We start from the raw sequence: 55500 nt of genomic DNA, 5'->3' as shown, positions 1-55500 counted from the left end.
CGGCGGGGTCGGGGCCGGGACCGAGATAGTCCGGCAGGAGAGGGAGCCGGAACCGGGCCCGGCCGCCGGTCCCGTCCGCCAGGGTCTCGACCACGCAGGGGACGATTCCGATCCCCTCCTCCAGGCCGAAGGCCCGGGCGTCGCCCCGGGTCGGGTCCTGCAGCGCCAGCAGCACGGCGGTGCCCACCGTCGGGTGCCCGGCGAAGGGCAGCTCCCGGGCGGGGGTGAAGATGCGCAGCGACGCCCGGTGCCGGGCCTCCCGGGGCGGCAGGACGAAGACCGTCTCCGACAGGTTGAACTCCCGCGCGACGGCCTGCATGGCGGCGGTGTCGAGCCCCTCCCCGTCGAGCACTACGGCGAGGGGATTGCCGGCGAGCCTCCGCTCGGTGAACACGTCGAGGGTGACGAAGCGGCGCGCCATCGTGTTGATCCTTGCTGCTCTCTGCGGACTTGGACGGAGCGGTTTGCCGGGGGCGCCTCAGACCGCCTCGACCGGAAACCGCGCGCTCGGGTTCACGTATTCCTCCTGCGCGGCCACCGTCAGGATCTCCCGCGACCCCGCCTCGGCGGTGCGCTTCAGCAGCCCGTAGATCGAGGCCGCCGCCGCGCCGAGCGCCGCCTCGGCCGAGCCGGTCCGGGCGTAGTGCACCAGGAACAGCGCCGCGATGCAGTCGCCCGCCCCGTTCACCGCGATGGCGAGCCGCGGCGTCCGGACCCGGAACACCCGCCCCTCCGCGCCCGCGAGCAGGTCGATGCTGTCGGCGGGCGTGTCGGCGCAGAGCGCCGAGGTGACCAGGACCACCCGCGGCCCGCGCGCCCGGAGCGCCGCGATCGCGGCCCCGGCCTCCGCCAGGGTGCCGCTCGGCAGGCCGGTGAGGAGGCCGAGCTCGAACTGGTTGGGGGTGAGGATGTCGGCCGCCGGGACCGCGCGCGCGCGCAGGAACGCCTCGATGCCGGGCCGCACGTAGACGCCCTCCTCGACGTCGCCGATCACCGGGTCGCAGCAGTAGAGCGCCCGCGGGTTCGCCGCCCGCACGGCGTCCACCGCCTCCAGGATCGCGGCGCCGATCTCGGCCGAGCCCATGTAGCCCGACAGCACCGCGTCGCACCGGCCCAGGACCCCGCGCTCGCCGATGCCGCGCACCACCTCGCGGATCGTCGCCGCGTCGAAGACGGGGCCGCGCCACGCCCCGTAGCCGGTGTGGTTGGAGAACTGCACCGTGTGGACCGGCCAGACCTCGACCCCGAGCCGCTGCATCGGGAACACCGCCGAGGCGTTGCCGACATGGCCGTAGGCGACGTGGGACTGGATCGACAGGACGTTCAACGCGGGACTCGCTTGTTGTCCCGCTACGGTTAGCCGGTTCCCGCGCCGGCCGCACCCCTGTCCCTTGCCGCCCTCCCCCGCGCGCCTCAGATGGGACCGACCCTCCCCCTGCCCCCAGAGCCCCGTTCGGAGCCCCATGGACATCGAAGCCCTGCGCACCGCGACCCTCGCCTTCGTGGAGGCGCATAAGGCCTGGACCCCCGTCATCGCCGGCGGCCTCGCCTTCTGCGAGTCGATCGCGGTCCTGTCGCTGTTCGTGCCGGCGACCGTCATCCTGGTCGGCATCGGGGCCCTCGTCGGCGGCGCCGACATCCCGTTCTGGCCCGTGGTGATCGCCGCGGCCCTGGGGGCCGCCCTCGGGGACTGGATCTCCTACGAGGCCGGGCGCTGGCTCGGGCCGGGGGCGAAGACCAAGTGGCCGCTGCGGCGCTATCCCGAGCTGATGGCCAAGGCCGAGGCCTTCATCGGCCGCTGGGGCATCGCCGCGGTGGCGCTGGGGCGCTTCTTCGGGCCGGCCCGCGCGCTGGTCCCGCTCTTCGCCGGGATCCTCGGCCTGGCGCGGCTGCCGTTCCAGCTGGCCAACGTCGCCTCCGCCCTGGTCTGGGCCTTCGTGCTGCTGGCCCCCGGGGCCGGGCTGCTCACCTGGCTCGACCGATGAATCCGGATCGGCCGACGATCCGGCGCGACCGCTGATGCGCCGCTTCCCGCCCGAGCGGATCGTCTGCCTCACCGAGGAGACGGTCGAGACCCTGTACCTCCTGGGCGCGGAGGACAGGATCGTCGGCGTCTCGGGCTACGCGGTGCGCCCGCCCCGGGTCCGCCGGGAGAAGCCGCGCGTCTCCGCCTTCACCAGCGCGGACATCCCGAAGATCCTGGCGCTGGCGCCGGACCTCGTCCTGGCCTTCTCGGACCTCCAGGCCGGCATCGTCGCCGACCTCGCCCGCGCGGGCGTGGCGGTGCACCTGTTCAACCAGCGCGACGTGGCGGGCTGCCTCGCGATGGTGCGCACGCTCGGCGCCCTCGTGGGCCTGCCGGAGCGGGCCGAGACCCTGGCGGCGGGCTTCGAGGCGCGGCTGGCCGCCGCCGCCGCGGAGGTGCGGGACCGGCCGCCCCCGCGGGTCTACTTCGAGGAGTGGGACGCGCCGATGATCTCCGGCATTGGCTGGGTCTCGGACCTGATCGGCCTCGCGGGCGGCCGGGACGTCTTTCCGGATCTGAGCCGCCAGCCGGCCGCGAGGGACCGGATCGTCACCGCCGAGCAGGTGATCGCGGCCGCGCCCGACGTGATCCTCGCCTCGTGGTGCGGCAAGCGGGTCAATGTCGAGCGGATCCGGTCCCGGCCGGGCTGGGCGGCGGTCCCGGCGGTGCGCGACGGGCGCATCCACGAGATCAAGTCGCCGCTGATCCTCCAGCCCGGCCCGGCTGCCTTGACCGACGGGTTCGACGCGATCCGGGCCTGCCTCGGGTGATCGCCGCTGGGCGATGCCGTGGAGCGATGCCGCGCCGCAGGTGACGGACCGGGCGCGACTTGGCAGGATGTCCCGATTCGGTACAGACGCACCCGCAGACGCAATCCCCGAGCTCGATGTCCGCTTCCCTCGGCCTTCCCGATTCCGCGCCCCCGTCCGTTGAGGCGCTGCTGCCGCCCGACCGGCGGCAATCGCCCACGGCCCTGCGTATCCAGCGCGGCGTGCGCCGGCTGTTCTCCGAGATGGGCTGCGTCACCCTGCCGGAATTCTCCCTCGTCAACGGCCGCCGCGCCGACGTGATCGCGCTCTGCGGCGCCGGCAAGCTCACCATCGTGGAGATCAAGTCGAGCGTGGCCGATTTCCGCGCCGACCGGAAATGGCCGGATTACCGCGACTTCTGCGACCGGTTCTTCTTCGCCATCCCGGAGGACGTGCCCGAGTCGCTGATCCCGGAGGAGTGCGGCCTGATCGTCGCCGACGCCTACGGGGCCGGGATCCTGCGGGAGCCGCCCGAGCACCCGCTGAGCGGCGCCCGCCGCAAGGCCGTGACGCTGCGCTTCGCCCACAGCGCGGCGCGCATCCTGCACGCGCTGGCCGATCCGGGCGCGGTGCGCGAGGGGGCGCTCTAGTTCGCGGCCCGCACCGCGGCCCTCGGCGAACCCTCGGCCGACCCGGTATTCATCCGACCCGGAAACGTCCTAGAACGGCCGCGCTTGCCGGAGTTCCGGCGCCGAGGCTGATCGATCGATGACATCCGTGGCCCTGTTCGAGCTGATCCTCGGCCTTCTCGGCGCGGCCCTGCTGCTGTCGCTGGCGGCCGGGCGCCTGGGCTTCCCGCCGGCCGCGGCCCTCGTCGTCGGCGGCATGGCGCTGGCAGTGGTCCCGGGCCTGCCGGCCTTCGACCTCGATCCGGACCTGATCATGGTCCTGTTCCTGCCGCCGCTCCTGCTGGAATCCGCCTACTTCACCGTCTGGCGCGACTTCCGGGCGAGCCTCGGCCCGATCCTGTCCCTGTCCCTCGGCGCGGTCCTGTTCACGACCCTCGTGGTCGGGCTCGTCGCCCACGCGGTGGCGCCGGCCTTGCCCTGGGCCGCCTGCTTCGCGCTGGGCGCCATCGTCTCGCCGCCGGACGCGGTGGCCGCCAAGGCGGTGCTGGCCCGCGTCGCCCTGCCCCGCCGGATGATCACGGTCCTGGAGGGCGAGAGCCTCGTCAACGACGCCTCGGGCCTCGTGCTCTACCGCTTCGCCGTGGCGGCCGCGCTGACCGGCAGCTTCAGCGCCTGGGCGGCGGCCGGCAGCTTCGCGTGGCTCGCGGTGGCGGGCGTCGCGGTCGGGATCGCCTGCGGGGTGGCGGTGACCCTCGTGATGCGGCGGATGCACGACGCCAACGCCATCACGGTGCTGAGCTTCCTCGCCGCCTACGTCGCCTACCTCGCGGCCGAGGAGGTCCACGCCTCCGGCGTCCTGGCCGTGGTGGCCTGCGGGCTGATGATGGGCGGCCGGGAGCACGAGACCTTCGACGCGCATGCCCGCCGCCACTCCGTGGCGGTGTGGGAATTCGTGGTCTTCGTGCTGGAGGCCCTGGTCTTCGTGCTGATCGGGCTGGCGCTCCGCGGCGTGCTGGCGCGGACCGGCGGCCAGCTGGGGGCGCTCTCGGCGGAGATGCCGCTGGCGCTCGCCGTCACCGCGACCTGCGTCCTCGCCCGCCTGCTCTGGGTGTTCCCCGCCGTCTACCTGCGGCGGCTCCTGTCGCCGCGGTTCCGCGCGCAGGAACCGTCCCCGAGCCCGGCCATGCCGCTGATCGTCGGCTGGGCCGGCATGCGCGGGGTCGTGACCCTGGCGGCCGCGCTGGCGCTGCCGGTGGACTTCCCCGGCCGCGACGCGATCCTGGTCGCGGCCTTCGCGGTGATCCTGTTCACCGTGCTGGTGCAGGGCACGACCCTGGGGCCGCTGATCCGGCGGCTGCGCCTCGACCCCGCGGCGCACCTCCCCGACGGCCATCTCGACGCGCCCATGGCCCGCGTGGTCGTGAACGAGGCCGGGCTCGCCGCCCTGGAGGGCTTGGTGTTCTCCGAGACCGGAGCGCTGCAGCACCCGCGCCTCGTGGAGGAGTACCGCCGCCGGGTGCGGGCGACTTCGCGGGACCGCGACGAGCGGACGGCGCTGGAAGCCGAGAAGACCGAGCACTTCGCCGCCGCGCTGCTCGCGGTGCGGTCGGGCCGGTCGGCCCTGATCGACCTGCACCGGCAGGACCGGATCCACAGCTCGGTGCTGCGGCAGCTGGAGACGGAGATCGACCTGGAGGAGCTCCATCTCAAGCGTCTGGCCGGGACCGCGCCGGCCCACGGCTAGGCGACGGTCCCGCGGGCGCGGCCGTCGACGGGCCGTCAGTGGGCGGCGCAGCCGTCCGCCGGCTGGCCGTAGCCGCTGTAGACCACCCGCACCTTGTGCCGGCAGGTCGGCTCGGCCCTCGCCGCCGCCACGGGGGCGACCTCCACCGGCTCGACCCGCAGGGTCGCGGCCACCGGCTGGTCCTCGGAGGTGGCGAGCGCGCGGCTGGCGCTCATCACGAAGGGCGTGGCCGCCAGCGACGAGATGGCGAGCGCGGCGAAGACGGCGATGTTCTTGCGGCCGAAGGTGTTGCGGGTGCGAGCATTGAACATGACGGGTGGTCCGAGCGTTCTGTATTCGGCAGCGCTGAGGTGCCGAGATCCCCTGTTGCGCTGATAACTTGGCCGTCAGCTCGGCGGTTCCGGTTTATTGCCCAAAAACCGCCACGCTTGGGTGTCCCGGCGCACGCGGGGCGACGGCGCTCAGAGGATCCTGCGGTACTGCACGAAGCCGGATCTCTCGGCGATCCGGTCGTAGAGCTGCATCGCGTCCGCGTTGGTCTCGTGCGTCAGCCAGTGGACGCGCGAGCACCCGGCGGCCTGCGCGGCCGCGTAGACGTGCTCGATCAGCCGGCGGCCGATCCCGAGCCCGCGGGTGCCGTCCGCCACGAACAGGTCCTGGAGGTAGCAGTAATCGCCGATCGTCCAGGCCGAGCGGTGGCGGATGTGGTGAACGAGCCCGACCGCCTCGGCGCCGCGCCAAGCCAGGGCGCCGTCCACCGGCTCGGCCGGATCGTTGAGGCGCTGCCAGGTCGTGTCCGTGACGGCGTCCGACAGGTCGACCTTGTAGAAGGCCTGGTAGCCCCGCCAGAGCGGCAGCCAAGCGTCCCGGTCGCCGGGACCGATCGGACGGATCGCGAGGCCAGTATCCATGATTCTCTCCGCGTCTCTCCGCCGGGGCGGCGGGATCGGATCATCATTCGGCCCGGGCAGGCAAGCCGCGCCGCCCGCGCCGAGGGCCCTTCACCGGTTCGCCGTCACCCGACATCCCCGCCGCGCGCCGCTGCTTGCACCCCCGGCCGCCCGCACCTAAACCGGCCCGCCGGCGGCCCGAGCCGCCGCGCGATCCCGAGCCGCCGAGACCGATGTCCGAGAAAAAATCCTTCCAGGGTCTGATCCTGACGCTTCAGGAATTCTGGGCGGCGCAGGGCTGCGTGATCCTCCAGCCCTACGACATGGAGGTCGGCGCCGGCACGTTCCACCCGGCCACGACCCTGCGGGCGCTGGGCCCGAAGCCCTGGAAGGCGGCCTATGTCCAGCCCTCGCGCCGGCCCAAGGACGGCCGCTACGGCGAGAACCCCAACCGGCTCCAGCACTATTACCAGTTCCAGGTGATCCTGAAGCCGAACCCGCCGAACCTGCAGGAGCTCTACCTCGCCTCGCTGGCCGCCATCGGCGTCGACCTGAAGCTCCATGACATCCGCTTCGTCGAGGACGACTGGGAGAGCCCGACGCTCGGCGCCTGGGGGCTCGGCTGGGAATGCTGGTGCGACGGGATGGAGGTCAGCCAGTTCACCTACTTCCAGCAGGTCGCGGGCTTCGAGTGCGCGCCGGTGGCGGGCGAGCTGACCTACGGGCTGGAGCGGCTGGCCATGTACGTCCAGGGCGTCGAGAACGTCTACGACCTCGACTTCAACGGCGCCGAGGGCGCCGACCGGATCACCTACGGGGACGTGTTCCTGCAGGCCGAGCAGGAGTACTCCCGCCACAACTTCGAGGCGGCCGACACCGCCATGCTGTTCCGCCAGTTCACCGACGCGGAGGCCGCCTGCCGGTCCTACCTCGCGGCGGGCGCGCCGGGCGCGGAGGGCGAGCGCCACCGCATGGCGCAGCCGGCCTACGACCAGTGCATCAAGGCGAGCCACGTCTTCAACCTTCTCGACGCGCGCGGCGTGATCTCGGTGACGGAGCGCCAGAGCTACATCCTGCGGGTCCGGGACTTGGCCAAGGCCTGCGGGGCGGCGTGGTTGAGGACCGCCGCCGGGGGGGCGTGAGGCGCTTCGACCGAGGCCGTGCGCGCCGCGGTTCGCTGCGCGCGCGATGACGGCGCAGCCCCCATCGCGGAGCCCCTTGAGCCCTCGTGCGTTGCAACCCCCGCCAACCGGCGCGCCTCGGCGCGTCCGCAGACGCGGGAACCACGCGATGAAGAAGACGATCCTCGCCCTCAGCCTCCTCGGATTCGGCCTCGCCCCCGCGCTGGCGGCCGATCCCGGACCTGAGGCCACGGTCAAGAAGCTCTACGCCGAGCCGCACCCGAATCACTCCTCCGTGTACTCGAAGCGCCTGCAGGGCCTGTTCGACGCCGACGCGAAGCAGGCCAACGGCGCCACCGGCAACCTCGACTTCGACTACCGCTTGAACGGCGAGCCCCTGAAGCCCGACACGGTGAAGAACCTGACCTTCAAGGAGGCCACCGAGGGCAAGGACCAGGCGAAGGTCACCGTCGAGCGCAAGGGCGGCAACGGCGCCAACGTCATCGTGTACGATCTCGTGCGCGAGGATGGCGGCTGGCGGGTCTCCGACGCGCACGCGATCGGCGACCGCAAGTGGCAGCTCTCGACCATCCTCAAGGGCGAGTCGCACTGAGCCCCGCGCTCCGACCCTCGACAGGTGTGCGGCGCGGCGATATGGCCGCCCCATGCCCGACCTCCTGCTCGAACTCCGCTCGGAAGAGATCCCCGCCCGCATGCAGCGGCGCGCGGCGGAGGATCTCAAGAAGCTCGTCACCGACGCCCTCGTGGCGCGCGGCTTCCTGTACGAGGGCGCCAAGGCGTTCTCGACGCCGCGCCGGCTGACGCTCCACATCGCCGGCCTGCCGGCCCGGGGCGAGGCCGTGCGCGAGGAGCGCCGAGGGCCCCGGGTCGGCGCCCCCGAGGCGGCCGTCCAGGGCTTCCTGAAGGGCGCGGGGCTGGCGAGCCTCGACCAGGCCACGACCGTCACCGATCCCAAGAAGGGCGAGTTCTACCTCGCGGTGATCGAGCGCCCCGGCCGCGAGACGCTGGACGTGCTGGCCGAGCTCCTGCCCGAGATCATCAAGAGCTTCCCCTGGCCGAAATCCATGCGCTGGGGCGCGGCCTCGGCCGAGCCGGGCTCCTTGCGCTGGGTGCGCCCGCTGCAGTCGATCGTCGCCACCTTCGGGCCGGAGACCGAGACCCCGGAGGTCGTGCCGTTCTCGGTCGGCGGGATCGCGGCCGGCACGGTCACCTACGGCCACCGGTTTCTGGCCCCCGAGGCGATCGAGGTGCGCCGGTTCGACGACTACATCCAGGCGCTGGAGCGGGCGAGAGTCGTCCTCGACCCTGAGCGGCGCAAGGACGTGATCCTGCACGATGCCCGCGACCTCGCCTTCGCCCGCGGCCTCGATCTCGTCGAGGACGAGGGCCTGCTGGAGGAGGTGTCGGGCCTCGTGGAATGGCCGGTCGTGCTGATGGGCTCGTTCGACGAGGCTTTCCTCGACATCCCCGCCGAGGCGATCCGCGCGACGATCCGGGCGAATCAGAAGTGCTTCGTGCTGCGCAAGGGCGGCTCGGACGATCTGGCGCCGGCCTTCATCCTGGTCTCGAACCTCGTGGCCTCCGACGGCGGCCAAGCGATCACCGCCGGCAACGAGCGGGTGGTCCGGGCGCGCCTCTCGGACGCGAAGTTCTTCTGGGAGACCGACAAGGCGACCCGCCTGGAAGACCGGCTGCCCAAGCTCGACGCCATCGTCTTCCACGAGAAGCTCGGCACGCAGGGCGAGCGGATCGCCCGCATCGCCGCCCTGGCGAAGGACCTCGCGCCGCTGGTGGGGGCCGACCCGGCGCTGGCCGAGCGCGCCGCGCGCCTCGCCAAGGCCGACCTCGTCACCGAGATGGTCGGCGAGTTCCCCGAGCTCCAGGGCCTGATGGGCCGGAAATACGCGGCGCTCCAGGGCGAGCACGACAGCGTCTGCGCGGCGATCGAGGAGCACTACAAGCCGCTCGGCCCCTCCGACCGGGTGCCGAGCGACCCGGTCGCGATCGCGGTGGCGCTGGCCGACAAGCTCGACACGCTCGCGGGGTTCTGGGCGATCGACGAGAAGCCCACGGGGAGCAAGGACCCGTTCGCCCTGCGCCGGGCGGCCCTGGGCGTGATCCGGCTGATCCTCGACCGCGGCCTGCGCCTGCGCCTGCTGGAGCAGGTCGGCGCGGCGGATCGCGGCCTCGCCGAGCGGGCCGGCGCGGATGCGAAGGATCTCCTCGCCTTCTTCGCCGATCGCCTCAAGGTCTATCTCCGCGACCAGGGCGCCCGCCACGACCTGATCGACGCCGTCTTCGCCCTCCCCGGCCAGGACGACCTGCTGATGGTCGTGCGCCGCGTCGAGGCGCTCGCGACCTTCCTCGACACCGAGGACGGGAAGAACCTGCTCGCGGGCTACAAGCGCGCGGCCAACATCCTGCGGATCGAGGAGAAGAAGGACGGCCGCGCCTACGATGCCGCGCCGGACGCCGCCCTCGCGGCCGCGGGCGAGCCGGCCGAGCGGGCGCTGGCCGAGGCCCTGGCGAGGGCGCGGGAGACCGCCTCGGCGTCCGTCGCCCGCGAGGATTTCGCCGGCGCCATGCAGGCGCTCTCGACGCTGCGCGCGCCGGTGGACGCGTTCTTCCAGGACGTGACCGTCAACGCGCCCGACCCGAAGCTCCGCGAGAACCGCTTGGCTCTGCTCAACGCGCTCCGCGCCGCGACGCGGGAGGTGGCGGAGTTCGCGAAGATCGAGGGGTGAGGCGCAGACCACCGCAGGCCCCATCCTCCCCCTCATCTTGAGGTGCCGGAGCGTCGCGGAGGCCTCGAAGGAGGGCTCCAGGGATCGCGGCGGCGTCTGGAGGGCTCCTTCGAGGCTCGCTGCGCTCGCACCTCAGGATGAGGTGGTTTGATGGGAGAGCGGACCCACCGCCCTCACCCGTGAACGTGCCCGGCATGGTCGTCCGGCTCCGGCAGGGTCAGGCCGAAATGGCTCACCAGATCGGCCACCTGCCCGGGGCTCAGCTGCCGCGGGTTGAGGTTGCGCAGCAGCAGGTAGAGCTTGGCGGTCTCCTCCAGCTCCTCGGTGGCGAAGACCGCGCCCTCCAGGCTGTCGCCGGCCACCACCGGGCCGTGATTGGCGAGCAGCACCGCGCTGTACCTCCCCGCGAGCCCCCGGATCGCGTCCGCCACGGCCGGGTCGCCGGGGCGGTAATAGGGCACCAGCGCCGTGCCGCCGGTCCGCATCAGGTAGTAGGGCGTCAGCGGCGGCAGCACCTGCCGCGGGTCGATCTCCGGCAGCATCGACACCGCCACCGCGTGGGTCGAGTGCAGGTGGACGATCGCCTTCGCCTCGCTCCGGCTCTCGTAGAGCGCGCTGTGCAGCGGGATCTCCTTGGTGGGCTTGTCTCCGGAGACCAGCCGTCCCGCATCGTTCAGCCGCGCGATCCGCGCCGGGTCGAGGAAGCCGAGCGACGCGTTGGTCGGCGTCACCAGCCAGCCGCCGTCGGGCAGGCGCAGCGAGATGTTGCCGGACGAGCCCGGCGTCAGGCCGCGCTCGAACAGCGAGCGGCCGTAGCGGCAGATCTCCTCGCGCAGCCGGCTCTCGTCGCTCATGCGGTCGCTCCCTCGATCAGCTCGAATCCGAGATCGATTTTTTTCGGGCCTTGATCGTTCAGGCAGGCGGCGGCCCGCCGGCCGATCTCCAGGCGCGGCGTGCGCACCGTCGAGAGGGGCTGGGGCATCGCCGCCGCGAAGTCGAGCCCGTTGAAGCCGAACAGGGCGATCCGTCCGGGCACCGCCAGCCCCGCCGACAGGCAGGCGAAGTAGCCGCCGAGCGCCATGTCGTCGTTGGAGAAGTAGACCGCGTCGAGATCGGGCGCGCGCGCCAGCAGCGCCTCCAGCCCGGCCCGGCCCGAGGCCGGCGAGGACGGGCCCGGCCGGATCTCCCGGGCCCGGAGCGCCAGCCCCGCCTCCCCGAGCGCGGCCTCGAACCCGGCGAGCCGCTTGCCCGCCCGCAGGTCGACCGCGAGGTCGTGGCCGAGATAGGCGATCCGCCGGTAGCCGCGCGCGACGAGGTGGCGGGCGCTCGCCGCCCCCACGGCCCGGTTGGAGAAGCCCACCACGGCGTCGATCCCCGCCCCGTCCGTGTCGATCATCTCGACCACGCGCACGCCCCCGGCCCTGGCGAGGGCGACGGTGCCGGGATTGTGCTCCAGCCCGGTGAGCAGCAGCGCCGCCGGCCGCCAGGACAGGAGCGCGGCGGCGAGCGCCTCCTCCCGGTCCGGGTCGTAGTCGCTGACGCCGATCACGCAGGGGATGCCGGCGGCGTCGAGGGCGGCGGTCAGGCCGCGCAGCAGGTCGGGGAAGACCACGTTGGCGAGCGACGGGATCACGACCCCGACGAGCCGCGCGCTCGCCCCCTGGCCGGCGAGGCTGCCCGCGAGCCGGTTCGGAACGTAGCCGAGCCGGGCCACCGCCTCCGCGACCCGCTCGCCGGCGCGCTTGGAATAGGAGCCGTGGTTGCGCAGGACCCGCGAGACCGTGCTCTCGCCGACCCCGGCCTCGCGGGCGACGTCGGTGAGGGTCACGAGCCTTCCCGGCGTCTGGATGTCGTCCATGGCCCCGCTCTCCCGGCGCGGTTTGTCGTGCGATGAGATCGCTCATGACCCGGACGGTTCCGGACGGGCGCGGGTTCCCTCTCCCGTGCGGGAGAGGGACAGGGTGAGGGATGCGACCTTCCCGGAAGAGCCTCGAACGGAATGCACGTCGATGACGTGCCCCATCCTGAAGCCTCTCGTCCCCCACCCCGACCCTCTCCCGCACGGGAGAGGGGGCCCGTCGCGCCCCTCATCGTCATCGCCCGTCACCGACATAGCGACCTGCATTATCTCGCACAACCGGATTGGCAGCGCTGCCAAAAGGCGATATGGCACCGCCCCAGCGCCGCCCCGACGAGCGGTGAAGACGAAGGTCCGACGGCCCGGTGGCCCGGACCAGGGAGCACGCCATGCCGGTCCAAGCCGCCCCGCTGGGGGGCGCCCCCGCAGCCGCGGACGAGAAGTCCTTCGCCGACCGCACCTACGCGAAGGTGTTCTGGCGCCTCGTGCCGTTCCTGATGCTCTGCTACGTGGTGGCGTATCTCGACCGGGTGAATGTCGGCTTCGCCAAGCTCCAGATGTCCCAGGAGCTGAAGTTCTCCGAGACGGTCTACGGGCTCGGCGCCGGCATCTTCTTCCTCGGCTACTTCCTGTTCGAGGTGCCCTCGAACGTGATCCTGCACCGGGTGGGTGCGCGGGTCTGGATCGCCCGGATCATGATCACCTGGGGGGTGATCTCCGGGGCGTTCCTGTTCGTGAACTCCGAGTGGAGCTTCTACGGGATGCGCTTCCTGCTGGGTCTCGCCGAGGCCGGCTTCTACCCGGGCGTGATCCTCTACACGACCTCGTGGTTCCCGGCCCATCGCCGGGCCAAGGTGATCGCGGTGTTCATGGCGGCGATCCCGATCTCGGGCATCTTCGGCAATCCCCTGTCGGGCTGGATCATGGACGCGCTCAACGGCGCCCACGGCCTGTCCGGCTGGCAGTGGATGTTCCTGATCGAGGCGGTGCCGGCGGTGCTGATCGGCGTCGCCGTGTTCCTCTACCTCGACAACCGCCCGTCCGAGGCGACGTGGCTGAGCGAGCCCGAGAAGCAGCTCCTCGAGCGCGACATCGCCGCCGACAACCACGGCAAGGAATCGAGCCCGCACTCGATCGCCACCGTGTTCCGCAACGGCCGCGTGTGGTTCATGAGCCTGATCTACTTCGCCTTCGTCACCGGGCAGTACGGCCTGACCTTCTGGATGCCCACCATCGTCAAGGCGTCCGGCGTGCAGGGCAACTTCAACATCGGCCTGATCAGCGCGATCCCGTTCCTGTGCGCGGCGATCGTGATGGTCCTGCTGGGCCTCTCCGCCGACCGGATGCGCGAGCGCCGCTGGCACCTGATCATCCCGGCGCTGCTCGGCGCCGTCGGTTTCGTGGTCTCGGCCAGTGCGGGCTCGACCACGATCGCGGTGGCGGCGCTCTCGGTGGCGGCGGCCGGCGTGCTGACCTGCTCGCCCCTGTTCTGGTCGCTGCCCACCGCCTTCCTGAGCGGCGCCGGCGCGGCGGCCGGGATCGCGCTGATCAACTCGGTGGGGAACCTTGCCGGCTTCGTCAGCCCCTACGTGATCGGGGCGCTGCGCGACGCCACCGGCAGCACCGCCGCCGGCATGTACGCGCTGGCCGCGATGCTGGTGATCGGCTCGGTCTGCGTGTTCGTCACGCCGGCCCGGATGGTCAACCGCTGACGCGCCGATCCAGGCACGACCTGCCCCCTCGCCCGCACGGGCGAGGGGGCCCGCGCCTCACGCGGTGACGCTGAGGCGCCCTCCCCTTCATGCAGGAGCCGCCCCCGATGACCAACGCAACACACCGCGCCGCGGTGATCGGCCTGGGATCCATGGGCTCCGGCATGGCCGGCTCGCTCCTGCGGGCGGGCTTCTCCGTCGCGGCCTGCGACGTGAACCCGGAGGCGGTGGCGCGCTTCGCGACGGCCGGCGGGCGGGCCGCCGCGAACCCCGCCGAGGCGGCGCGGGACGCCGACGTGGTGGTGAGCGTGGTGGTCAACGCCGCCCAGACCGAGGCGGTGCTGTTCGGCGAGACCGGCGCCGCCGCCGCGATGCCGGAGGGCGCGGTGTTCGTCTCCTCCGCCACCATGGACCCGGCCGTCGCCCGGGCCCTGGCGGCGCGGCTGGAGGCCACCGGCCGCCACTATCTCGATGCCCCGATGAGCGGCGGCGCCGCCCGCGCCGCGGACGGCGGCCTGACCTTCCTGGCCTCGGGCTCGGCGGCGGCCTTCGCCAGGGCGCGGCCCGCCCTCGAGGCCATGGCGGGCACGCTCTACGAGCTCGGCGACGCGGCCGGCCAGGGCGCGGCCTTCAAGATGATCAACCAGCTGCTCGCGGGCGTGCACATCGCCGCCGCCTGCGAGGCGATGGCCTTCGCGGCCAAGCAGGGGCTCGACCTCCGGCGCGTCTACGAGGTGATCACCAAGTCGGCCGGCAATTCGTGGATGTTCGAGAACCGGGTGCCGCACATCCTCGACGCCGACTACAGCCCGAAGAGCGCGGTCGACATCTTCGTCAAAGATCTCGGCATCGTGCAGGACATGGCCCGGGCCGAGAAGTACCCGGTCCCGGTGGCGGCGGCGGCCCTGCAGATGTTCCTGATGGCCTCGGGCGCCGGCATGGGCCGGGACGACGACGCCTCGGTGGCGCGGCTCTACGCGCAGGTCTCGGGGGCGACGCTGCCGGGGACGAAGTAATCACCGCAGATCCCATCCTCGCCCTCATCCTGAGGTGCCCGCGCCAGCGGGCCTCGAAGGAGGGCTCCAGGGATCGCGGTGCTGACCGGAGGTCTCCTTCGAGGCCTCCGCTGTGCTCCGGCACCTCAGGATGAGGGGTTTGGGTTGGACGACGGTCCGCTCAGCGGATCGAACAGGTGTCGAGAACCGGGCAGGGAGTTCCAGAAGAATGCCGCGCTTTGCCGCCAACCTGAGCCTGATGTTCAACGAGGTGCCGTTCCTCGACCGGTTCGAGGCCGCGGCCCGCGCCGGGTTCGACGCCGTCGAGTTCCTGTTCCCCTACGAGCATGCGCCGGAAGACATCGGCGCGCGGCTCCGGGCGAGCGGCCTGACCCAGGCCCTGTTCAACCTGCCGCCGGGCGACTTCGCCCAGGGCGAGCGCGGGATCGCGGCCTTCCCCGAGCGGTTCGACGAGCTGAAGGCCGGTGTCGACACCGCGCTGCGCTACGCCGAGGCGACCGGCGTCGGCCGGCTTCATCTCATGGCCGGCCTCGCCCCCTGGGACGATCCGAAGGCGGTCGAATCCTACCGCCGGGCCGTGACCTGGACGGCGGAGCGGCTGGCGCCGGCCGGCCTCGACCTCGTCCTGGAGCCGATCAACGGCCGCAACATACCGGGCTACTTCCTCAACGATTTCGGCCGGGCGGCCGACCTGATCCGCGAGCTCGCCCTGCCGAACCTGAAGCTCCAGTTCGACCTCTACCATTGCCAGATCCTGCACGGCGACGTGACCGTGCGGCTGCGCGACCTGATGCCGATCGTCGGCCATGTCCAGACCGCGAGCGTGCCCGAGCGGCACGAGCCGGGCACGGGCGAGGTGGCCGACTTTTTCCTGTTCGACGAGCTGGACCGGCTCGGCTACCGCGGCTTCGTCGGCTGCGAGTACATCCCGGCCGCCGACACCGTTGCGGGCCTCGGCTGGCTCGCCGCCTACAAGGAGAGCGCCCGATGAGCCTCGCGCTGGGATGCGTCGCCGACGACTACACGGGGGCCTCGGACCTCGCCAACACGTTGACCAAGGCAGGTTTGCGCACGATCCAGACCATCGGCGTGCCTGAGGAGAACCGCGCCCTGCCGGAGGCCGACGCGGTGGTGGTGGCGCTCAAGAGCCGCTCGATTCCCGCCGAGCAGGCCGTGGCGCGCTCCCGTGAGGCGGAAGCCTGGCTGCGAGCCCGGGGCGCGGCCCACGTGATGTTCAAGGTCTGCTCGACCTTCGACTCGACCGATGCGGGCAATATCGGCCCGGTGATGGATGCCCTGCGGGCGGAGGCCGGCGAGGCGATCGCGCTCGTGACCCCCGCCTTCCCGGAGACGGGCCGGAGCGTCTACCAGGGCAACCTGTTCGTGGGCGCGGTGCCGCTGAACGAGAGCCCGCTCAAGGACCACCCGCTCAACCCGATGCGCGACGCCAACCTCGTGCGCGTGCTGGGGCGCCAGAGCGGCAGCCCCGTCGGCCTGATCGACACCGCCACGGTCGCGCGGGGCGCGGAGGCCGTGGCCGCCCGCCTCGACGCCCTGGCCGAAGAGGGCAAGGGCGCGGCCATCGCGGACGCGATCTTCGACAGCGACCTCGAAGTGCTCGGCCGGGCGATCGTCGGCCGCAAGTTCTCGGTCGGCGCGTCCGGCCTCGGGCTCGGGCTCGCACGGGCCCTGGTCGCCGACGGGCGCGGCACGACGGATGCCGCTGGGGCGGCGGTCGGCGAGCCCGTGGGCGGGACCTCGGCCTGCCTCGCCGGCAGCTGCTCGCAGGCGACGCTCCAGCAGGTCGCCGCCGCGGAAAAGATCATGCCGGTGCTGCGCCTCGACCCGGCGCGGCTGCTCGCGGGTGACGACGTGGTGGCGGAGGCCCTGAACTTCGCGGATGAGCACCTCGCTTCGGGCCCGGTGCTGATCGCCACCTCGGCCCCGCCCGAGGCGGTCCGCGCGCTCCAGGCCGCCCACGGGGTCGACGCGGCCGGCCACGCCATCGAGGCGGCGCTGGCGGCGATCGCCGAGGGCCGAGGGCCTCGTCGCCCGCGGCGTCCGCCGGCTCGTGGTCGCCGGCGGCGAGACCTCCGGCGCGGTGGTCGACCGGCTGGGGCTCACCGCCTTCCTGCTCGGTCCGGAGATCGCCGCGGGCGTTCCCGTCCTGCGCACCGCGGGACGGCCCGAGCCGATGCTGCTCGCCCTGAAATCCGGCAATTTCGGCGGTCCGGACTTCTTCGGCCGCGCCCTCGACATGATGGCCTGACGCCACACCCCGACGGAGGTTTTCGATGCACGCCCTGATTCTCGGCGCCGCCGGCATGATCGGCCGCCGCCTCATGGACGCCCTGGTCAAGGACGGCCGGGTCGGCGGGCAGCCGCTCACCGCCCTCACCCTGCTCGACGTGGTGCCGCCCGCGGCGCCGGAGGGCTTCTCCGGCCCGGTGCGGGCCGAGGCCGCCGACCTCACGGCGCCGGGCGCCGCCGAGGCCGCCATCGCCGAGCGGCCGGGGGTGATCTTCCACCTCGCCGCCGTGGTCTCGGGCGAGGCCGAGGCGAACCTCGAACTCGGCTACCGGGTCAATCTCGACGGCACGCGCCTGCTCCTCGACGCGATCCGCGCGGCCAACGCGGCGGACGGCTACCGGCCCAAGCTGGTCTTCACCTCCTCGCTGGCGGTGTTCGGCCCGCCCTTCCCCAAGGTCATCCCGGACGACCACATCCTGCGCCCCGCCTCCTCGTACGGGGTCCAGAAGGCCATGGGCGAGCTGATGCTCGCCGACTACGCGCGCCGCGGCTTCCTCGACGGGATCGGCCTGCGGCTGCCGACGATCTGCGTGCGGCCGGGCAAGCCCAACAAGGCGGCCTCGGGCTTCTTCTCGGGCATCATCCGCGAGCCGCTCGCCGGCCAGGAGGCGATCCTGCCGGTGCCCGACACGGTGCGGCACTGGTTCGCCAGTCCCGCCGCGGCGGTGGGCTTCCTCATCCACGCCGCCGGGCTCGACCTCGCGGCGATCGGGCCCCGGATCAGCCTGACCATGCCGGGCGTCTCGGCGACCGTCGCCGAGGAGATTGAGGCCCTGCGCCGCGCGGCGGGCGACAGGGCCGTGGCGCTGATCCGGCGCGAACCCGACGCCACCATCGCGCGGATCGTCGGCTCCTGGCCGGAGGCGTTCGAGCCCGAGGCGGCGCTGGCCCTGGGCTTCCGGGCGGACGCGTCCTTCGACGCGATCGTCGCCCAGCACGTGGCCGAGTTCCACGGCGGCTGAGGCCCCGCTCGCCGTCATCACGAGCGCAGCGAGGTGACCCCGGGTGGCGCGACCTGAGCGGATGTGGCGCTACCGGGTTGCTTCGCTTCGCTCGCAAAGACGAGGGTGCCGAGCTCCTCGATCCGACAGCAGACGCGGACGGGGCGGTCAGCCGAGGGCCGAGCGGATGTCGGTCTGCGGGAAATCGTCGCCGACGTAGAGCAGCGGCACGCCGTGCACCCGCGCGCAGGCATAGGCAAAGCAGTCGCCGAGGTTCAGCCGCGCCGGGTGGCGGCCCTTGCCGTAGCGGGCATGGGCCGCGAGGGCCAGGGCGGTCTCGGCCTCGGCGATGGGGACGATTCGCAGACCTACGACGCGGATGAATTCCGCGACCTGCGCCTCGGCGTCGGCGACGGACATCGCCGTCTTGCGGGCCACCGCGATCGCCGTTTCGAAGACGGCGAGGCCTGAGGTAAGAGGGTCCACCGCACCGTCGAGGCGGCTCAGCAGAGTAGAACGCTCCGCTTCCGCGGTCAGGATCGCCACGAGGGCCGAGGCGTCGACGAACATCACTCGTCGTTCAGGCTGTCGTAGAATGCCTTGTCGGCCTCAAGGCCCGTGCGCGGCACGGCATCCATCCTGTCGAGGAGGGGCTTCAGCCGTTCTGCAAGGGGCAGGCACGACTCCCGCCGCTCCAGCTCGTTCGTGAGCGCGAGTCGCACCGCCTCGGTCTTGCTCACGCCGGCCCGCGATGCCAGCTTCTCGGCGAGCTGATTCACCTCTTCGCTGCGGATGTTGAGCGGCATGGCGGCCCCCGTGTAGACACCGGGAGGCTAGTGTCTACACACCTCCGCCGCAAGGGCGGCCCGAACCCCGATCAAGGATCCCGATGACCCGCCTCGACGAGGCCCGCGCCGCGCTGAAAAAGACGTTCGGCTACGAGGATTTCCGGCCCGGCCAGGACGAGGTGATCGGCGCGGTGCTGGACGGCGCCGACGTGTTCGCCGTCATGCCCACGGGCTCCGGCAAGTCCATGACCTACCAGCTCCCGGCCCTGGTCGATCCGGGGCTCACCGTGGTGGTCTCGCCCCTGATCGCGCTGATGCACGATCAGGTGCAGCAGATGCGCAGCGTCGGCATCCAGGCCGCGACCCTCAACTCGACGGTGGCGGAATCCGAGTCCCGCGAGACCTGGCGCAACCTGCGCTCGGGCGACCTGCGGCTGCTGTTTGTCTCCCCCGAGCGCCTGCTGATGGACGGCTGCATCGAGGCCCTGCGCGGGGCCGGCGTCCGGCGGCTCGCCGTCGACGAGGCCCACTGCGTCTCGCAATGGGGGCACGATTTCCGGCCCGAGTACCGCGAGATCGCCCGCGCCCGGACGGCGCTGGGCAACGTCCAGACCCTGGCGCTCACCGCCACCGCCGACGCCGCGACCCGCGCCGAGATCGCCGAGCGCCTGTTCCCGCAGGGCCGGCCGCCGAAGATCTTCGTCCACTCCTTCGACCGGCCGAACATCCGGCTGACCTTCCAGCCCAAGGACAACCCGGCCCGGCAGATCGAGCGGTTCCTCAAGCACCGAAGGGCGGAGAGCGGGATCATCTACTGCTCGTCGCGCAAGCGCACCGAGCAGCTGGCCGAGACCCTCAAGAAGGACGGGTTCGACGCCCTGCCCTACCATGCCGGCCTCGACCAGGCGACGCGGATGGCGAACCAGGACCGGTTCCTGCAGGAGGACGGGGTGGTGATGACCGCCACGGTGGCCTTCGGCATGGGCATCAACAAGCCGGACGTGCGCTTCGTCTGCCACGCCGACATGCCCAACAACGTCGAGGGCTACTACCAGGAGATCGGCCGCGCCGGCCGCGACGGGCTGCCCGCCGACACGCTGACCCTCTACGGCCTCGACGACATGGCGCTCCGCCGCCGCCAGATCGACGAGAAGGAGATCTCCGACGACCGCCGCCGGGTCGAGCGGCGCAAGCTCGAGGCGATGATCACCCTGTGCGAGGGCGCCGCCTGCCGCCGCCAGTCGCTGCTCGCCTATTTCGGCGAGGCGAGCGAGCCCTGCGGCCGCTGCGACCTGTGCCGCGGCGGCGTGACCCTCGTGGACGGGACGGTCTCGGCCCAGAAGATCCTCTCGGCCATCGTGCGCACCGGCCAGCGCTTCGGCGCGGCCTATGTCTGCGACGTGGTCCACGGGAAGGAGAGCGAGCAGATCCGCCGCAACGGCCACGCGAGCCTCAAGACCTTCGGGGTCGGATCCGACAAGCCGGTCGCGGCCTGGCGGGCGATCCTGCGCCAGCTCTTCGCGGCCGGGGCGATCGCCGAGAACGCCGACGGCTACGGCGGCCTGTCCATGACCGAGAAGGGCGAGGCGATCCTGTTCGGCCGGGAGCCGGTCCAGCTCCGCCCCGACCCGGAGCCGAAGGCCGAATCCCGCGAGCGTCGCCGGGCCGCCCCCCGCGAGGACGGCGAGATCGCGCTGTCGGAGACCGACGAGGCGCTGTTCCAGCACCTGCGCGGCCTGCGCGCCACGCTGGCCCGGGCCGAGGGCATCGCGGCCTTCATGGTCTTCCCGGACCGGACGCTGATCGAGATGGCCCGCCAGAAGCCGGTCGATCTCTGGGCACTGCGCACGGTCCACGGGGTCGGCGAGCGCAAGCGGGAGGCCTACGGCGACAAGTTCGTGGCGGCGATCGCCGATTTTCTGGCCCATCCGCCGGCCGCGTGACCGGCACCCATACACGGCGAGCCGTGCCGGCGTATTGCAACGCGGTGGCGGAACGCACTAATCCGTCACCGTCGCCGCGCGCGCCCCGGTTCGGGTCGCGTATCGGGTCGAGGGCCCTGCCGGGGCTCCCGAACCGCCCTCGTCGAGACCGCCCATGTTCCGCAACGACGTTCCGATCACCCCCGAGCTCGTGGCCCAGCACGGCCTGACGCCGGACGAGTACGAGCGCTTCCGCGGCCTGATCGGGCGCGACCCGACGCTGACCGAGCTCGGCATCGTCTCGGCCATGTGGAACGAGCACTGTTCCTACAAGTCCTCGCGCAAGCACCTGCGCGGGCTGCCGACCTCGGCGCCGTGGGTGATCCAGGGGCCGGGCGAGAACGCGGGCGTCATCGACATCGGCGACGGCCACGCCTGCGTCTTCAAGATGGAGAGCCACAACCACCCGAGCTACATCGAGCCCTACCAGGGCGCGGCGACCGGCGTGGGCGGCATCCTGCGCGACGTCTTCACCATGGGCGCGCGGCCGATCGCGGCGCTCAACGCCCTGCGCTTCGGCTCCCCCGACCACCCGCGCACCCGCAGCCTCGTCTCCGGCGTGGTCGCGGGCGTCGGCGGCTACGGCAATTCCTTCGGCGTGCCCACCGTCGGTGGCCTGACCGGCTTCCACAAGCGCTACGACGGCAACATCCTGGTCAACGCCATGGCGGTGGGCCTCGCCCGCACCGACGGCATCTTCTACGCGGCCGCGGCCGGCGTCGGGAACCCGATCGTCTATCTCGGCTCCAAGACCGGCCGCGACGGCATCCACGGCGCCACCATGGCGTCGGCCGAGTTCGACGAGGCCTCCGAGTCGAAGCGCCCGACCGTGCAGGTCGGCGACCCCTTCGCCGAGAAGCTGCTGCTGGAAGCCTGCCTGGAGCTGATGGCGTCCGGCGCGGTCATCGCCATCCAGGACATGGGCGCCGCCGGCCTGACCTGCTCGGCGGTGGAGATGGGCGCCAAGGGCGACCTCGGCGTCGAGCTCGACATCGACAAGGTGCCGGCCCGTGAGGAGGGCATGACTCCCTACGAGATGATGCTCTCGGAGAGCCAGGAGCGCATGCTCATGGTGCTCAAGCCCGGCATGGAGGCCGAGGCCGAGGCGATCTTCGTGAAGTGGGGCCTCGACTTCGCGGTGATCGGGCGGACCACCGACACGCTGCGCTTCGTCATCAAGTGGCACGGCGAGACCGTGGCCGACCTGCCGATCAAGGAGCTGGGCGACGAGGCCCCGCTCTACGACCGCCCGCACCTCGCCAACACGCACCAGCCGGTGATCGCGGCCGCCGATGTCGCGGCCCCGGCCTCGCTCACCGACGCGCTCAAGCGCCTCGTCGGCTCCCCCGACCTCGCCTCGAAGCGCTGGGTGTTCGAGCAGTACGACCACTTCATCTTAGGCAACACCGTGCAGAAGCCCGGCGGCGACGCCGCCATCGTGCGGGTCGAGGACGGGCCGAAGGGGCTGGCGCTGACCTGCGACGTCACCCCGCGCTACTGCGAGGCCGACCCGGTCGAGGGCGGCCGGCAGGCCGTGGCCGAGGCGTGGCGCAACATCACGGCGGTGGGCGGCAAGCCGCTCGCGATCACCGACAACCTGAACTTCGGCAACCCCGAGAAGCCCGAGGTGATGGGCCAGCTCGTCGGCTGCCTCCAGGGCATCGGCGAGGCCTGCCGGGCGCTGGACTTCCCGGTCGTGTCCGGCAACGTCTCGCTCTACAACGAGACCAACGGCGTCGGCATCCTGCCGACCCCGACCATCGGCGGCGTCGGCGTGCTCGACGACGTGGCGCGCCACGCGACGATCGCCCTCAAGCGCGCGGGCGACGTGCTGGTGCTGATCGGGGCGAGCGAGGGCTGGCTCGGCCAGTCGGCTTACCTGTCGGTGATCGAGAACCGTGAGGAGGGTGCGCCGCCGCCCGTCGACCTCGCGCTGGAGCGCCGCAACGGCGATTTCGTCCGCGGCCTGATCCAGGCGGGCACCGTCGACACGGTCCACGACCTCGCGGATGGCGGTCTCGCGGTGGCGCTCGCCGAGATGGCGATGGCGGGCCGGATCGGCGCGGCGCTCTCCGACGTGCCGGTGGACCTCGCGCCCCACGCCTACCTGTTCGGCGAGGATCAGGCCCGCTACCTGCTGGCGGTGCGGCCGGAGGCGGCCACCGACCTGCTCTCGGCCGCCGCGGCCCAGGGCGTGGCGGCGGCCTCGGTCGGCGTCGTGGGCTCCGGCCGTTTGACCCTGCCCGGCGGCGAGACCATATCGCTCGCCGACCTCACCGCGGCGCACGAGGGCTGGCTGCCCACCTACATGGCGAGCCAGCCGGCCGCGCCCGCGTCCTGACCCCTTCAAGCCCAGGAGTTTCCCGATGCCGATGGATGCGGGCGAGATCGAGCGCATGATCCGCGAGGCCCTGCCGGACGCGCAGGTGGAGATCCGCGACCTCGCGGGCGACGGCGACCACTACGCCGCCACCGTCCTGTCGTCGGCCTTCAAGGGCAAGACCCGGGTGGCCCAGCACCAGATGGTCTACGGCGCCCTCCAGGGCCGGATGGGCGGCGTGCTCCACGCCCTTGCGTTGACCACGGGCGTCCCGCAGGATTGAGCCTTCTCACGGGAGCGCTCCCGATGGATCGACCGAGTCTTTACGACGACGACATCGTGACCTGGGCCGAGGAGCAGGCAGCGGCACTGCGCGCGCTGGCCGAGCGGCCTGAGCTGTCGAACGCGGTTGATTGGGAGAACGTTGCCGAGGAGATCGAGAGCGTGGGGCGGTCTCAGGTCCGGGCGGTTGAAAGCCTTCTGATTCAGGTGCTCACCCACCTGCTTAAGCAGGCCTCGGCACCGATCGCGCCTGCGATCTCGCATTGGCGACAGGAAACCTTGACGTTTCAGCAGGCGGCGTATCTGCGTTTCGAGCCATCGATGCGCCGGCGCCTGTGCTGGGATCAAATCTGGGCCATCGCGCGAACAAACGCCGAAGCCAATCTGCTCGTCTACGGCCAGGAACTCCTGCCGGACCTACCGTCCACCTGCCCAGTTCCCCCCGAGGCATTACTGACGAGTCGCTTCGACCTCGACGGCGTCCTGCATGCGATTGTAGGAACCGTCGAACGCTGAGCGAGCGGCCCTTTCACGCGACGGGTCGTGGCCTCACATACAATCCCATATGAACTGACGAGAGTGAATCATATGACCGACGCAAACACGACCATCCAGAACGAGATCGCCTCCCAGGACGTGGTGGTGTTCATGAAGGGCACGCCGCAGATGCCGCAATGCGGCTTCTCCGGGCAGGTGGTGCAGATCCTCAACTACCTCGGCGTGCCGTTCAAGGGCGTGAACGTCCTGGCCGACCAGGAGATCCGCGAGGGCATCAAGGCCTTCTCGAACTGGCCGACCATCCCGCAGATCTACGTGAAGGGCGAGTTCGTCGGCGGCTGCGACATCACCCGCGAGATGTTCCAGTCGGGCGAGCTGCAGACCTTCCTCGCCGAGAAGGGCGTGCCGGTGAAGACCGCCGCCGCCTGATTGTTTCGGGACTTGGCACGTTGGATGAGGGCGCCTGCGGGCGCCCTTTTTCGTGGCGCCGTCTTTGTGAGCGGAGCGAAGCAACCCGGCGGCGCCACATCCGCCGACCTCGCGCCACCCTGGATGGCTTCGCTGCGCTCGCAAGGACGGGGGCCGGATCAGCGCGGCTCCCGCGCCACGAACAGGGCGACGCAGCCGACGACCGTGATCTCCACCGACCGGAAGCGCCGGTCCAGCGCCGCGCGCAGGTCCGGCAGCGTGTCGGCGGCGTTCGAGAACACTCCCTTGCGGTTGTAGACCCGCATCAGCGCCCGCGCCGCACCCGTGGTCGGGACGCCGCCCGACAGGATCGTGGCGCCGAACACCACGCCGCCGTCGGCCAGGCACGGCCGCACCGTGTCGAAGGCCTTCGCCTTCGCGGCGATGTCGCCCGGCAGGCAGTGCAGCAGGTAGGTCATCCCGATCGAGTCGAACGGCGCGATGCCGCTGGCCGGGGCGGCGAGCACGTCGACCCGGTAGGTCTCGGGCCGGTAGCGCGCGATCCGGTCGGCCGCGAAGGCGAGGCTGTCGGCGTTGAGGTCCATCAGGCCGACCCGCGGCGCCGGGTTGGGGAACCGGCACCGGTCGAGGTACCAGCCGGTCCCGACCCCGACGTCGAGATGCGCGAGGCCGACGTGCCGGTCGTAGAGGTCCAGGATCCGCGCCGTCGGGCAGCGCCAGATCAGCGGGTTCGACAGGCGCAGCACGACGAGGTCGTAGAGCTGCAGCGTCCGCAGGTTGTAGATCGCCTGCCCGGCTCGGGTGTCGGTCGCCATGGCTCTCCGTCAGGGCCCCTGTGGGCGGCGCGCATTCGCATTCGCCGCCGCGATCGCCTATATCAGACCCTTTCCAACGTATGGATTGTTTGAACGCCATGGCGACGCCGTCGCTCGACAGCGCCCGCGCGGCCGATGCCGCGATCGAGAAGGCGCCGGATCTCCTCCCCGAGGCGCTGCCCGGCCGCCGCCCGTCGCTGGTCGGCCTGACCCGCGACGCCCTCAAGGCGCAGCTCGTCGGCATGGGCGTGCCCGAGCGCGAGAGCCGGATGCGCGCCGGCCAGGTCTGGCACTGGGTCAATTTCCGCGGGGCGTCCGACTTCTCCGAGATGACCAATGTCGGCAAGGCGCTGAAGGCGCAGCTCGCGGAGCACTTCACCCTGGAGCGGCCCGAGGTGGCGAGCCGGCAGGTCTCCCGCGACGGCACCCGCAAGTGGCTGCTGCGCATGGCGCCGACCAACCGGCAGGAGCACAATCGCGGCGCCGAGATCGAGTGCGTCTACATTCCCGGCCCGGACCGGGGCACGCTCTGCGTGTCCTCCCAGGTCGGCTGCACCCTGACCTGCTCGTTCTGCCACACCGGCACGCAGCGCCTCGTGCGCAACCTCTCGGCCGCCGAGATCGTCCAGCAGCTCGTCACCGCCCGGGACGAGCTCGGCGACTGGCCCGGCCAGATGCCGAGCCGCGACGCGGGCGGCGCCGGCGAGGTCGGCCGGCTCGTGACCAACATCGTGTTCATGGGCATGGGCGAGCCGCTCTACAATCTCGACGCCGTGGTCGACGCGGTCGGCGTGATGTCCGACCAGGAGGGCCTCGGCCTGTCCCGGCGGCGGATCACGGTCTCGACCTCGGGGGTCGTGCCGCAGATCCCGCGGCTCGGCGAGCAGGCCAACGCCATGCTGGCGATCTCGCTCCACGCCGTGCGCGACGACCTGCGCGACGAGCTGGTGCCGCTCAACCGGAAATACCCGATCGCCGAGCTGCTCGCCGCCTGCCGGGCCTATCCGGGCCTGAGCAACGCCCGCCGGATCACCTTCGAGTACGTGATGCTGAAGGGCGTCAACGACTCGGACGCGGATGCGCGGGAGCTGGTGCGCTTGCTCAAGGGCATCCCGGCCAAGATCAACCTGATCCCGTTCAACCCCTGGCCGGGCAGCCGCTACGAGTGCTCCGACTGGGATCGGATCGAGCGCTTCTCCGAGATCGTGTTCAACGCCGGCTACGCCTCGCCGGTGCGCACGCCCCGCGGCCGGGACATCCTGGCGGCCTGCGGCCAGCTCAAGAGCGAGACCGAGAAGCTGCGCGCCCGCGCCCGGATGATGCAGGAGGAGGGCATCGGCGTGGAGAGCTTCTACGCCGGCGCCGACGACTGAGAACCATCCGGCCTCGATCTCTCCCATGCCCGCCCTCATCCTGAGGTGCCCGCGTCAGCGGGCCTCGAAGGAGGGCTCCAGGGATCGCAATTCTATCTGGAGGGCTCCTTCGAGGCCTCCGCTGCGCTTCGGCACCTCAGGATGAGGGCGTGGACGGGAAACCTGCCGTCCCTGCGAGGGCTGCCCGCCACGACGGTGCGGCTCACGCCGCGAACCGCCGCGCCTCCGCCCGGCGCAGGGCCGGCTCCTCGGCGCCGACCCATTCCGTCCGGTGCCGCGGCAGGGCCTCCGGGTGCTCGGCCTGGAGCCACGTGATCATCGCCTCGCGGACCGCGCAGCGCAGGTCCCAGGCCTGGGGCGCGTTGCGGGCGCTGACCAGCATCCGGATCTCGATCGTCGATTCCTTCGCGTCCGAGACCTGCAGGTTCACCACCTTGCCGTCCCACAAGGGGGCGGACCTGGCGATCTCCACGAGCTTCTCGCGCATCGCCGCGACGGGCGCCCGGTGGTCGACGTAGACGAACACGCTGCCGATCAGCGAGGCGCCGTCGCGGGTCCAGTTCTGGAACGGCTTCTGGATGAAGTAGGTCAGCGGCAGGACCAGCCGGCGCCAGTCCCAGAGGCGGACCACCACGTAGGTGGCGGTGATCTCCTCCACCCAGCCCCACTCGTTCTCGACGATGATCGCGTCCTCGATCCGGATCGGCTGGGTGATGGCGATCTGGATGCCGGCCACGAGGTTCGACAGGACCGGCTGCATGGCCAGCCCGAGGACGAGGCCCGCCGCGCCCGCCGAGGCCAGCAGGCTGACACCGTACTGGCGCACCGGCTCGAAGGTCATCAGCGCCACCGACAGGGTCACGAGCGCCACCAGCGTGACGCCGGCCCGCTCCAGGATGCGCATCTGGGTGAAGTGCTTGCGCGCCAGGAGGTTGTCCTCGGCGTCGAGCTTGAACCGGCGCAGGTAGATCACCGTGGCGATGTGGAGCGCGGTGGCGCAGCACCAGCCGGTCAGCGTCACGAACGCCACCAGCAGGATCTGGTTGAGGGCGATCCGCACCTCCCAGGACAGGTGCACGGTGGTCGAGGCGAGGCTGATCGCCACCACGATCAGGCCGAGGCGGCTCGGCCCGCGGGTGCGCGAGACCAGCGAGCGCCAGAACAGGCTCTTGCCCGCCACCGCCCGCTTCATCGCTCGATACACGACCCCGTGCAGGGGCATCACCACGGCGCAGCAGGCGACGATGAGGATCAGGCTCTCGGCCCACCACGGCAGGTAGGCCAGCGCGCGGGCTGCGGAGCCGGCGAGCGCGTCGAGGTCCGGCATCGGGCATCGCTCCACGGGTTCCGAACGGGACCCCATGGCAATGGGTGGGCGCTCGCGGGGGTTCCGCAACGCACCATGTGCCTGCCGCAACGCAGCGGCCCGGCCCGCCGGGTTGCGCCGTCGCGTTCGAGGCTGAGGCCGGATGCTGTGTTCAACACCGCGTCCTTGCGAGCGGAGCGAAGCGATCCAGGGCGGCGCTACGCTCACCGATGGCGCGCCACCCTGGGTCGCTTCGCTGCGCTCGCGATGGCGGCGAAGCCACCTCGATCGAAGCGTCCGAACGCCCGCCCTACTTGGCCGCCCCGACCGTCACGCTGCCCGAGGCGGTCCGGCCGAACCGGGCCGGCCGGTACATGTCCTCCACGGTGGCGCCGGGATGCACGTAGGTCCCGGGGGAGACCGCCCGCACCGTGTAGGCCACGGTGAAGAAGGCCGACTGGCTCGGGTCGCGGTCGTAGGCCGCCACGAACCGGTCGTCGCGGAACTCGGTGTGGACCGGCTGCACGTCGGACTTGGCGAAGGCGAGCCCCTGGAGCGCGTCGGAATCGAGGAGCTTCGGGTTGTCGATCTCCAGCCCCGCCGGCAGCGGATCGACCAGCAGGAGCCGCGCGGCCTCCGCCTTGGCCTCCGTAACCTTGAGCACCACCACGAGCCGGTCGTTCTGGCGCAGGCCGCCCGCCGGGTCGACGACGCTGCCGTCCAGCCGCCGGAAGCTGCGCTCGATCGTGTAGCCCTGCTGGGCCGCCGGCTCCGGCACCAGGGGGCTGCCGTTGACGGTCACGGCCACCTGCACGGGGCTGCGGCCGGTATTGGTGAGCTGAACGCCCCGGTCGACCAGGGCCGTCCCCCGGTAGACCCGGGCCAGCAGGCCGGTCTGCGGGGCGCCGTCCAGGGTGAACGAGAGGGCGCCCGCCTCGTTCGACAGGCTCTCGGCGGCGAGCACCAGCCAGGCATTCTCCTGCGTGCTCGTCGCCCGCTCGGCCTGCTGCTCCTCGCCGAGCGCGGAAGCCGCGGGGCCCAGCGCCCCCTGCGCCAGCCCGCTCTCGGCGGCCAGGGTGATGAGCCCGGCCCCGTCGCGCAGGCGGGAGCCGTAATCGGCGCGGTAGACACCCTTGTCGCGGTCGGTCCGCAGCACGGTCAGCGCCGATTCCATCGCCTTGGCGGCCCGGCCGCGGTCGCCGAGCAGCGCCAGGGCGGCGGCGAGCTGCGCGCGCCCGAGGGCGGAGGAGAAGTCGCCGATCTTGGTGTCGGCGAGGTAGCGCAGGTCGCCCATCACCGGCCGGCCGTTCCGGGCGAGCACGTAGGCCGCGTAGGCGAGGTCGGCGCCGCCGCCCCGCACCTCGGTGGCGTTGGCCACCGCGTTGCGCAGGTAGTCGAGGGCCTGGGCGAAGGCCTTCTGCGGCACCGCGAAGTTGCGCTCGCGGGCGCGGGTCAGGAAGTCGGTCACGTAGGCGTCGAGCCAGAGGTCGCTCGATCCCTGCGCCGACCACAGGCCGAAATCGCCGCTCGAATCCTGGCGGGCGAGCAGGCGCTCGATCGACTCGCGCACCCTTTCGTCGGCGCCGTTGTCGAGGGCGAGCTTCTCCAGCGCCGCGAGCTTGTTGACGTAGAGCAGCGGCATCGCCCGGCTCACCACCTGCTCGGAGCAGCCGTAGGGGTAGCGGTCGAGCGCCCGGAGCAGGGCCGCCACGTCGACCCCGGGGAGGGCCGTGGCCGAGAGCGAGACGCTGCCGGTGCCGGGCTGCAGGTCGGCGAGGAGGTCCGAGGTCAGCGTCAGGTTCGCCCCGGGCGCGAGGCTGCGCACCGAGCGGCGCAGCAGGGCGCCCGTCCCCGGCGAGATCCCGAGGGCGAAGCTCTGATTGAGGGCGGCCGGAAGGCCGGGCCCCGACAGGGCGAGGTCGAGCCGGGCCGTGCCGGGTCCGGCGGCGGTGAGGGGGATCGCGAACTGGCCCTTGGCGCCGGCCTCCAGCCGCAGCGTCTGGCGCAGCGCGCTGGCGCCGACCACGACCGGGCCGGTCGGGCTCAGGTCGACCGTGTACTCGCCCGCCTGCCCCTCGACGTTGTCGAGGGCCACGAACAGGCGCGATCGGTCGCCGGTGTCGAGGAAGCGCGGCAGCGTGGCGCTGACCACGACCGGGTCGCGGATGATCACGTCGGCCTGCGCCTGCCCGACCCGGTCGCCGCTCCAGGCTGTGACCATGACGCGGCCGGTGCCGTTGAAGGCCGGGATCGGGAAGGTGACGCTGGCCGCGCCGTCCGGCCCCACGGTCACGACGCCGGAATAGAGCGCCAGCGGCGCCTGGGTCGGCGGGGAATCGGCGAGCTCGCCGCCGCCCGCGTCGCCGCCGGAGCGGATCGCCCCGGCCGAGCCCTGCATGCCGTCGATCAGGTAGCCGTAGAGGTCGCGGACCTCCGGCCCGAGCGCCCGCTGGCCGAGGAAGTACTGGGTCGGGTCCGGCGCCGCGTAGCGGGTCAGGTTGAGGATGCCGACATCGACCAGCGCCACGGTGATCCGCGCCGGCTCTCCGGCCTTCAGGCCCGTGAGCTGGACCGGCAGGGTCAGGTCCTGGCGCGGGCGCGCCCGCTCCGGCGCCTTCAGGGCGACGCCGAGGCTGCGCCGCTCCCGGTCCACCGAGAACCACGCCAGACCCAGCGCCCGGCCCGGCAGGCGCTTGGCCGCCTGGTCGAGGGGCCGGTAGGCGGTGGCCACCAGGTAGGCGCCGGCGCCCCACTCGGCCTTCACCGGGATGCTGACCGTGGTGCCGCCCTCGGGCACGCTGACCTCGAGGGTCTGGTGCACGCGGTCGCTGACGACCATCAGGCTGGCCTGACCCTTGAACTTCGGGCTGAGCTTGGCCCGCAGGGTGTCGCCGGCCGCGTAGGCGGCCTTGTCGAGGGTCAGGTCGAGGAGGTCGGGCGCCTCCGCGGTCTCGGAGCCGCCCCAGCCCACCTCGAAGCCGAGGCTCGCGGTCGCCTCCGGGGCGCCCGCGGCCGAGACCTCCAGCCGGTAGCGGCCGAGACCCACCGGCGCCTCGATCCGGCTCGGGCCGGCGGCCGTGAGGTCGACCGTGCCGCTGGCGACGCGCCGGGCGGACTTCACCGCCTCGAACGACCAGCGCCCGTCCGCCCGGTACCACTGGTAGGAGGAGTCGATCCGCGACAGGGTCCAGCTCACGCCCGGCCGGGCGAGGAGCGCCCCGTCGGGGCGCGCGAACACCGCGTCGAAGCCCGCGATCCCGCCCTCCTTCAGGTCGGTGAAGCCCTTGCGCAGGGCGAGGACCGGGCCGGCCGGGAGGATCGGCAGGGTCAGGCTGCGCGACAGCGCCCGGCCGCCGGGCTCGCCGACCGCCAGCGTGATCTTCGCCTCCAGCGCCCGCGGCGCCGCGACCTGCGGCACCGGCACCGTGACGGTGGCCGCGCCCTGCGCGCTCGTGGTGGCGTGGTCCTGCAGTTCCTGGGTCGCCGGCTCGACCGCCTCGTCGTCGAGACCGATGGAATAAGTCTCCAGCCCCTTGATGCCGCTCGTCGCGGCCGCCTGCACGGTCACGCTGCCCGACACGTCGAGATCGGCGCCCGGGGCGCCGTAGAGGTAGCGGGCGGCGACGTCGACCTGCGCGGCCTCGCCCCGGTTCAGGGCCGCCTGCCGGGCCTTGAGGGTCACCTCCAGTCGCTCGGGGACGTAATCCTCCACGAGGAAGCTGGTCTCGCCGATCGCGGGCGCCTTCGGGTCCGTGTAGGCGGAGACCCGCCACGTGCCGTGCATCGCCCCCGACAGGAGCGGCAGCGGCAGGGCGCGGCCGCCGAGTCCCTGGTCGGGCACCGAGACGCGCCGGTACTCGACGCCGTCCGGCCGCTTGACCACCAGGGTCAGCGGCAGGTCCGGCACGGCGGCGCCGCGGGGATCGCGCAGCAGGGCGGTGAGCTGGACGGTCTCGCCCGTGCGGTAGACCCCGCGCTCCGGGAACAGGTAGGCGTCGAGGCCGCCGGTCTCGGGCCGCCCCTTCACGCCGCGGTCGGTGAGGTCGAAGGCGCCGAGGTTGAGGTCGAGGAAGCCGTAATCGCCGCCCGCCTGGGCGACGACGAGGCTCGGCGCCAGGCCGCCCTCCCCGCGGGCGAGCCCGGGGTCGAAGGCGACGTGGCCCTGCGAATCCGTGGTCCGCGTGCCCAGCACCTCGTTGTTGCGGGCGACCAGCCGGATCTCGGCGCCCGCCATCACCTGCGCGGAGGCGAGCGAGCGCAGGACCACGGTGACCCCGTCCCGGCCCTTGGTGGCGGTGAGCCCGAGGTCCGAGACCACGAACCACTGGGTCGCCTGGGTGTCGTACTCCTCGTCGGAGGCGGCCGTGCCCGAGGGACGGGCCAGCATCACGTAGAGGCCGGGCTCCAGCTTGCCCACGGCCTGCAGCACCGGGAAGGCGGTGACCGCCTCCTGGTTCACCTCCGCCTTGGCGGTGTCGAGTGTGCCCTTCCAGACGCGCTGGCCCTTCTCGGACGCGATCGTCCGGGCGGTGGCGCCGCTGAGCTGGCCCAGGAAATCCTCGGAGCGCAGGGTCGGCAGCAGGCCGCGGTCGCCGATCCGCAGCACCTCGACGTCGAGCTTCGGCGCGTTCACCGAGACCAGAGGCACGCCCGCCTGCCCGGTCCGGGGCAGGACGTAGTTGCGCCCGGTGAAGCGCACCTGGGGCGCGCGGTCGCGGACGTAGATCTCGTAATCGGCGGCCTTGAGCAGGCTCTCGCCGACGGCCGAAGGCAGGCCCTGGCGGACCACGATGGCGTAGCGGCCGCCGTGCTTGAGCCCGTCGACGCAGACCTGGGAGCCCTCCCCGGTCACGGCGGCCGCGCTGCTGCCCGACACGGCGACGAAGGGCGCGTAGTCGGTCTTCGGCTTGATCGCGTCAGAGAAGGTGAAGCAGGCCCGCGGGGCGGCCGCGTCGGAATCGACCTTGTAGTCGAGGATGCGGAAGCCGTGCTCCGCCCGCAGGGTCTCGTAGGTCTCCCGGACCGGATCGGTCTCGGACAGGGCGAGGCTCGCCGCGTAGGCGTCGAGCGCCGGCCGCCAGGATTCCTGCTCGGCCTCCGCGGCGCCGAGCGCGGCCAGCGCCGCCGCGGCGTCGGCGGCCGTGCCGGCGGCGGTGAGCGGCGCCAGCGCCTCGTCCGGCTTGTCGGCCGCGAGCAGGGCCAGCCCGGTGGCGCGGGACTGGCCGGCGGGCCGGAGCGGGCCCCCGGCCTCCGCCTTGAGCGCGGTCTCCAGGCGGACCGCCGCGCTGGCGAGGTCGGGCCGGACGAAGGTCCTGGTGAACGGCGCGGCGACGGCCGTGACCGGCCGGGGCGCGGTGCGGGCCGTCGGCGGGGACTGGGCGAGCGGGGTCTGGGCGAGGGCCGGATTTCCCGCGATCCCTCCGAGGAGCGCCAGGGCACCCGCGAGCCGTCCGAGCCGCGCCATCAGCCTGTTCCCCACCAGCCGCAACCCCGATGATTCGCCTCGGGTCCAGTCGTGTGGAACCCTAGCACCGGCGGTCAGGCTCGCAACGCTTCGAACAGTGGACGGCGGTCCCGCTCAGAACGCCTTCAGCACCTGCTCGGCGTGCTCGACGGCCACCGGTCCGGCGAAGCAGTGGGAGACCAGGGCGCGGTAATCCTGCCAGGGCTGCGAGCCGGTGAAGTCCTTGGTGTGGGCCTCCAGCGTGTCCCAGTGGATCAGCAGGCGGTAGCGCTGCGGGTGCTCGATGGAGCGCCGGACCTCGAAGTGCCGGCAGCCCTTGGCCTGCTTGAAGATCGCCGAGGCCTCGGTGATGCCCTTCTCGAACTCGGCCTCCAGGCCGGGCTTGATCTCGATCTGCGCGATTTCGAGGATCATCGGTGATGTCCCTGTCTCAGGTGCGAAGGGCGCGGCCGAGCTGGGCCGCGAGGATGCGCTGCGGGCTCAACGCGGGGTCGGCCTGGGCGGCGACCGGCAGGTAGGCGGTCTGCTCCAGCATGTAGCGGCCGCCCATGGCCCCGTGCATCACGAGGTCCGAGAAGGTCACCCAGGTCTCGCCGGGGCGGAATTCCACGTCGGCCTGCGGCGCGGACGCCTGATAGGTCTCGTCCTGCTTGAGGGCGTCGTGCAGGTGCAGCATCAGGTGGTCGTACTCGGAACGCCGGGCCTTGGTGATGCGCAGAGCCGCGAGCAGGCGCGCCGAGAGCGGCGAGTAGCCCGGCAGCCGCGGCAGGAATTTCTGCGCCATCGACCCGAAATCCTCGCCGACCCGCCAGCGGCGCGGCTCGCCCGCGGGGTTGATGTTGCGGAACACCCGCAGGATCCGCTTCTCGCCGATCGGGTTCGACGGGAAGGCGTCGACGTGCAGCCGCGTGTCGTCGCGCCGCCAGCTCAGCTTGCGCCGGTCGACGTCGAAGGGCCGGTAGGAGGTGCCGGCGAGGCTCACCCGGTCGCGATACTCCGGCAGGTAGGTGCCGATCAGGTCCCGGGCGAAGGCGCGGTAGCGGATCAGGAGCTGGCGCAGGGCCTCCTGCTCCTCCGGGCTGCCGGCGGCGCCGCGGAGCTCCGCTGCCTCGCCGCGGATGTTGACGTTCTTGGCCTTGCCGTCCGCGAAGGGCCGCTCGGTGAACCGGCGCTCGAAGTCGCTGAACGGGAAGGGCAGGTCCGGGAACAGCAGCACCGCCCCGGCTTCCAGCTCCCGCGCCAGGGAGCCGGGCGTCGCGCCGGGGGCAATTCTGCGGATCGGACTGATCATCGTCTGCGCGCTGTCTGCCGTCACGGGTAGGCCCCCTGTAGCGGAGCCGCCGGGGGGAGGCCAGGGCCGCGCATTTCCGGTGGACGACGGGTGTCATCCACCGGTGGGGCGGAGGGCGCCCGCCCGATCGGCTTGCGCAACCGCTTCGTTCCCGGCACGTTCCCCGGCCAGTAACCCGGCCCGAGAGCCCGGCGGAGGATTGCGCCGATGGCGACGCTGAAAGAGTTCGAGGAAGCCCTGCGCGAGCACGGCATGAACATGGCGCTGGCGCTCCTGGAGCGCCTGCGCGAGCGCGACCGCGCGACCCGCACGGTCAAGCCGGCCCGGCGCCTGACGGGGCAGAAGATGACCCCGGAACTCGCCCGGGCGATCCTGGACCTGCACGCCACGACCGGCATGACCCAGCAGGAGATCGCCTTCAAGGTCGGGGTCAACCAGGGCCGCGTGAACGAGGTGATCAAGCGCGGCAAGTGGCTGACCGATGATCCCACCGCGCCGGAGGCCGTGGCCCGCGACAAGGCGGTGGCCCGGATGCGCGGCGAACCGAAGCCCAAGAAGCCGGCGGCCGCCCGCCCCGCCTCCGCGCGGGCCAAGGAGCGCAAGGCCGCGCCGCCGAAGGCGCGCAACCAGGGTCAGCTGGCGCTGGGGGATCTTTAAGGGGCTGCCGCGGCGCCCGTCCTTGCGAGCGGAGCGAAGCAATCCAGCGTCGCCACGCTCGGCGAGGTCGCGCTGCCCCGGGTTGCTTCGCTCCGCTCGCAAAGGCGAGCCGGGCCCTCGCCTCCGATTGGCCGCGCTCTCACCCCGCCGGCGCGAAGTGCCCCCGGTAGCGCGCGCCGATCACCTCGACCGGCAGCGCGACGAACACGTCCGTCGTGCCGAATTGCCGGTCGATCACCGCGCCGTCGCCGAAGGTCGCGCCGAGGCGCAGGTAGCCCTTGATCAGCGGCGGCAGCGCCTGCAGGGCGGCCTTGGCATCCACCGCCTCCCTCGGCAGGCGGTCCATCGCCACCGCCCGCTCCGGCAGCGCCCGGGCCCGCCAGCCCTCCGGCGCGCGGGCATGGTGGTGCAGGAAGGCGAGCGGCAGCGCCAGCCGGTCCGGATCGGTGCCCTCCAGACTGGCGCAGCCGATCAGCGCGTCGATCCGGTGGTGCAGGACGTAGGCGTAGATCCCCTGCCACAGCAGCTCGACGGTGCGCTTGCTCCGGTAGGGCTTGAGCACGCAGGACCGGCCGAGCTCCAGGAGCCGCCGGTGCCCCTGCGCGGCCATGAGCGGCGCGAGGTCGTACTCGCTCTCGGAATAGAAGCCGCCGTGCCGCTCGGCCACCTCGCCGCGCAGCAGCCGGTAGGTGCCGACGACCTTCGGGCGCGGCTCGACGAAGGGCTTCTTCCGCTTCGCCGCCGCGTGGTCCAAGACGAGGAGATGGTCGCAGACCGCGTCGTAGCCGTCGATGTCGCGGCGGGACAGGGCGGCGAGCCCGGAGGGCGCCGCCGACATCTCCTCGTAGAAGACCTTGTAGCGCAGCCGCTGCGCCCGGCGGATCTCGGATCTCCGCGTCGCCAGCCGCACCTCCAGGCTGCCGATGCGGCCGAGGCTGCGGCCCTCGAACGGCTCGGGCAGGCGGATCGCGCGCTCGGCCGAGAGGACGTCGCCGATTCCGTTCGCACCCTCGACGCCCGGCAGCGGGACCGACCGGCGGCGCAGCTTCGCGATCGGCGCGCCGACCCCCCACTGCACGCCCCTGTGCCAGCCGGCTCCGAGCGCGCTGTAGGCTCCGCGGGCGAGATTGGCGACCATGGTCGGGTTCACTCCGGGTGCGCGTCCGTGCACCGTCGAATCCGACAGAGAGCACGAAGGCCACACGCCATTATGACAGCCGATGCGAGAAAGCGCCCCGGCCGGGGCCGGGGCGCTCCAACAACCCGATCGGGACCTGATCGGGACCTGACGGTTCCGCGCGGGGCGGGATCAGGCGGCCTGCTGGACCGCGTCCTTGCGGACGTCGCCCTCGATCACCGGGGCGCTCGGGCGCGCCGCCGAGGCGATCTCGATGCGACGGGGCTTCTTCGCCTCCGGGACCTCGCGGACGAGGTCGATGTGGAGGAGGCCGTTTTCCAGCGCCGCGCCCGTCACCTGGACGTGGTCGGCGAGCTGGAACCGGCGCTCGAAGGCCCGGGCCGCGATGCCCTGGTGCAGGAACTCCGCCTTGCCCTCGGCCTTGCGCTCGCCCTTCAGCGTGAGCGCGTTCTCCCGCACCTCGATCGACAGGTCGGACTCCGTGAAGCCGGCGACCGCGACGGTGATGCGGTAGGCGTTCTCGCCGGTCCGCTCGATGTTGTAGGGCGGGTAGGTCGGGGCCGCCTCTGCGCTCGCGAACTGGTCGAGGGCGGAGAACAGGCGATCGAAGCCGACGGTGGAACGGTACAGGGGAGCGAGATCGAACTGACGCATGACATATCCTCGTCTGAGCAACATGCAATTCCGGTCCGCCCGATGGGCCGGACCCGTCTCTCGTGCCGCCTGACGGCCGGCACAGACGAGATATCGGAGGGGGAAAATCGGGCTTCAAGACCCCCGGCGATGGCGGGAAACGAGATTTTTTCGCTACGGTCGGACAGGGCATCGGAGCGTGCGTCGGACGATGCGCGGAGGCGCTGAGGTGAGGCCAGTGAGACGCTTCGACGGTGACACCGGGCGCGAGCCGCCGCTCCTGACCCTGCGCAGCACGCCCGACAACCCGGTCCCGCCGGGCGGCACGCTGATCGCGGTCGGCACGCGCGACGACTGCACCCTGCGGGCGGCCTACTGGCAGACGACGGCGCGCACCTGCCGCGGCACGGTCTGCCTGCTCCAGGGCCGGGCCGAGTTCATCGAGAAGTACTACGAGACGATCCAAGAGCTGCGCGCCCGGGGGTTCGCGGTCGTGGCCTTCGACTGGCGCGGCCAGGGCGAATCGGACCGGCGGGTGGACGATCCGCACAAGGGTCACGTCGCCCGGTTCGACGAGTACCGCCTCGACCTGCGGGCGGTGGCCGAGACGATCCTGGTACCGCTGATGCCCGAGCCCCATGTCGGCCTCGCGCATTCCATGGGCGGGTGCGTCGCCCTCCTCGCGGCCCTCGACGGCGCGCTGCCGTTCCGGCGGCTGGTGACCCTGGCGCCGATGCTGTCGATCCGGATGATCCGCTGGCCGGCCGGCGCCGCGATCCTGTCGCGGGGCTTGCAGCGGCTCGGCCTCGGGAGCCGCTACATCCCGTTCGGCAAGCCGGTCTCGATCGCCACCAACCCCTACGCGGGCAACCGCCTGTCGCGCGACCCCGTCCGCTACGCCCGCAACGCCGCGGCGGCCCGGCAGGTCGGCGCCGGCGCGGTCGGCGACCCGACGATCGCGTGGCTCGCCGAGGCGTTCCGGGCGATGGCGCGGCTGCGCGACCCCCGGGCGGCGCCGCGGATCGGGCTGCCGACCCTGATCGTCGCGGCGGGCGCCGACCCGGTCTGCGGCACGGCGGATACCGAGCGCTTCGCCGCCCGGCTGAAGGCCGGCCATATCCTGGTCCTGCCGGATTCCCGGCACGAGATCCTGACCGAGCGCGACGCGATCCGGCAGGATTTCTGGGCGGCCTTCGAGGCCTTCGTGCCGGGCTCGCCCCTGCCGACCCAGGCGGAGGTCGAGGCGCACGCGGTCGCGGTACCGGTCGCCTGAGGCGTCAGCCGCCGAGCTCCGGGTCGATGTCCCTGGGGCGCAGGTACCGGTCGAGGCGCCCCCGGCCCGGCGCGATCTCCGCCCAGCGGTCGCCGTCGAAATCGATCACCGCGCAGGCCGCCGTCGGGAATTCCAGGGCCAGCCGGTCCCGGGCCGCCCGCGGCCCCGACCCCGCGAGCGCCGCCGCGAGGTCGCCGAGGCCCGGATTGTGGCCGACCACGATCAGCGTGGCGGCGGAATCGGGCGCCTGCCGGATCACCGCGAGGATCCGATCCGCCGGCGCCTCGTAGATCTCGGAGTGCCAGCGCGTCTCGGGGCTGCCGAGCGCGGCCTCCATCGCCGCCCAGGTCTCGCGGGTTCGCGCCGCGGTGGAGACCAGGGCGAGGTCCGGGTGCAGGCCCTCCCGCGCGAGGTGGGCGCCCACCGCCGGGGCGGCCCGTTTCCCGCGGTCGTTGAGCGGGCGCTCGTGGTCGGCGACGCCCGGCGGACGGTCCGACTTGGCGTGGCGCAGCAGGATCAGCCTGCGCATGAGCGAACCTCTGACGCGTGTCGTGGGCCGGCCTCGGGACTTCCGGTTCCGGCGCGCGCGGCCGACCGGGCGGCGCCCGCCCCGACCGGTTAGCCGAAAGCGCCGCGTGCGGGAACCGCGGCTTTGCCCTCGCCGTTCCGACCGCGAGCCGTCCGCGCACGATCCGCGGCCCGATCCGCGGCGCGACGGTCTCTGGCCAGGAGGCTGCCCGATGGACCGATCCCCCCGCGTCACCGAGATCCTGTCGTGGTACGGGGCCGACAGCCCCGGAACCCTCACCAACCTCGCCCGGATGCTGGAGCACGGCACGCTCGGCGGCACCGGCAGGATGCTGATCCTGCCCGTCGACCAGGGCTTCGAGCACGGCCCCGCCCGCAGCTTCGGCCCGAACCCGCCGGCCTACGACCCGCACTACCATTTCGAGCTGGCCCTCGCGGCGGGGTGCAACGCCTACGCGGCGCCGCTCGGCTTCCTGGAGGCGGGCGCGCGCGACTATGCCGGGCGCATCCCGCTGATCCTGAAGCTCAACGACCACGACCTCCTGGCCGACGAGGAGGATCCCGAGCAGGCGATCACCGGCTCGGTGGCGGACGCCCTGCGGCTCGGCGCCTGCGCCGTCGGCTTCACGATCTACCCGGGCTCCGCCCACCGCAACGCCATGTACGGCCAGATCCGCGAGATCGCCGAGGAGGCCAAGAGCGTCGGCCTCGCCGTGGTGATCTGGTCCTACGCCCGCGGCTCGGCCCTGTCGAAGGAGGGCGAGACCGCCATCGACGTGATCGGCTACGCGGCCCAGATCGCCGCGCAGCTCGGCGCCCACATCATCAAGGTGAAGCTGCCCACCGCGCATATCGAGCAGCCGGCGGCCAGGAAGGTCTACGAGTCGACCGGCATCCCGATCGGCACGGCGGCCGAGCGCGTCCGCCACGTGGTGCAATGCGCTTTCAACGGGCGGCGGATCGTGATCTTCTCCGGCGGGGCCCATGCCGAGGAGGCGACGTTCCTCGACGAGATCCGCGCCATCCAGGCGGGCGGCGGGTTCGGCTCGATCGTCGGCCGCAACGCCTTCCAGCGCTCGAAGGCGGACGCCCTGTCGCTGCTCGGCAAGATCACCGACATCTACGCCGGCCGCTGAGCGCAGCCCCGCCTTCAGCCGCCGTCGCGGGCCAGCCGGGCGAGCCCGTCGCGGGTCGACCCGGCCGGCCGCCAGCCGAGGGATGCGAGCCCGTCGGCGCGGGCGACGAGCCCCTCGGCGACGCGGGCGAACTGCGCGTCCCGGCCGGTCATCCGGCAGGCCAGCCGGATGAGCCCGGCCGGGACCGGGACGAGGCCCGGGCCGCGGCCGAGGCCCTGGCGGAGGGAGGCGATCATCTCGGGCAGGCTGAGCGAGTCCGGGTCGGCCGCGACGAGGGCGCGGTTCAGGGGGCCGGGCGCCGCCAGCACCGCGTCCACGGCGCCCGACAGGCTGTCCAGCGAGATCAGGGAGCGCCGCGCCGCGAGGCCGCCCAGCGGCAGCGGGTAGGGGCTGCGGGCGAGCCGCAGCAGCGCGGCCATGTTGCCCTTCACCCCCGCCCCGTAGACGAGGACGGGGCGCAGCGCGACCCAGTCCAGGCCGGTCTCGGCGAGCGCCCGCTCGGCCTCTAGCTTGGAGCGGCCGTAGGCGTCGGTGGGCCGGGGCGAGTCGCTCTCCCCGACCACGCCCGGCGCGCTCGCCCCGACCTGGGCGCGGATCGACGACAGGAACACGAAGCGGCGCACCCTCGCGCGCGCCGCGGCCTCCGCGAGCCGGCGCGTCGCCTCGGTGTTGAGCGTGCGATAGTCGTCCTCCGGTGCCCCCGACATGGCATGGGCGAGGCCGGCTGAGTGCACCACCGCGTCGACGCCGCTGAGCGCCGCCGCCATGTTGATCGGGCGGGTCAGGTCGCCGACGACCGCGCTCGCGGCGCCCTCCGGCACGGTGGTCGGCCGGCGCAGCAGCACGCGGACCCGGTAGCCGCGCGCGGTGAGGTCGGCGAGCAGGTGGCGGCCGATGAAGCCGGTCGCCCCGGTGAGCGCGATGAGTCCGGTCACGGCTGGGCGGCACCTTCGGCTGGAGCCGGCGCCGGGGCGCGGGCGAAGCGGCGGAGCAGGGCGGCGACCAGGGCGAGCCCGGCAGCCGACGCGCCGAGCGTGACCGGCCAGGACGGCCAAAGCAAGGTCGCCGCGGCGAGCGAAGCCAGGGCGAGATTGGCCGCGAACACACGGCCCACCACGCCGGGGACGCCGAGCCCGTTGACGGTCGCCCGCTGGTAGTAGTGCCCGCGATGGGCCTCCCAGACCCGCTCGCCGCGCGCCGCCCTTGCGGCGAGGGTCAGGCTGGCATCGGCGAGGTAGACGAGCGGCAGCAGCAGGGCGGCGGCGAGGCCGCCCGCCAGGGCCAGCTGCCACAGCAGCCACGCGGTGACGAGCCCGATCGGCAGCGAGCCGACATCCCCGAGGAAGAGCTTGGCGACCGGCCGGTTGAACGGCGCGAAGCCGAGCACCGCGCCCAGGAGGCTCGCCGCCACCAGCGTCGGCAGCGGCGGCAGGCGCCCGGCGAGGCCGAGCAGCAGGAGCGCGCCCGCCACCGGGACGATCTCCGCCACCGTCATCCAGTCGAGCCCGTCCATGAAGTTCGTCAGGTTGACGAACCACAGGCCCGCCAGCAGCGCGAGGCCCCGCTCCAGCCAGAGCGGCAGGGCGGGGACCAGCCGCCCGTCGAGGTGCCAGACCAGCAGGCCCACCACGATCGCCTGCACGGCGAGCCGCAGGGCGGCCGGCAGCGGCCGGACGTCGTCCACGGCCCCGAGGACCGCCAGGGCCAGGGCGCCGCCGGCGAGCCAGATCCAGTCCGGCCGGCCGCCGATCTCCGGCGCCGCGATCAGCAGGCCCGAGATCGTCACCAGCGCCGTGACCACGGCGATCCCGCCCCCCTGCGGGGTCGGCACGGTGTGGCTGGAGCGGGCGTTCGGCCGGGCCAGGGCGTAGCGCTGCAGCAGCGGGCGCAGGCGCAGGATCAGGCCCGCCGAGAGCGCTGCGGCGAGGGGCACCGCCAGGAGCAGGATCGCGGTCAGGGCGGACGGGAAGGCGGACGAGAGGGCGGACGGCGTGTCGGGCGGCATGGCGCCGTCCTACGCGATCCGCCGCCCGACCGTCAGGGGGAGCTACGCCGCCCGCACCGTGGCGAGGAAGCGCGCGACCTCGGCCCCGAGATGCTCGGACTGGCGCGACATCTCGCTCGCGGCCCCGAGCACCTGGGCCGCGGCGGCGCCGGTCTCCTCGGCGGAGTGGGCGAGGCTCGCGATGGTCCCGGTGACCGCGCCGGTGCCGGCGGCCGCCTCGGCGACGTTGCGGACGATCTCCTGGGTGGCCGCGCCCTGCTGCTCCACGGCGGCCGCGATGCTGGCGGCCACGCCGTCGATCTCGCGGATGCGCCGACCGATCCCGTCGATCGCCGACGCGGCCTGCCCGGTGGAGGACTGGATCCGCCCGATCTGGCCGGTGATCTCCTCGGTGGCCCGGGCGGTCTGCTCGGCGAGCGCCTTCACCTCCGAGGCCACCACCGCGAAGCCGCGGCCCGCGGCGCCGGCGCGCGCCGCCTCGATCGTGGCGTTGAGCGCCAGCAGGTTGGTCTGGGCGGCGATCCCGGAGATGAGCGCCACCACGTCGCCGACCTTCGCGGCCGCGCCGCTCAGGTCCTGGACCAGCGCCACCGTGTTGGTCGCCTCCGCGACGGCCACCCGCGCGAGCTCCGCCGAGCCGCTGACCTGCCGGCCGATCTCCTGCACGGAAGAGCCCAGCTCCTCGGCGGCGGCCGCGACGGTGTTGACGTTGGCGGCGGCGTCGCTCGCCGCGGCCGCGACGGTGCCGGACTGACCGGCCGCGTCGGCGGCGCTGCCGGTCAGGGACCGGGCGGTGGCCTCCAGCTCGGTGGCCGCCGCCGAGACGCCGCCGACGATGCCGCCGACCGCCTGCTCGAAGGCGTCGGCCATGGCCCGGGTCGCGGCGCGGCGCTGCGTCTCGGCGTCGGCGCGGGCGAGCGCCGTCTCCGCCTCGAGGGCGCGCGAGCGGACGAGGTTGTCGCGGAACACCACCACGGAGCCGGCCAGGGCCCCGATCTCGTCGCGGCGCTCCTGCCCAGGGATCGCCACCTCCGCGTCGCCCGCGGCGAGGCGCTGCGTCACGGCGGCGATCTTCCGGAGAGGCCCGCTGACGCCGCGGGTCACGAGCACGAAGGCCCCGATCGCCACCAGCAGAGCGAGGCCGGCGAGTGCCAGCACGTTCCGCTGGGCGGACGCGTAGGTGTCCGCGATCAGCGTGCCGCTCGCCTGAGATCCGTCGCTGTTCAGGGCGACGAGCTTCTCCCAGTCGGCCATGATGGCCCCGATGCTCTGCGACATGGTCGTGTTGTAGATCCGCTGCCCGCCGGCGACGTCGCCCGCGGCCGCCTTGGCCACCGCCTCCCGCTGCTGCTCGGCGTAGGTGGCCACGTGCTGCCGGAAGGCCGCGTAGGCCTCGCGCTCGGGCCGGGTCAGCGGCAGGGCCTCGTACCGGGCGTACTGGGCCGCGAGCAGCGCGTCGCGCTTGGCGATCTGATCCGACACCTCGGCCCGCAGCTCGGGCGTGTCGGCGGTGATCAGGCGGACGGCGTTGACCCGCTGCCGCATGAAGTTGATGCCGATCCGACCGAGCGCGTCGGTGGCCGGGATGCGCGTGTCGCGCAGCTGCGCGGCGGAGGATTCGATCCGGCCCAGCTCGGCCAGAGAAAGGCCGCTCGTCGCGGCGATCAGAACCACCAGGGCTGCGAGACACAGGCCGAGCTTGGCCGCGATGGAGATACCGGCGCGCATAGGTATTGGTCCCCGATCCCGTGTTTGGGATCGGAGCCCATGCTTGTCCGACAAACGTTAAAGTAGTTTGGATCCTGCCCGGGGGCGCGCGCTCAGGGCAGGTTCGGTCCGCTAGTAGACCTGGGCCTCCGCGCGCGGCTGGTCCGCCGGGCCGTCGCGTCGCTCCAGGCCCTTCTCCACCACCTTGGCGAGCCCGACCATGATCTGGTCGATGGCGTAGTCCTTGGGCGTGTAGACGGCGCGCACGCCCATGTTCCTGAGGACCAGCTCGTCCTCGGGCGAGATGATGCCGCCGACCACCACCGGGATGTGGTCGAGCCCGGCCTCGCGCATCTTGGCGCGGACCTCCCGCACCAGCGGCACGTGGGAACCGGACAGGATCGACAGCCCGACCACGTGGGCGCCGGTCTCCTTGGCCTTGGCGACGATCTCGGCCGGGGTCTGGCGGATGCCGTCGTAGGTGACGTCGAAGCCGACGTCCCGGGCGCGGAGCGCGATCTGCTCGGCGCCGTTGGAATGGCCGTCGAGGCCCGGCTTGCCGACCACGAGCTTCGGCGTCTCGCCCAGCCGCTCGCCGAGATCGGCGATCAGGAGCTTGGCCTCCTCGGCCGCGCCGGCGGAGACGGTCTCGACGGTGACGCCGGTGGGCGCCCGGTACTCGCCGAACACCGCGCGCAGGCGCGCGCCCCACTCGCCGGTGGTGACCCCGGCCTTCGCGGCCTCGATCGAGGGCGGCATGATGTTGGCGCCGGAGCGCGCCGCCTGCTCCAGGGCGTCGAGGGCCTGTTCCACGGCCCGCTCGTCGCGGCGGCCGCGCCACTCGCGGATCCGGCTCTGCGCCTCCATCTCGACGGTCTCGGAGACGGAGAAGATCGCCCCCTCCCCGGCGGTGAGCGGCGACGGCTCGCCCTGCTGCCACTTGTTGACGCCGACCACGATCTGCTCGCCGGCCTCGATGGCCGAGATCCGGCGCGCGTTCGACTCAACCAGCGCGCGCTTGAGCGCGCCGGTCTCCACCGCCGCGACCGCGCCGCCGATGCCGCCGATCCGCTCCAGCTCGACGCGGGTCTGCGCCTTCAGCTCCTCGACCTTGGCCTCGATCACGTGGCTGCCGTCGAAGATGTCGTCGTACTCCAGCAGGTCGGTCTCGAAGGCCAGGATCTGCTGCATGCGCATGGACCATTGCTGGTCCCAGGGCCGCGGCAGGCCGAGCGCCTCGTTCCAGGCCGGGAGCTGCACCGCCCGGGCGCGGGCGCGCTTGGACAGCGTCACCGCCAGCATCTCGATCAGGATGCGGTGGACGTTGTTCTCGGGCTGCTGCTCCGTCAGGCCGAGCGAATTGACCTGCACGCCGTACCGAAAAATGCGCTTCTTCGGGTCGTCGATGCCGTAGCGCTCCCGGGCGATCTCGTCCCAGAGCTCCGAGAACGCCCGCATCTTGCAGATCTCGGTGACGAACCGCAGGCCCGCGTTCACGAAGAACGAGATTCGGCCGAAGACGTCGGAAAAGCTCTCGGCGTCGAACTCGGGGTCGTCCCGCACGGTGTCGAGCACCGCGATGGCGATGGCGAGCGCGTAGGAGAGCTCCTGGACCGGCGTCGCCCCCGCCTCCTGCAGGTGGTAGGAGCAGACGTTCATCGGGTTCCACTTCGGCACGTTCTTGGTCGTGAACAGGATCACGTCCTTGGTGAGCCGGAGCGACGGCGCGGGCGGGAACACGTAGGTGCCGCGCGACAGGTACTCCTTGATGATGTCGTTCTGGGTCGTGCCCTGGAGGGCGGCGATCGGCGCGCCCTGCTCCTCGGCCACCGCGAGGTAGAGCGCCAGCAGCCACGGGGCCGTGGCGTTGATCGTCATCGAGGTGTTCATCTGGGCGAGCGGGATGTCCTGGAACAGGGTCCGCATGTCGCCGAGATGCGCGATCGAGACGCCGACCTTGCCGACCTCGCCGCGGGACAGTTCGTGGTCGGGGTCGTAGCCGGTCTGGGTCGGCAGATCGAAGGCGACCGACAGGCCGGTCTGGCCCTTGGCGAGGTTGCCCCGATAGAGCTTGTTCGATTCCGCCGCGGTCGAGTGCCCCGCATAGGTGCGGATGATCCAGGGCTTATCGCGGCTCGACTTGTCGCTCCTGGTCTCGGCGACGCTCGCGCCCATTCCTCGCCTCCGTGTGATCTTTGTATCCGCGCGGGGCGCGGCCTTGCGGTCACCGTAGCGAAGGCTTGAGCACGCGTCATCCGGGACGGAAGTGCAAGACGCCCGCCCCGGCCTCCGCGGCTCATGAAAAAACTTGCCTGGGGGAACAGCAGGATTTGAGGCCGCCGCGGGCCCCGTACTTCCTCGAACCCCCGGCGCGGCGGGTCCGGGTTACGGTCCCGAGCCGCGTCCACAGTGCTGGTATAAAGTCCACCTGATCTGTTCTTGGCGGGACTTGCCACTGTTCAGGCGCGAGAGAGCACGTCAGGCCAAGGACTTAGAGCTGCATGTGCTCGCGGTTCGCGTGGGAGCAGCACAGGCCCGGCGCGACGGCGCCGGGCAAGGTCTCGGGGCCGGGGCGGCCAAGGCCACCGCCGAATAATACTTGGTCTGCCGGAAAGCCGATTTTGAATACGTGGCTGCCCGCCCTGTGCAGGCGCGTTTTTCATGTCGGAAACCGTCGGCTTTCGACTTTCGGCCCACTTGGACGCCTCCGGCATCGCCGCTATAGCGCGATGGAGAACCGCGGCCGTGAGAAACACGCGGGACGAGAGGAGAGCGAGATGGCGGCGAGCGCTGCGATCAGTCCGACGGGCGGGGAGGTCAAGGACCTCTACGAGATGGGTGAAATCCCGCCGCTGGGTCATGTGCCGGCCAAGATGTACGCCTGGGCGATCCGGCGCGAGCGGCACGGACCCCCGGAACAGTCCCACCAGCTCGAAGTGCTGCCGGTCTGGGAGATCGGCGACGACGAGGTGCTGGTCTACGTCATGGCGGCGGGCGTCAACTACAACGGCGTCTGGGCCGGTCTCGGCGAGCCGATCTCGCCGTTCGACGTGCACAAGGGCGAGTACCACATCGCGGGTTCCGACGCCTCCGGCATCGTCTGGAAGGTCGGCTCCAAGGTGAAGCGCTGGAAGGTCGGCGACGAGGTCATCGTCCACTGCAACCGGGACGACGGCGACGACGAGGAGTGCAACGGCGGCGACCCGATGCTCTCGCCCTCGCAGCGCATCTGGGGCTACGAGACCGGCGACGGCTCCTTCGCACAGTTCTGCCGGGTCCAGTCCCGCCAGCTCATGACGCGGCCCAAGCACCTGACCTGGGAGGAGGCCGCCTGCTACACGCTGACGCTCGCCACCGCCTACCGCATGCTGTTCGGCCACGCTCCGCACACGGTGAAGCCGGGCCAGAACGTGCTGATCTGGGGTGCCTCCGGCGGCCTCGGCGTGTTCGGCGTGCAGCTCTGCGCGGCCTCCGGCGCCAACGCGATCGCGGTGATCTCGGACGAGTCGAAGCGCGAATACGTGATGAGCCTCGGCGCCAAGGGCGTCATCAACCGCAAGGACTTCGACTGCTGGGGGCAGCTCCCGAAGGTGAACAGCCCCGAGTTCCACGCCTGGACCAAGGAGGCGCGGAAGTTCGGCAAGGCGATCTGGGACATCACCGGCAAGCAGGATGTCGACATCGTGTTCGAGCATCCCGGCGAGGCGACCTTCCCGGTCTCGGCGCTGGTGGTGAAGCGCGGCGGCATGGTGGTGTTCTGCGCCGGCACGACCGGCTTCAACATCACCTTCGACGCCCGCTACGTCTGGATGCGGCAGAAGCGCATCCAGGGCTCGCACTTCGCCCACCTCAAGCAGGCCTCGGCGGCGAACCAGTTCGTGCTCGACCAGCGGATCGACCCGTGCATGAGCGAGGTCTTCCCCTGGGACAAGATCCCCCAGGCCCACACCAAGATGTGGAAGAACCAGCACCCGCCGGGCAACATGGCCTGCCTGGTCAACTCCCCGCGCGCCGGGCTGCGCACGGTCGAGGACGTGATCGAGGCCGGCCCGCTGAAGCGGTAAGGCGATCCGTCGGGCCGGCCCCGCCGCTCTCGCGCGGGGCCGGCCCGATCGGCTAAGCTCGCGGCGTCCCGCGCCGACTCGGCGGCCGGTTCGGTGTGCCGGGACGCGCGGATGACGGGCCCACGCGATCCTGACAGGACCCGGCCCCGATCCGAACAGGGGGCACGGATTTGAGCGGCGACGACGAGGCTTACGTCTACGACGAGGCGACGGGCGAGTGGCTCCCGCCCGGGTCCGCGGCCACGCCCCCCGAGGCGACGGCCGTCCGCGACGCGGCCGGCAACGTCCTGGCCGACGGCGATTCGGTCACGCTGATCAAGGACCTCAAGGTCAGGGGCGCGAACCAGACCCTGAAGCAGGGCACGGTCATCCGGTCGATCCGGCTCACGGACGATCCGGAGGAGATCGACTGCCGCCACGACACCATCAAGGGCTTGGTCCTGCGCACCGAGTTCGTGCGCAAGCGCTGAACGGCCGGTCCGGTCGGGGCCGCGTGCTGCCGGTGCGACCCCGATCCGCGCGCGCTACTTCCGCCGCGTCTCGTCCTGCGGCAGGTGGCGGCCGTAGGCCTCCTGCTTCTCCGCGCGCTCCTGGATCAGGTCGGCGTAGGCCTGCCGCATCTCCGGCGACACGCTGATGCTCTTGCCCTTGGCGGCCTTGCGCTTGGGCGCCTTCTTGAAGGTGTTGCTCGTGTCGCTCATGCCGGGCCCCGCGTCGAACCGTGGCGGCATCGCGTGGCCGGACGACCGATCCGGGAGCCGGCCGCCGCCCAGGGCCGGACCTCCGCCCTGTAGCGCATCGCGGTGCCGGACGCACGGTGGCCGGGGCCGGATTGATCTGGCCTGTCGCGGCGGCTTCTGCCAGGGTCGGCCGACGAGGGTCGGAGGGCGGGCATGGATTCGGGTGACGCGTCGCGGTGTCGGGTCCTGGGCGCCCCGCGCGGCCGCGCCCGGCGCGCGACAGCCCTCGCCATCCTGATCGCCCTCGGCTCCGGGCCGGATCAGGCCCAGGCTCAGGAGCGACCGGCCCCCGCTCGGGCCGCGCCGAGACCCGTGCCGGCGCCCGGGGTGCCGGCCGATCCGGCCTTCGAGGCCGTGAAGGCGAGCTTCGAGGCCCTGCCGGAGGCCGACCGCAAGGCGGTTCAGGACGCCCTGGTCTGGACCGGCGACTTCAACGCCGTGGTGTCGGGAGCCTTCGGCCGCCGGACCTTCGAGGCGCTCAACGCCCACTACACGACCGGAACGCTGAAGGCCGAGGGCTCCTCGATCACCGAGGGGATCGGCCAGGGGCGCATCACGAAGAACCTCGAGGGCTTCACCCCNCGGCGCGCCTGCCGGTCGTGCCGGCGCGGGCGATCACCGCTTTCCTCTCCGCCCAGGGGCTGTCCGCCCAAGGCCTCGCCGCGGCGCCGCAGCGCGGTGGCGGGCCCGGCGCGGTCGCGCCGGCCGTGGTCGGGATCACCTGCCGCTAGGGTGCGCGCCGCGGGTCGGATCCCCTGTCGCACGTCCGGGACCTGCTTCCGTCCAGGACCTGAGCGGACGACGCGCCCGCTCAGGCGACGGGCTTCGGGTCAGAGCCGCCCGGTGACCAGCAGCACGATCAGCACGATCAGCAGGATGCCGCCCAGGCCGAAACCGGGGCCGCGATACGCGCCGCCGCCGAGGAAGCCGCCGCCGCCGAAGGCTAGGATGATCAGGATGATGAGCAGGATGGTGACGAGGGACATCGGTCGCGTTCTCCGGACGGTCGCGCTGGTGCGAGCGTGACCGTTCAAACGCTGCGACATTCCGTTCCGTTCAACGCCAAGCTACGCTTTTGTGAGGAAAATTCCGGATGACATCCCGGGTCTCAGGCGTGCCAGCTCGGTAGCGCCTCCTCCGGCGCGCCGAGCCAGCCCGGCACGGGCAGGCCGCGCTCGGTGAGGAAGGCCGGGTTGAACAGCTTCGAGGCGTAGCGCGCCGCCCCGTCGCACAGGATCGTCACGACGGTGTGGCCGGGCCCGAGGTCCCGGGCCAGCCGGATCGCCCCGGCGACGTTGATGCCCGACGAGCCGCCCAGCGACAGGCCCTCCTCCCGCATCAGCCCGAAGACGATGTCGAGGGCCTCGCGGTCCGGGATCCGGAAGGCGCGATCGGGGGTGAAGCCCTCGAGGTTCTTCGTGATGCGCCCCTGGCCGATCCCCTCGGTGATCGAGGAGCCCTCGGCCTTCAGCGTTCCGGTCGTGTAGTGGGCGTAGAGGGCCGAGCCCTCCGGGTCCGACAGCGCGATCCGCACCTGCGGGTTCCGGGCGCGCAGGGCCTCGGCGGTGCCGGCCAGCGTGCCGCCGGTGCCGGCCGCGCAGACGAAGCCGTCGACCCGGCCGCCGGTCTGCGCCCAGATCTCCGGGCCGGTACCGTCCACATGCGCCTGCCGGTTGGCGACGTTGTCGAACTGGTCGGCGAAGAAGGCGCCCGCCGGCTCGGTGGCGGCGAGTTTGTCCGCCAGCCGCCTGGCCACGTGGACGTAGTTGTTCGGGTTGGCGAAGGGCACGGCCGGGACCTCGACCAGCCGGGCGCCCGCGAGCCGCAGGGTCTGCTTCTTCTCCTCGGACTGGGTGACCGGGATGACGATCAGCGTCCGGTAGCCACGCACCGAGGCCACCAGGGCGAGGCCGATGCCGGTGTTGCCGGCGGTGCCCTCCACGATCGTGCCGCCCGGCCGGATCAGGCCCTTCGCCTCCGCGTCCCGCACGATGGAGAGCGCGGCGCGATCCTTCACCGACAGGCCGGGATTGAGGAATTCCGCCTTGCCGTAGATGGCGCAGCCGGTCTCCTCGGAGGCGCGGCGCAGGCGGATCAGCGGCGTCTGGCCGATGGCGGCCAGGACGTCGGGGGCGGTTTCGCGACTCGGTACGGTCATGGTCGGCAGCCTAGGATGCCGCGCAGCCGCTGGCGAGCCTCACGCGAACACGTGCCCGCCGTTGATCCGCAGGCCGACCGGGTGCCCGGCCGGGTGGCGGATCCCGTCGAAATCCTCCACCGCGAAGACCCGCCCCTCGGGGTCGGCCACCTCGATGCGCTGGCGGCCCTGCGTCCGGTACGAGCTGCGCACGGTGCCGGACAGGTGCGCGGAGTCGGGCTCGGCGAGCTGCAGCTGCCACGGCCGCACGTAGAGCTTGACCGGGCCGAACAGGCTGGCGGGCGCCGCCACCGGCGTTTCCCGCCCCCGGACCAGCACCCGCCCGCCCTCGGCGATCGCCTCCACCTCGACGGAATCGCCGAGGAACTTCATCACCGTGGCCGAGGCCGGGTTTTCCTGCACCTCGTCCGGGGTGCCGACCTGCTCCAGGCGGCCGCGGTCGAGCACGGCCACGCGGTCGGACAGCTCCAGCGCCTCGTCCTGGTCGTGGGTGACGAAGATCGTGGTCTGGCCGGTGCGGTCGTGGATCTCGCGCAGCCAGCGGCGCAGGTCCTTGCGGACCTGGGCGTCCAGCGCCCCGAACGGCTCGTCGAGCAGCAGCACCCGCGGCTCGACCGCGAGGGCGCGGGCGAGCGCGACGCGCTGGCGCTGGCCGCCGGAGAGCTGCGACGGGTAGCGGTCGCCGAAGCCCGAGAGCCGGATGAGGTCCAGCAGGTCGCCGACCCGGCGCTTGATCTCGGCCCTGGCGGGCCGGTCGGCGCGGCGGCGCGCGTTCAGCCCGTAGGCGATGTTGTCGGCGACCGACATGTGCTTGAACAGGGCGTAGTGCTGGAACACGAAGCCCACCGCCCGCTCCTGCACGGGCAGGCCGGTGGCGTCGTCGCCCCCGAACAGGATCCGGCCCCGGTCCGGCGCGTCGAGCCCGGCGATGATCCGCAAAAGCGTCGTCTTGCCGGACCCCGAGGGGCCCAGCAGCCCGATCAGCTCGCCCGCCCGCACGTCCAGCGACAGGTCGTGCAGCACGGCGGCCGTGTCGAAGGTCTTCGAGACGTTCTCGACCCGGATCGCCGTGGAGACCCGGTCCAAGGGGCCGTCAGTGAGCCCGGCCGTGCGCGAGTGCGCCTGCGAAGCGCCATTCGAGGACGGATTTGAGGACGAGGGTGATGAGGGCAAGGACGGCGAGGAGCGAAGCGACGGCGAACGCGGCGACGAAGTTGTACTCATTGTAGAGGATCTCCACGTGGAGTGGGATGGTGTTGGTCAGGCCGCGGATGTGGCCCGACACCACCGACACCGCGCCGAACTCGCCCATCGCCCGGGCATTGCAGAGGAGCACGCTGTAGAGCAGGCCCCAGCGGATATTGGGCAGCGTCACCGTCCGGAACGCGTGCAGGCCCGAGGCGCCCAGCGTCAGCGCCGCCTCCTCCTCGGCGGTGCCCTGCTCCTGCATCAGCGGGATCAGCTCGCGGGCGACGAACGGGAAGGTGACGAACACCGTCGCCAGCACGATCCCCGGCAGCGCGAACAGGATCTGGATGCCGTGATCGATGAGCCAGGAGCCGAACAGGCCCTGGGACCCGAACAGCAGCACGTAGATCATCCCCGAGACCACCGGCGAGACCGAGAACGGCAGGTCGATCAGGGTGATCAGCAGCGACTTGCCGGGAAACTCGAACTTGGCGATGGCCCAGGAGGCGGCGAGCCCGAACACCACGTTGAAGGGCACCGCGATCGCCGCCACGGTCAGCGTCAGGCGGATCGCGCTCCACGCATCGGGCTCCCGGAAGGCGTCCAGGAAGGCGTCGATCCCCTTCGAGAAGGCCTGGATGAACACCGCGAACAGCGGCAGCACCAGGAACAGGGCCAGGAAGGCCACCGCGATCCCGATCAGGACTGCGCGCACGCCGGCCCCCTCGGAGGCGACCGGGGCCGGCTTGGCGGCGGGGACGAAGGCGGGCGAGAAGATCTCAGACATAGCCGAACCGCCTCCGTGACCAGGCCTGGATCAGGTTGATGGCGAGCAGCGTCAGGAACGAGATCCCGAGCATGATCGTGGCGATCGCCGCGGCGCCGCCGTAGTCGAACTCGGACAGCTTGATGACGATCAGGAGCGGCGCGATCTCCGACACGTAAGGCAGGTTGCCGGCGATGAAGATGATCGAGCCGTACTCGCCGACGCCCCGGGCGAAGGCGAGGGCGAAGCCCGTAAGCACCGCCGGGATCAGCGGCGGCAGCACGACCCGGGTGAGCGTCCCGAACCGCGTCGCCCCGAGGGTGGCCGAGGCCTCCTCGACCTCCTTGTCGATCTCGGCGATCAGCGGCTGCACGGTCCTCACCGCGAAGGGCAGGCCGATGAACACCATGGCGATGAAGATGCCGACCGGCGTGTAGGCCGCCTGGATGCCGAGGCGCGCCAGCGGCGCGCCGAGCAGCCCGTCCGGCGCGTAGAGCGAGGCGAGCGCGATGCCGGCGACCGCGGTCGGCAGCGCGAAGGGCAGGTCGACCGCCGCGTCTACGAGCTTCCGGCCCGGAAAGCGGTAGCGGGTCAGCACCCAGGCCACCAGGAAGCCGAAGACCGAGGCGACGAGCGCCGCGATGGCCGAGACGCCGAAGCTGATCCGCAGGGCGCTCGCCACGCGCGGGTCGGTGGCGACCTCCCAGATGCCCGACAGGCCGAGCCCCGAGGCTTTCACCACCAGCCCTGCCAGCGGCAGCAGGACGATCAGACCGAGGCAGGTCAGCGTGTAGCCGAAGCTGATCCCGAAGCCCGGGATCACGCTCGGCCGTCGGAATGTCCAACGGGGGCGGGGCGTCTCGACCATGGCGCGAGTCTCAGCGGCCGGCCCGGCTCAGACGGTCGAACAGGCCGCCGGCYTCGAAGTTCCGCTTCTGGATCTCGTCCCAGGAGCCCTGGAGATCCTCGATCTTGAACAGCTTGATGTCGGGCAGCTGCGCGAGGTCGGCCGGCGCCGCGGCCTCACGCTTGATCGGCCGGTAATGGTGCTTGGCGAAGATCGCCTGGGCGCGGTCGGTGTAGAGGAAGTCGAGATAGGCCTGGGCCGCCTTGGTGGTGCCCTTCCGCTCGGCGTTGACCGCCACGAGCGCCACCGGCGGCTCGGCGTAGATCGAGGTCGGCGGCGAGACGATGTCGAACTTGTCGGCGCCGAACTCCTGGAGCACGAGGTACGCCTCGTTCTCCCAGGTCGGCAGCACGTCGCCGAGGCCGCGCTGCGCGAAGGTCACCGTCGAGCCGCGGGCGCCGGTATCGAGCACCGGCACGTTCTTGTAGACCTGCCCGACGAAGGCGTCGGCCTTCGCGGCGTCCTTGTCCTTCCCGTAGGCGTAGCCCCAGGCGGCGAGGAAGTTCCAGCGCCCGCCCGCCGAGGTCTTCGGGTTCGGGGTGATCACCTTCACGTCGGGCTTGATCAGGTCGTCCCAGTCCTTGACGCCCTTCGGGTTGCCCTTGCGGACCAGGAAGACCACCGTCGAGGTGTAGGGCGTCGCCGTGTTCGGCAGCTTGCTGCGCCAATCCTCCGGGATCTTGCGGGTGAGCTTGGCGATGGCGTCGATATCGGACGGGATGCCGAGGGTGACCACGTCGGCGTCGACGCCGTCGATCACCGTGCGCGCCTGCGCGCCCGAGCCGCCGTGCGAGGCCCGCACCGTGATGGCCTCGCCGGTCTTGGCCTTCCAGTCCGCCGCGAAGGCAGCGTTGATCTCGCGGTAGAGCTCGCGGGTCGGATCGTACGAGACGTTGAGGAGCGCGGTCTCGGCCGCCGCCGGCGGCGCGCAGGCCAGCAGGCCGGCTCCGGCCAGAAGCGAGAGCCCGATAGCCCGGGCCATCCGAGCCCGACCTGAAGCGTTCTTCATCACGTCCGATCCCCCAGCCATCCGCGGTTGCGATGCAGGGGACAAGCGTCCCCGGGACACCCGAAATCGTTCGTTTTACCGAACGAAGTCAAGCCTCGGATGCGGACCCGCGCGATGCCGTAGCGTGATCAGGATCGATGATCGTGTCGGAAATGCAAGACAAATCAGAGCAGTAGCCGGGCAGAACGCATGGATCTTCTCCCGATCGCTTGCCCAGGAGAAGAATCGCTGCGCGGAATTGGGTTTCTCAGAACGAACAATCTTATGTGTTCTGGCGCACATAGGGCGGCGTTCCGCCCGCCGCTCGCGCGTCGCCGGCGGCGCGCCGGCACCGCGTCCCGCAAGGTGGTGGCCCGGGGTTTCCGAGGGGCGGCGATCGATCTCAGCGCTTCGGCTGGTTGAGCCGGGCGATCAGGGCCTCCAGCCGCGGGTCGACCGGGGCCGAGAGGGTGTCGGTGAAGAGCGTGCGCAGATTCTGGCCGAGATGGCGCCGGATGTCGGGGCTGAGCGGCGGCGCGTCGACGGTCCGCTCGGTCTCGGATGGGCGCTCGGGATGCGGCTTCGACATGACCGGGAGATCCTCGCACCTGTGGGCCAGCACGGTTGCAAGGTTTGGTTAAGGAGCCGTCACCGGCGCCGCTGCGGGTCCGCCTCGCCGAGCGGGCCGCGCGCCTCGACACCGAGGCGCTGAAGCCCGTCGCGGACGGCGTCTGCCCGTGCTGCGGCGGGGCGCCCGCGGCGCGCGTCGTGGTCGCCTGGACCCCCGCCGACAAGGTCCGGTACCTGAGCTGCTCGCTCTGCGGCACGTACTGGAACCACGTCCGGATCCGCTGCACCGCCTGCGGCGACGGCGACGGCGTCAGCTATTACGGTCTCGACGAGGTCTCGAAGGACGTCCAGGTCGAGACCTGCACGACCTGCCACAGCTACATCAAGCACCTGCACCAGGACCGGGCGCCAGCCCTCGACCCGGTGGCGGACGACATCGCCTCCTGCGGCCTCGATCTGACGATCGCCGAGGAGGGCTTCCGGCGCGCCGGGCTGAACCTGCTGATCGTGATCTCGCCAGGCTTCCGCATCTCCGTTCCGGGCGGCGGCCCCTGCGCGGTGCTGCGCACGGGCTCGCGCCCTCCCGCGAGACCGGCGCCATCACAGCTCGGGATGAGGGCGCGGGTCGGCGACGCTTGGAGGACCGGACAGATTCATCCCGCCCAGCGAACGTGGCCGATCCCGCCCATTCCGGATGAGGAGCGGCCGCGCGCCGCTCAGCGGTAGCCGTAGC

52 protein-coding genes and 1 pseudogene (2 of these 53 running past the window's edge) are annotated in these 55500 nt (G+C 72.2%); 24 read left to right on the top strand and 29 right to left on the bottom strand.

Going from position 1 to position 55500, the window contains the following annotated elements; genetic code table 11:
- Together MOTC310_RS22100 and pdxY are read right to left on the bottom strand one after the other, a co-directional pair.
- Positions 1–421: the 5' portion of a PhzF family phenazine biosynthesis protein gene (locus MOTC310_RS22100; RefSeq protein ID WP_331291276.1), read on the bottom strand. It extends 464 nt beyond the left edge of the window; the window shows 421 of its 885 coding nt (coding positions 1–421); it begins with the start codon at positions 419–421; the stop codon falls past the left edge of the window.
- 57 nt (positions 422–478) lie between these two features.
- Positions 479–1327 carry a pyridoxal kinase PdxY gene (pdxY, locus tag MOTC310_RS22095; protein WP_331303299.1) on the bottom strand — a complete coding sequence of 283 codons (849 nt, stop codon included), beginning with the start codon at positions 1325–1327 and terminating at the stop codon, positions 479–481.
- 136 nt (positions 1328–1463) lie between these two features.
- Here pdxY and MOTC310_RS22090 point away from each other — a divergent pair, with 136 nt between their 5' ends.
- From MOTC310_RS22090 to MOTC310_RS22075, 4 genes are all read left to right on the top strand, one after another.
- Entirely contained in the window at positions 1464–1985 is a 522-nt protein-coding gene (locus MOTC310_RS22090) for a DedA family protein (RefSeq protein WP_331291274.1), read from the top strand.
- 34 nt (positions 1986–2019) lie between these two features.
- Positions 2020–2796 (top strand): cobalamin-binding protein, encoded by a 777-nt coding sequence (locus MOTC310_RS22085; protein ID WP_331303298.1) that lies wholly within the window; start codon positions 2020–2022, stop codon positions 2794–2796.
- 116 nt (positions 2797–2912) lie between these two features.
- A complete protein-coding gene (locus MOTC310_RS22080) occupies positions 2913–3425 on the top strand; it encodes an MmcB family DNA repair protein (RefSeq protein ID WP_273562923.1) in 513 nt (170 codons plus the stop codon).
- Positions 3426–3543: 118 nt separating this feature from the next.
- Positions 3544–5148, top strand: a complete 1605-nt coding sequence (locus MOTC310_RS22075; RefSeq protein ID WP_331303297.1) for a Na+/H+ antiporter — start codon at positions 3544–3546, stop codon at positions 5146–5148.
- Positions 5149–5183: 35 nt separating this feature from the next.
- Here the strand turns inward: MOTC310_RS22075 and MOTC310_RS22070 are convergent, their stop codons facing one another.
- Together MOTC310_RS22070 and MOTC310_RS22065 are read right to left on the bottom strand one after the other, a co-directional pair.
- Complete coding sequence (locus tag MOTC310_RS22070; RefSeq protein ID WP_331291271.1) at positions 5184–5459, bottom strand: hypothetical protein; 276 nt, start codon at positions 5457–5459, stop codon at positions 5184–5186.
- Positions 5460–5609: 150 nt separating this feature from the next.
- Positions 5610–6059, bottom strand: coding sequence for a GNAT family N-acetyltransferase (locus tag MOTC310_RS22065; RefSeq protein WP_331303296.1), 450 nt, complete (start codon positions 6057–6059; stop codon positions 5610–5612).
- Positions 6060–6271: 212 nt separating this feature from the next.
- On the opposite strand from MOTC310_RS22065, the gene MOTC310_RS22060 reads away from it, so the two are divergent.
- The 3 genes from MOTC310_RS22060 to glyS all read left to right on the top strand — a co-directional run bounded on the left by MOTC310_RS22060 (position 6272) and on the right by glyS (position 9924).
- A complete protein-coding gene (locus MOTC310_RS22060; protein ID WP_331303295.1) occupies positions 6272–7180 on the top strand; it encodes a glycine--tRNA ligase subunit alpha in 909 nt (302 codons plus the stop codon).
- Positions 7181–7328: 148 nt separating this feature from the next.
- Positions 7329–7772 (top strand): hypothetical protein, encoded by a 444-nt coding sequence (locus MOTC310_RS22055; RefSeq protein WP_331303294.1) that lies wholly within the window; start codon positions 7329–7331, stop codon positions 7770–7772.
- 52 nt (positions 7773–7824) lie between these two features.
- Positions 7825–9924: a glycine--tRNA ligase subunit beta gene (glyS, locus tag MOTC310_RS22050; RefSeq protein WP_331303293.1), complete on the top strand. Its 2100-nt coding sequence runs from the start codon at positions 7825–7827 to the stop codon at positions 9922–9924.
- A 173-nt stretch (positions 9925–10097) separates the two neighbouring features.
- Here glyS and otnC read toward each other — a convergent pair whose 3' ends face one another.
- Both otnC and MOTC310_RS22040 read right to left on the bottom strand, forming a co-directional pair.
- Positions 10098–10778: a 3-oxo-tetronate 4-phosphate decarboxylase gene (gene otnC / locus MOTC310_RS22045; protein WP_331303292.1), complete on the bottom strand. Its 681-nt coding sequence runs from the start codon at positions 10776–10778 to the stop codon at positions 10098–10100.
- Positions 10775–11782: a LacI family DNA-binding transcriptional regulator gene (locus MOTC310_RS22040; protein WP_331291264.1), complete on the bottom strand. Its 1008-nt coding sequence runs from the start codon at positions 11780–11782 to the stop codon at positions 10775–10777. Before MOTC310_RS22040 ends, otnC begins: the two co-directional genes overlap by 4 nt.
- Before the next feature lie 389 nt (positions 11783–12171).
- Between MOTC310_RS22040 and MOTC310_RS22035 the strand changes: the two genes are divergently transcribed.
- The 5 genes and pseudogenes from MOTC310_RS22035 (at position 12172) to denD (ending at position 17782) form a co-directional block, all read left to right on the top strand.
- Positions 12172–13494: an MFS transporter gene (locus MOTC310_RS22035; protein ID WP_331291262.1), complete on the top strand. Its 1323-nt coding sequence runs from the start codon at positions 12172–12174 to the stop codon at positions 13492–13494.
- A gap of 107 nt (positions 13495–13601) precedes the next feature.
- Positions 13602–14510: an L-threonate dehydrogenase gene (gene ltnD, locus MOTC310_RS22030; RefSeq protein ID WP_331303291.1), complete on the top strand. Its 909-nt coding sequence runs from the start codon at positions 13602–13604 to the stop codon at positions 14508–14510.
- Between the two features lie 208 nt (positions 14511–14718).
- Positions 14719–15501: a 2-oxo-tetronate isomerase gene (gene otnI, locus MOTC310_RS22025; RefSeq protein ID WP_331303290.1), complete on the top strand. Its 783-nt coding sequence runs from the start codon at positions 14719–14721 to the stop codon at positions 15499–15501.
- A pseudogene (gene otnK / locus MOTC310_RS22020) lies at positions 15498–16779 on the top strand (3-oxo-tetronate kinase). Before otnI ends, otnK begins: the two are co-directional and overlap by 4 nt.
- Before the next feature lie 25 nt (positions 16780–16804).
- Positions 16805–17782: a D-erythronate dehydrogenase gene (gene denD, locus MOTC310_RS22015; protein ID WP_331303289.1), complete on the top strand. Its 978-nt coding sequence runs from the start codon at positions 16805–16807 to the stop codon at positions 17780–17782.
- A 147-nt stretch (positions 17783–17929) separates the two neighbouring features.
- Here the strand turns inward: denD and MOTC310_RS22010 are convergent, their stop codons facing one another.
- Together MOTC310_RS22010 and MOTC310_RS22005 are read right to left on the bottom strand one after the other, a co-directional pair.
- Positions 17930–18331 (bottom strand): type II toxin-antitoxin system VapC family toxin, encoded by a 402-nt coding sequence (locus MOTC310_RS22010; protein WP_331303288.1) that lies wholly within the window; start codon positions 18329–18331, stop codon positions 17930–17932.
- Positions 18331–18567, bottom strand: coding sequence for a type II toxin-antitoxin system VapB family antitoxin (locus MOTC310_RS22005; protein WP_331291257.1), 237 nt, complete (start codon positions 18565–18567; stop codon positions 18331–18333). The genes MOTC310_RS22010 and MOTC310_RS22005 overlap by 1 nt, the downstream gene beginning before the upstream one ends.
- An 83-nt stretch (positions 18568–18650) precedes the next feature.
- On the opposite strand from MOTC310_RS22005, the gene recQ reads away from it, so the two are divergent.
- The 5 genes from recQ to grxD all read left to right on the top strand — a co-directional run bounded on the left by recQ (position 18651) and on the right by grxD (position 24060).
- Positions 18651–20492, top strand: coding sequence for a DNA helicase RecQ (gene recQ, locus MOTC310_RS22000; RefSeq protein ID WP_331291256.1), 1842 nt, complete (start codon positions 18651–18653; stop codon positions 20490–20492).
- Positions 20493–20646: 154 nt separating this feature from the next.
- Positions 20647–22872: a phosphoribosylformylglycinamidine synthase subunit PurL gene (gene purL / locus MOTC310_RS21995; protein WP_331303287.1), complete on the top strand. Its 2226-nt coding sequence runs from the start codon at positions 20647–20649 to the stop codon at positions 22870–22872.
- 25 nt (positions 22873–22897) lie between these two features.
- On the top strand, positions 22898–23134 hold the full coding sequence (locus MOTC310_RS21990; RefSeq protein ID WP_243972339.1) for a BolA family protein: 237 nt from the start codon (positions 22898–22900) through the stop codon (positions 23132–23134).
- Positions 23135–23157: 23 nt separating this feature from the next.
- Positions 23158–23649 (top strand): DUF29 domain-containing protein, encoded by a 492-nt coding sequence (locus MOTC310_RS21985; protein ID WP_331303286.1) that lies wholly within the window; start codon positions 23158–23160, stop codon positions 23647–23649.
- Positions 23650–23721: 72 nt separating this feature from the next.
- A complete protein-coding gene (gene grxD / locus MOTC310_RS21980; RefSeq protein WP_331291251.1) occupies positions 23722–24060 on the top strand; it encodes a Grx4 family monothiol glutaredoxin in 339 nt (112 codons plus the stop codon).
- A gap of 158 nt (positions 24061–24218) precedes the next feature.
- Here grxD and MOTC310_RS21975 read toward each other — a convergent pair whose 3' ends face one another.
- Entirely contained in the window at positions 24219–24875 is a 657-nt protein-coding gene (locus MOTC310_RS21975) for a class I SAM-dependent methyltransferase (protein ID WP_331303285.1), read from the bottom strand.
- 98 nt (positions 24876–24973) lie between these two features.
- Between MOTC310_RS21975 and rlmN the strand changes: the two genes are divergently transcribed.
- Positions 24974–26248: a dual-specificity RNA methyltransferase RlmN gene (gene rlmN, locus MOTC310_RS21970; protein WP_331303284.1), complete on the top strand. Its 1275-nt coding sequence runs from the start codon at positions 24974–24976 to the stop codon at positions 26246–26248.
- Between the two features lie 202 nt (positions 26249–26450).
- Here the strand turns inward: rlmN and MOTC310_RS21965 are convergent, their stop codons facing one another.
- The 4 genes from MOTC310_RS21965 to MOTC310_RS21950 form a co-directional block, all read right to left on the bottom strand.
- Complete coding sequence (locus MOTC310_RS21965) at positions 26451–27575, bottom strand: mechanosensitive ion channel family protein (RefSeq protein ID WP_331303283.1); 1125 nt, start codon at positions 27573–27575, stop codon at positions 26451–26453.
- Between the two features lie 289 nt (positions 27576–27864).
- Positions 27865–33018 carry an alpha-2-macroglobulin family protein gene (locus tag MOTC310_RS21960; protein WP_331303282.1) on the bottom strand — a complete coding sequence of 1718 codons (5154 nt, stop codon included), beginning with the start codon at positions 33016–33018 and terminating at the stop codon, positions 27865–27867.
- Between the two features lie 114 nt (positions 33019–33132).
- Entirely contained in the window at positions 33133–33432 is a 300-nt protein-coding gene (locus MOTC310_RS21955) for an antibiotic biosynthesis monooxygenase family protein (RefSeq protein ID WP_010685588.1), read from the bottom strand.
- A 16-nt stretch (positions 33433–33448) separates the two neighbouring features.
- Complete coding sequence (locus MOTC310_RS21950) at positions 33449–34309, bottom strand: Kdo hydroxylase KdoO (RefSeq protein WP_331291244.1); 861 nt, start codon at positions 34307–34309, stop codon at positions 33449–33451.
- Between the two features lie 207 nt (positions 34310–34516).
- Between MOTC310_RS21950 and MOTC310_RS21945 the strand changes: the two genes are divergently transcribed.
- The gene (locus tag MOTC310_RS21945; protein ID WP_331303281.1) at positions 34517–34966 is read left to right on the top strand and encodes an RNA polymerase subunit sigma-70; all 450 of its coding nucleotides are present in this window, start codon (positions 34517–34519) and stop codon (positions 34964–34966) included.
- A gap of 139 nt (positions 34967–35105) precedes the next feature.
- Here the strand turns inward: MOTC310_RS21945 and olsB are convergent, their stop codons facing one another.
- Together olsB and MOTC310_RS21935 are read right to left on the bottom strand one after the other, a co-directional pair.
- The gene (olsB, locus tag MOTC310_RS21940; RefSeq protein ID WP_331303386.1) at positions 35106–36104 is read right to left on the bottom strand and encodes a l-ornithine N(alpha)-acyltransferase; all 999 of its coding nucleotides are present in this window, start codon (positions 36102–36104) and stop codon (positions 35106–35108) included.
- 171 nt (positions 36105–36275) lie between these two features.
- The gene (locus MOTC310_RS21935) at positions 36276–36758 is read right to left on the bottom strand and encodes an Hsp20 family protein (protein WP_012318116.1); all 483 of its coding nucleotides are present in this window, start codon (positions 36756–36758) and stop codon (positions 36276–36278) included.
- A gap of 217 nt (positions 36759–36975) precedes the next feature.
- Here MOTC310_RS21935 and MOTC310_RS21930 point away from each other — a divergent pair, with 217 nt between their 5' ends.
- On the top strand, positions 36976–38010 hold the full coding sequence (locus tag MOTC310_RS21930; protein WP_331291242.1) for an alpha/beta hydrolase: 1035 nt from the start codon (positions 36976–36978) through the stop codon (positions 38008–38010).
- 4 nt (positions 38011–38014) lie between these two features.
- Here MOTC310_RS21930 and MOTC310_RS21925 read toward each other — a convergent pair whose 3' ends face one another.
- On the bottom strand, positions 38015–38539 hold the full coding sequence (locus MOTC310_RS21925) for a SixA phosphatase family protein (RefSeq protein WP_331303280.1): 525 nt from the start codon (positions 38537–38539) through the stop codon (positions 38015–38017).
- A gap of 211 nt (positions 38540–38750) precedes the next feature.
- On the opposite strand from MOTC310_RS21925, the gene MOTC310_RS21920 reads away from it, so the two are divergent.
- Positions 38751–39674: a class I fructose-bisphosphate aldolase gene (locus tag MOTC310_RS21920; RefSeq protein WP_331303279.1), complete on the top strand. Its 924-nt coding sequence runs from the start codon at positions 38751–38753 to the stop codon at positions 39672–39674.
- 14 nt (positions 39675–39688) lie between these two features.
- Here the strand turns inward: MOTC310_RS21920 and MOTC310_RS21915 are convergent, their stop codons facing one another.
- From MOTC310_RS21915 to MOTC310_RS21900, 4 genes are all read right to left on the bottom strand, one after another.
- The gene (locus tag MOTC310_RS21915; RefSeq protein WP_331303278.1) at positions 39689–40609 is read right to left on the bottom strand and encodes an NAD-dependent epimerase/dehydratase family protein; all 921 of its coding nucleotides are present in this window, start codon (positions 40607–40609) and stop codon (positions 39689–39691) included.
- The gene (locus MOTC310_RS21910) at positions 40606–41679 is read right to left on the bottom strand and encodes an MraY family glycosyltransferase (protein ID WP_331303277.1); all 1074 of its coding nucleotides are present in this window, start codon (positions 41677–41679) and stop codon (positions 40606–40608) included. Before MOTC310_RS21910 ends, MOTC310_RS21915 begins: the two co-directional genes overlap by 4 nt.
- Before the next feature lie 42 nt (positions 41680–41721).
- A complete protein-coding gene (locus tag MOTC310_RS21905) occupies positions 41722–43407 on the bottom strand; it encodes a methyl-accepting chemotaxis protein (RefSeq protein WP_331303276.1) in 1686 nt (561 codons plus the stop codon).
- Between the two features lie 111 nt (positions 43408–43518).
- Positions 43519–45561, bottom strand: a complete 2043-nt coding sequence (locus tag MOTC310_RS21900; RefSeq protein ID WP_331303275.1) for a protein meaA — start codon at positions 45559–45561, stop codon at positions 43519–43521.
- Positions 45562–46163: 602 nt separating this feature from the next.
- Between MOTC310_RS21900 and ccrA the strand changes: the two genes are divergently transcribed.
- Together ccrA and MOTC310_RS21890 are read left to right on the top strand one after the other, a co-directional pair.
- Positions 46164–47450 (top strand): crotonyl-CoA carboxylase/reductase, encoded by a 1287-nt coding sequence (gene ccrA / locus MOTC310_RS21895; protein WP_331303274.1) that lies wholly within the window; start codon positions 46164–46166, stop codon positions 47448–47450.
- A gap of 170 nt (positions 47451–47620) precedes the next feature.
- Positions 47621–47920, top strand: coding sequence for an alkylphosphonate utilization protein (locus MOTC310_RS21890; RefSeq protein ID WP_331291232.1), 300 nt, complete (start codon positions 47621–47623; stop codon positions 47918–47920).
- Between the two features lie 54 nt (positions 47921–47974).
- Here the strand turns inward: MOTC310_RS21890 and MOTC310_RS21885 are convergent, their stop codons facing one another.
- The 8 genes from MOTC310_RS21885 to MOTC310_RS21845 all read right to left on the bottom strand — a co-directional run bounded on the left by MOTC310_RS21885 (position 47975) and on the right by MOTC310_RS21845 (position 54786).
- Positions 47975–48151: a hypothetical protein gene (locus MOTC310_RS21885; RefSeq protein ID WP_331291230.1), complete on the bottom strand. Its 177-nt coding sequence runs from the start codon at positions 48149–48151 to the stop codon at positions 47975–47977.
- 869 nt (positions 48152–49020) lie between these two features.
- Positions 49021–49176: a hypothetical protein gene (locus MOTC310_RS21875; RefSeq protein ID WP_007563230.1), complete on the bottom strand. Its 156-nt coding sequence runs from the start codon at positions 49174–49176 to the stop codon at positions 49021–49023.
- Positions 49177–49298: 122 nt separating this feature from the next.
- Positions 49299–50348, bottom strand: a complete 1050-nt coding sequence (locus tag MOTC310_RS21870; RefSeq protein WP_331303273.1) for a cysteine synthase A — start codon at positions 50346–50348, stop codon at positions 49299–49301.
- A 39-nt stretch (positions 50349–50387) separates the two neighbouring features.
- Complete coding sequence (locus tag MOTC310_RS21865) at positions 50388–51371, bottom strand: sulfate/molybdate ABC transporter ATP-binding protein (protein WP_419539131.1); 984 nt, start codon at positions 51369–51371, stop codon at positions 50388–50390.
- A 70-nt stretch (positions 51372–51441) separates the two neighbouring features.
- The gene (cysW, locus tag MOTC310_RS21860) at positions 51442–52323 is read right to left on the bottom strand and encodes a sulfate ABC transporter permease subunit CysW (protein WP_331303272.1); all 882 of its coding nucleotides are present in this window, start codon (positions 52321–52323) and stop codon (positions 51442–51444) included.
- Positions 52316–53170, bottom strand: coding sequence for a sulfate ABC transporter permease subunit CysT (cysT, locus tag MOTC310_RS21855; RefSeq protein WP_331291223.1), 855 nt, complete (start codon positions 53168–53170; stop codon positions 52316–52318). Before cysT ends, cysW begins: the two co-directional genes overlap by 8 nt.
- Before the next feature lie 10 nt (positions 53171–53180).
- Positions 53181–54191, bottom strand: a complete 1011-nt coding sequence (locus MOTC310_RS21850; RefSeq protein WP_331303271.1) for a sulfate ABC transporter substrate-binding protein — start codon at positions 54189–54191, stop codon at positions 53181–53183.
- Positions 54192–54600: 409 nt separating this feature from the next.
- The gene (locus MOTC310_RS21845; RefSeq protein WP_331291221.1) at positions 54601–54786 is read right to left on the bottom strand and encodes a hypothetical protein; all 186 of its coding nucleotides are present in this window, start codon (positions 54784–54786) and stop codon (positions 54601–54603) included.
- A 35-nt stretch (positions 54787–54821) separates the two neighbouring features.
- On the opposite strand from MOTC310_RS21845, the gene MOTC310_RS21840 reads away from it, so the two are divergent.
- On the top strand, positions 54822–55493 hold the full coding sequence (locus MOTC310_RS21840) for a formate dehydrogenase accessory protein FdhE domain-containing protein (protein ID WP_331303270.1): 672 nt from the start codon (positions 54822–54824) through the stop codon (positions 55491–55493).
- Here the strand turns inward: MOTC310_RS21840 and MOTC310_RS21835 are convergent.
- Positions 55484–55500, bottom strand: the 3' portion of a protein-coding gene (locus MOTC310_RS21835; protein WP_331303269.1) for a hypothetical protein. 328 nt of this gene lie beyond the right edge of the window; 17 of the gene's 345 nt are visible here — the last part of the coding sequence; its start codon lies beyond the right edge, outside the window — the gene reads right to left on this strand; it ends in the stop codon at positions 55484–55486. The two genes, MOTC310_RS21840 and MOTC310_RS21835, sit on opposite strands and share 10 nt — an antisense overlap.

Source organism: Methylobacterium oryzae (assembly GCF_036441375.1).
Taxonomy (GTDB): domain Bacteria; phylum Pseudomonadota; class Alphaproteobacteria; order Rhizobiales; family Beijerinckiaceae; genus Methylobacterium; species Methylobacterium oryzae_A.
Note: the sequence above shows the minus strand (reverse complement) of the source record. Positions and strands in the feature narration are given on the sequence as shown.

Coding starts and splice junctions, on each gene's coding strand:
- MOTC310_RS22090 (WP_331291274.1), top strand. CDS start 1,464: ATGGACATCGAAGCCCTGCGCACCGCGACCCTCGCCTTCGTGGAGGCG.
- MOTC310_RS22085 (WP_331303298.1), top strand. CDS start 2,020: ATGCGCCGCTTCCCGCCCGAGCGGATCGTCTGCCTCACCGAGGAGACG.
- MOTC310_RS22080 (WP_273562923.1), top strand. CDS start 2,913: ATGTCCGCTTCCCTCGGCCTTCCCGATTCCGCGCCCCCGTCCGTTGAG.
- MOTC310_RS22075 (WP_331303297.1), top strand. CDS start 3,544: ATGACATCCGTGGCCCTGTTCGAGCTGATCCTCGGCCTTCTCGGCGCG.
- MOTC310_RS22070 (WP_331291271.1), bottom strand. CDS start 5,459: ATGTTCAATGCTCGCACCCGCAACACCTTCGGCCGCAAGAACATCGCC.
- MOTC310_RS22065 (WP_331303296.1), bottom strand. CDS start 6,059: ATGGATACTGGCCTCGCGATCCGTCCGATCGGTCCCGGCGACCGGGAC.
- MOTC310_RS22060 (WP_331303295.1), top strand. CDS start 6,272: ATGTCCGAGAAAAAATCCTTCCAGGGTCTGATCCTGACGCTTCAGGAA.
- MOTC310_RS22055 (WP_331303294.1), top strand. CDS start 7,329: ATGAAGAAGACGATCCTCGCCCTCAGCCTCCTCGGATTCGGCCTCGCC.
- glyS (WP_331303293.1), top strand. CDS start 7,825: ATGCCCGACCTCCTGCTCGAACTCCGCTCGGAAGAGATCCCCGCCCGC.
- otnC (WP_331303292.1), bottom strand. CDS start 10,778: ATGAGCGACGAGAGCCGGCTGCGCGAGGAGATCTGCCGCTACGGCCGC.
- MOTC310_RS22040 (WP_331291264.1), bottom strand. CDS start 11,782: ATGGACGACATCCAGACGCCGGGAAGGCTCGTGACCCTCACCGACGTC.
- MOTC310_RS22035 (WP_331291262.1), top strand. CDS start 12,172: ATGCCGGTCCAAGCCGCCCCGCTGGGGGGCGCCCCCGCAGCCGCGGAC.
- ltnD (WP_331303291.1), top strand. CDS start 13,602: ATGACCAACGCAACACACCGCGCCGCGGTGATCGGCCTGGGATCCATG.
- otnI (WP_331303290.1), top strand. CDS start 14,719: ATGCCGCGCTTTGCCGCCAACCTGAGCCTGATGTTCAACGAGGTGCCG.
- denD (WP_331303289.1), top strand. CDS start 16,805: ATGCACGCCCTGATTCTCGGCGCCGCCGGCATGATCGGCCGCCGCCTC.
- MOTC310_RS22010 (WP_331303288.1), bottom strand. CDS start 18,331: ATGTTCGTCGACGCCTCGGCCCTCGTGGCGATCCTGACCGCGGAAGCG.
- MOTC310_RS22005 (WP_331291257.1), bottom strand. CDS start 18,567: ATGCCGCTCAACATCCGCAGCGAAGAGGTGAATCAGCTCGCCGAGAAG.
- recQ (WP_331291256.1), top strand. CDS start 18,651: ATGACCCGCCTCGACGAGGCCCGCGCCGCGCTGAAAAAGACGTTCGGC.
- purL (WP_331303287.1), top strand. CDS start 20,647: ATGTTCCGCAACGACGTTCCGATCACCCCCGAGCTCGTGGCCCAGCAC.
- MOTC310_RS21990 (WP_243972339.1), top strand. CDS start 22,898: ATGCCGATGGATGCGGGCGAGATCGAGCGCATGATCCGCGAGGCCCTG.
- MOTC310_RS21985 (WP_331303286.1), top strand. CDS start 23,158: ATGGATCGACCGAGTCTTTACGACGACGACATCGTGACCTGGGCCGAG.
- grxD (WP_331291251.1), top strand. CDS start 23,722: ATGACCGACGCAAACACGACCATCCAGAACGAGATCGCCTCCCAGGAC.
- MOTC310_RS21975 (WP_331303285.1), bottom strand. CDS start 24,875: ATGGCGACCGACACCCGAGCCGGGCAGGCGATCTACAACCTGCGGACG.
- rlmN (WP_331303284.1), top strand. CDS start 24,974: ATGGCGACGCCGTCGCTCGACAGCGCCCGCGCGGCCGATGCCGCGATC.
- MOTC310_RS21965 (WP_331303283.1), bottom strand. CDS start 27,575: ATGCCGGACCTCGACGCGCTCGCCGGCTCCGCAGCCCGCGCGCTGGCC.
- MOTC310_RS21960 (WP_331303282.1), bottom strand. CDS start 33,018: ATGGCGCGGCTCGGACGGCTCGCGGGTGCCCTGGCGCTCCTCGGAGGG.
- MOTC310_RS21955 (WP_010685588.1), bottom strand. CDS start 33,432: ATGATCCTCGAAATCGCGCAGATCGAGATCAAGCCCGGCCTGGAGGCC.
- MOTC310_RS21950 (WP_331291244.1), bottom strand. CDS start 34,309: ATGATCAGTCCGATCCGCAGAATTGCCCCCGGCGCGACGCCCGGCTCC.
- MOTC310_RS21945 (WP_331303281.1), top strand. CDS start 34,517: ATGGCGACGCTGAAAGAGTTCGAGGAAGCCCTGCGCGAGCACGGCATG.
- olsB (WP_331303386.1), bottom strand. CDS start 36,104: ATGGTCGCCAATCTCGCCCGCGGAGCCTACAGCGCGCTCGGAGCCGGC.
- MOTC310_RS21935 (WP_012318116.1), bottom strand. CDS start 36,758: ATGCGTCAGTTCGATCTCGCTCCCCTGTACCGTTCCACCGTCGGCTTC.
- MOTC310_RS21925 (WP_331303280.1), bottom strand. CDS start 38,539: ATGCGCAGGCTGATCCTGCTGCGCCACGCCAAGTCGGACCGTCCGCCG.
- MOTC310_RS21920 (WP_331303279.1), top strand. CDS start 38,751: ATGGACCGATCCCCCCGCGTCACCGAGATCCTGTCGTGGTACGGGGCC.
- MOTC310_RS21910 (WP_331303277.1), bottom strand. CDS start 41,679: ATGCCGCCCGACACGCCGTCCGCCCTCTCGTCCGCCTTCCCGTCCGCC.
- MOTC310_RS21905 (WP_331303276.1), bottom strand. CDS start 43,407: ATGCGCGCCGGTATCTCCATCGCGGCCAAGCTCGGCCTGTGTCTCGCA.
- MOTC310_RS21900 (WP_331303275.1), bottom strand. CDS start 45,561: ATGGGCGCGAGCGTCGCCGAGACCAGGAGCGACAAGTCGAGCCGCGAT.
- ccrA (WP_331303274.1), top strand. CDS start 46,164: ATGGCGGCGAGCGCTGCGATCAGTCCGACGGGCGGGGAGGTCAAGGAC.
- MOTC310_RS21885 (WP_331291230.1), bottom strand. CDS start 48,151: ATGAGCGACACGAGCAACACCTTCAAGAAGGCGCCCAAGCGCAAGGCC.
- MOTC310_RS21875 (WP_007563230.1), bottom strand. CDS start 49,176: ATGTCCCTCGTCACCATCCTGCTCATCATCCTGATCATCCTAGCCTTC.
- MOTC310_RS21870 (WP_331303273.1), bottom strand. CDS start 50,348: ATGACCGTACCGAGTCGCGAAACCGCCCCCGACGTCCTGGCCGCCATC.
- cysW (WP_331303272.1), bottom strand. CDS start 52,323: ATGTCTGAGATCTTCTCGCCCGCCTTCGTCCCCGCCGCCAAGCCGGCC.
- cysT (WP_331291223.1), bottom strand. CDS start 53,170: ATGGTCGAGACGCCCCGCCCCCGTTGGACATTCCGACGGCCGAGCGTG.
- MOTC310_RS21845 (WP_331291221.1), bottom strand. CDS start 54,786: ATGTCGAAGCCGCATCCCGAGCGCCCATCCGAGACCGAGCGGACCGTC.